Raw genomic sequence first — 47,702 nt, forward strand, 5'->3', positions numbered from 1 at the left:
TCCACAGCCCTAAGCTAATTATATAGCTTAATGAATTCCCAAGAAAGGAAGATATTATTTAATTACCTGTTTCTTGGGTAATTAAATAATACAAGTTATTAAGGTGTTTTTAATTGTAAAGACGATAATAAAAATATTTTGATAAGTGAGTGAATAAAATGTATGAGAAGTTTATGAAACGGTTTTTCGATTTTTGTTTATCTTTCCTTGCACTCGTTTTACTAAGCCCCATAGCCCTCATGATCTGTATATGGATCAAATGTGATAGTCCTGGACCGGTATTTTTTAAACAAAAAAGGGTTGGAAGAGCTAGAAATCTATTCGACATCTATAAATTTCGTTCCATGTTAGAAACAACACCAAGCGATTGCCCAACACATTTATTAAAGGATCCGCAAAAATATATCACAAGGTCAGGACGTTTTTTACGAAAGACAAGTTTGGATGAATTGCCTCAATTGATCAATATACTGCTGGGTCATATGTCTTTTATCGGTCCTCGTCCTGCTTTGTACAATCAAGATGATCTTATTGCGGAAAGAGAAAAATATGGAGTTCATAAGTATCGTCCGGGGTTAAGTGGATGGGCACAGGTCAATGGAAGAGACGAGCTACCAATTATAGAGAAAGTAGCTTTTGATAAATATTACGTTGATCATTGTTCCCTTCTCTTTGATATTAAAATATTGCTTAAAACAATAACATGTGTTTTTAGAAGAACAGGTGTTGTCGAAGGTTGTATCCAGCAGGATCATGTAACAATTGAGCAAAAAGATACATACTCAGGAGATGTGAAATCCTTATGAAAAAAATTTTAATCACCGGAAGTAATGGTTTTATCGGTCGGCAGCTATGCGCAGCACTTGCTAAGGAATATGAAATTTTCGGTATTAATAGAACGCAAAGTGCGCAGTTGGATGAACAGCATGGTTTTATTTGTGAGCTTAGTGATTTTACTTCTATACATACGATATTTAATAGAATCCAACCGGATATCGTTATTCATTTAGCTGCACTTGTTCATAAAAATCATGCGGATACCTCAAAAGCGAACTATGATTTTATCAATTATGAATGTGCATGTAATATTTTTGATGAATGCATACAGAGAAACTGTAAATTAATTTTTTCCTCAACGATTGAAGTCTATGGAAATCATCAGCAGACATTGGTGAAGGAAAGTACAGTGTGTTCTCCTAAGAGTTATTATGCTATCGCAAAATATAAAGCAGAGGAATATTTACGTACGCATAGCGATCAGTTAACTTATGCCATTTTACGATTTGCTCCTGTTTATGGCGAAGCGTTTACCTTGAACATTGATAAACGAATATTATTAAAACCAATACCATTGGCTTATTATTTTAAAAATGGGGAATATCAATTTCATTTTTGTTCAGTAAATAACATTATAACGTTTGTGACGTTTTTAATTGAAAAAGATACCTATGGAAATACAATTTATAATCTTAGTGATAAAAAGGCAGTGAGTGCGAAAGAATTAATTACCTTTTATAAAGCGCAAGGCTGGTGTAAATATCATATTCGAATGCCTTATTTGTTATGTGAAGCAATGATCTTGTTTCTTGGTGTTTTTTATAAAGTAATGAAAAAAAAGGATGTCTTTCTATCCATTAGAAATTTTGAAAAGTTATTTTCTTCGACAATTTACAGCAATCAGAAAGCAGATACCTTATGCCCTTTACCTGGTAGTATTGAGGATATTGTCAAAGGTAGGAAATCATGAAAATCTTAATTGTAAGTCAGTATTTCTGGCCGGAGCATTTTCGCATTAACGATCTGGCAATAACTTTACAACAGTTAGGCAATGAGGTCAGTGTTTTAACCGGACTGCCTAATTATCCCAAAGGACATTATTATCAAGGGTATAGTAAAACAAAGAACAATGATGAAAAGTGGCAGAATATTTCCATATATCGTTGCAATATGCGACCAAGAGGACAAGGCAGCCTACAACTTGTGCGCAATTATCTAAGCTATGCTTACCAAGCGATAAAGAAAAGTAAAATACTTGAAGAACAAAACTTTGATCTGTTGTATGTATTTGGCGTATCACCACTTACCTCAGCATTGCCCGCTATTTATTTGAAGAAAAAATGGAAGATCCCGATTATCTTAAATGTACAAGATTTATGGCCGGAATATGTAACAGCTATTACCGGTTTAAAAAATTCGCTTTGTGTCTGCATATTAGATAAACTAATGCGTTATATTTATCGTTCTTGTGATAAGATCTTAATTTCCTCAAAAAGCTATGAGCAAAGTATTCAAAGATATTTGGGGACAAGCAGTGATAAGATCATGTTTTGGCCGCAATACGCTACGGTGGAAAAGGTTGCAAAAAGCAAGGTATTGTTTGATGAGATGGCGTTTCATATTGTTTTTACCGGAAATATCGGTGAAGCGCAAGGATTGGATATCGCTATAGAAACAGCTGATATGCTCAAAGATTTCCATGTGCAATGGCATTTCATCGGTACCGGAAGATATATGACGAAATTAGTAGCGATGGTGAAGCAGCGGAAATTAGAAAAGTGTGTAATTTTCCATGGTTGGATACCAGAAACACAAGTACCTCAATATTTAGCGAGTGCAGATGCTGCTTTATTAATTTTAAAGGATGATGATGTATTTAAGATGGCGTTACCGGCGAAATTGCAGACGTATATGGCATGTGGTGTCCCCATCGTGGGTTGTGTTAAAGGAGAAAGCAAACGTATTCTTTTAGAAGCAGAAGCAGGAATCGTGACAGATGAAATCAGTGCTGCTGGTTTAGCAAGTGTATGCAAACAATTCTTAACATGTCCCAAGGAACGTTATGATCGTTTATGCAAGAATGCACTAGCATATGGAAAGGCGCATTTTGATAAACAAGTCTTGATTGAGCAATTAATAAAAGAAATGAGGGTGTTAAAAGATGAGCATATTTAAAGATAAGGTGTTGTTAATAACGGGAGGTACAGGCTCCTTTGGCAATGCGGTCTTAAAAAGATTTATTGAAACGGATATCAAAGAAATACGTGTATTTAGCAGAGATGAATTAAAACAAGATGATATGCGTCATGAATATCAAGCAAAGTATCCTGTGCTTTTTCATAAATTGCGGTTTTATATCGGTGATGTTCGTGACATTGATTCTATTCGCAATGCCATGCATGGTGTTGATTTCGTCTTTCATGCGGCAGCGCTTAAGCAAGTGCCTTCCTGTGAATTCTTTCCGTTAGAGGCTGTGAAAACAAATATCATAGGTACAGATAATGTGTTAAGTGCAGCAATTGAGTATCAAGTGAAACGAGTGGTCTGCTTAAGCACAGATAAAGCAGCCTATCCCGTGAATGCCATGGGCACAAGTAAAGCGATGATGGAAAAAGTGATTACGGCGAAAAGTCGCATCGTGGATCCACGTAAAACAAGTATCATGTGTACACGATATGGGAATGTATTAGCTTCTCGAGGATCGGTAGTACCATTATTTATCAAGCAGATCAAAGAAGGTCGGCCATTGACGTTAACCAATCCCAATATGACAAGGTTTTTAATGACTTTAGAAGAAGCGGTTGATTTGGTGCTTTTTGCTTTCAATCATGGTGAAAGTGGCGATATTTTTGTGCAAAAGGCACCTGCGTGTACCATAAAAGTATTAACAGAGGCATTAAAAGAATTATTCCATGCCGATAATGCTATCAAAATCATTGGCATCCGCCATGGGGAAAAGATGTATGAAACACTATTAACGGATGAGGAATGTACAAGTGCGATTGATTTGGGTAATTTCTATCGTGTTCCGGTAGATAAGCGGGATTTGAATTATGACAAGTTTTATACGGGCAGTAATGAACATGTTCGCATATCCCATTTTAATTCCGATACGACAGTTCTTATGGATACTGAGGAAGTAAAAGCCAAGCTATTGGAAGTGGCTTATGTACAACAAGAGTTGCGTACTTGGGAGCATCAATACGCATGAACATTTTAATAACTGGAGCTCATGGTTTTATTGCCCGAAATTTAATACATGTATTACAAAGTAAAGAACTGTCGTTTTTACAACCACTGAAGTTGTATACCTATGATCGCCGTGATGCGATAGAAGACTTAAAAGAATACTTGACGGATTGTGATTTCATCATTCATTTAGCCGGTGTCAATCGACCACAGAAAGCACAAGAATATGAAGAAGGGAATAAAGGATTCACACAGTTTATTTGTGATGAATTAATTCAGCATAGGAATACATGTCCCATTTTAATGACCTCATCGATTCAGGCAGTGCTAGATAATGATTATGGAAGAAGCAAACGTGCAGCTGAAAATTGCTTAAGATCGCTATGGCAAAAAAACGGTAATAAAATTTATCTATATCGTCTGCCGAATGTATATGGGAAATGGTGCCGCCCTGATTACAACAGTGTCGTAGCAACTTGGTGTTACCACCTTGCTAGAAATCAGGATATTCAGATTCACGATGAACAAAAGGAAATCACGCTTTGTTATATTGATGATGTCATCACGGAAATACTGAATTGTCTGCAAGGAAAGGCAACGGTTGCAGATGAATCTGATTTCTATAAGGTAGAACCAACAACGAGGTGTCGTTTATCGGAATTAAGAAATATCTTATATTCCTTTAAAAATGAGCAGCAGAATCTTACATTGCCTAATCAAACGGCATTTGTTAAAAAGCTATATGCCACCTATTTGTCTTATCTGCCGCAAGAAAACTTATCGTATTCTTTAACAATGCATCAGGATGCGCGAGGCAGCTTTACCGAGATGTTTCATATGGATACTTATGGACAAGTGAGTGTAAATGTTTTGCATCCGGGTATTGTAAAAGGAAATCATTGGCATATGAGCAAAAATGAAAAATATGTTGTTGTCGCCGGCGAAGGAAATGTTAAATTGCGCAATCTTTATGACGATGATCATAAGCTTCTTACCTATCATCTTTCGGCGAACAAAATGGAAGTAGTGGATATACCACCGGGGTATTTACATTGTATTGAAAATACGGGAACGCAGGATATGGTAGTAATTATTTGGGCAAATGAAGTATTTGATGAAACTTATCCGGATACCTATTATAAGGAGGTGTGAACACCCTTATGAAAAAATTAAAATTGATGACAATCGTTGGTACCAGACCGGAAATCATACGATTATCAGAAATCATCAAAACATGTGATTTATACTTTGAACAAATCCTTGTACACACCGGGCAGAATTATGACTATCAACTGAATCAGATCTTTTTCAAGGATTTGCAGCTGCGGGCACCGGATTTTTACTTAAATGCCGCAAAAGATGAAGTTGGTGAGACAATCGGCAGCATTATTGCAAAAAGCTATCATCTAATGGCAAATGTTCGTCCCGATGCAGTGCTGGTGCTGGGAGATACCAATAGTTGCTTAAGTGTGATCGCGGCAAAACGCTTGCATATCCCGATTTTTCATCTAGAAGCTGGAAACCGCTGTTTTGATGAACGATTGCCAGAGGAGACGAATCGTCGTATCGTAGATCATATTGCAGATGTAAATTTGTGTTATAGCGAACATGCCAGAAGATATCTCTTGGCGGAAGGAGTAGCAAAAGACAGAGTGTTTGTAACAGGATCTCCAATGGCTGAAGTTCTTACGAAGAATCTAACGCAAATCCGTGAATCAAAGATTCTTAAAGAACTTGGTTTAGTAAAGCAACAATATATTTTGTTATCCGCGCATCGGGAAGAGAATATCGATCATGAAGAAGCTTTTTATGATGTGTTTACGGCAATCAATGCCTTAGCAGATATGTACAATGTGCCTATTATATATTCTTGTCATCCAAGAGCAGAAAAGTTTATTAGGGAAAGGAATTTTTCTTTTGATGAACGTGTCCGTATTCATAAGCCATTAGGTTTTCATGATTACAATCAATTACAGATACAGGCATTGGCTGTTGTAAGTGATTCTGGAACACTTCCTGAAGAAGCTGCCTTTTTCTCATCCATCGATTTAGGATTTCCGGCTGTTTGCATACGTACTAGTACCGAGCGCCCTGAGGCGATGGAAAAAGGAAATTTCATTCTTGCCGGTATCCAAAAGGAAGAGGTATTACAGGCGGTTGCCTTAGCAATACAATTAGAAAAGCATCATGAAAAAAGCTTGCCTGTTTATGATTATATTGAGCCAATCAGTGGAAAAGTCGTAAGAATCCTTCAATCCTATACTTCCATCATAAATAAAACCGTATGGAAAAAATAGTTTTCGTGAATACCGTATGCTATGGCAGTACAGGAAGGATATGCAAGACATTGTATACAATGGCACAGCAAAAAGGGTATAGCTGTTACATTGCTTATGGCAGAGGCAAGGCAGAGGCAACTTATAAAACAATAAAAATAGGAACGATCTTTGATGTTTTATGGCATGTGGGAAAGGCACGCTTTTTAGGAAAAAATGGTTTTGGCAGCTATTTTGCGACCAAACGCTTTATTAAAAAGCTCGAACGGCTACAGCCGGATATTCTTCATTTGCATAATCTGCATGGCTATTATCTGAATTTACCACTATTTTGTGCATATTTAAAACGTCATCCGGAAATAAAAAAAATTTGGACATTACATGATTGTTGGAGCTTTACAGGGAATTGTGCACACTACAATGGTCATGGCTGTATGCAATGGCAATCACAATGTCGTCAATGTCAGCATCATGATGGCTATCCTAAGACAATAAAGAGCGATATGACACGCAGCTTTCAGAAAAAGAAAGCATGTTTTACCGGCATAGAAAATCTCATCTTGATTACTCCTTCCGATTGGCTTTTGCAGCAAGTGCAAGCTTCCTTTCTACAAGCATATCCAATCTATACCATTCATAATGGAATTGACTTACAAGTATTTTCTCCAAGGAAGACCGCGATGGATAAAAAAACGAAAACGATTCTTGGGGTTGCTGGGAAATGGACTGCTGCAAAAGGGTTTGATGATTTTATCGCTTTGGCAAAGCACATTCCAGATGCATATCAAATCGTTATGATTGGGTTAACGAAACAACAGCTGCATCAATTGCCATCCAATATCAAAGGATATAAAGAAACACACGATGTGAAAGAGCTTGTTTCCTGGTATCAGCAAAGCTATGTCTTTTTCAATCCAACATATGAGGATACTTACCCAAGTGTTAATCTTGAAGCGCAGGCATGTGGCTGCCCAATTGTTAGTTATGATGTGGGCGGATGTAAAGAAACCTTGTGTAAAGGAAGCTATGTTGTACATAACGTAAACGAATTCTTGAAGCTTTTAAAGGAAAAGCCATTGCAGCGTATACAATTGCTTCCAGAAGAAAAGGCTCATTTGGATAAGAATAGAGCGTTTCTTGCGTATATTACCTTATACGAAGGACGGTTACATGAAGATGGGAAGGATACCATATGAGAATTGCATATTTAATATTGGCACATACAGATGTCAAACAATTGAATCGATTGTTAAAACAGTTATGTGAAATGCAGGATGTGTATTTGCATGTGGATCAAAAGGCTGATTTCTCCATCGATGAAATAAATGACTATTCATCCTTATATATCCTTACACAACGCACAAGGTGCTATTGGGGAGATATCAGCTTAGTAGAAGCTACCTTATTACTGTATCGTGCCGCATTACAGAAAAAATATGATCGCTATGTTTTATTATCCGGACAAGATTATCCATTGTATGCACAAAAAGATTTGCAGACTTTTTTTGCAAAGCATGCCGATGTAGAGTTTATCAGAGGATTTGCAATCACGGATAAGAACCAAGATTATTTTAAGATTCAGCAACGACATTTTATGAAGCCTTTTTTCCATAACAAAAAAGCGGATAGATTTCTTCATCACCTGTTACGTTATGGTATTACAAAGAATCGTCTGTTTTATAAAAAAACGGACTTAATTCTACAAGGACAAACTTATACGGTGTATGGTGGAGGACAATGGCACGCGTTAACGCATGCGTTTGCAAGCTATATGATGGATTTGATTGATACCCAGCCAAAGTTATTAACATATTTTCAAACTTCATATGCACCGGATGAAATGTTGTTTCAAACGATCCTCTTTAATTCACCTTTTCGTGATCATACGTTTAAAAAAGGTGTTGAAGCGGCTTATGTTGATGATATCCATCGGTGGACAGCTTTGCATGTGATGAAAATCAATGCATATGGTGAAGTCTCGCCATATAGTAATGACGATTACGCATATCTTAAAGCAAGTGAAGCATTATTCTTTCGCAAAGCAGTTAGTGGAATCAGTGATACCTTGATAGATCGATTAGAAGAGGAGTTTTATGCAGCAAGCATATGAGCAACGAAATCAGTACTTTGATTTCATAAGAGGAATCGGTTGTTATCTGGTCTTTTTTGCACATGTTTGTATCCTACATCTGGATTTTGTGATGAACTCTGTTTTCTTACATACCCTTTTCAATGCGATTGTCTATGCAATACCGATTTTTATCATCATATCGGGAAAGTTGATGTTGCGAAGAGCGTATAGCTATCGCGAAATATCTAAGAAAATCATGCATTTTATCGCTTTGATTGCGTTTTGGAATTTCTTATATGCTATAGTTGTCTATTGGCAACAAGGGATTCTTACTATCTTACAAATGACATTGCTACAGATGATAAAAGATGTATGGCAGGGGAGTTATTTTTATCAATTTTGGTTTTTATATCTCTTGATGTTTTTATACAGTATCACCCCATTACTATATCGCTTATATACCACGCACAAAAAACGTTATCTTCAAGTAGTTATGTGGTTGGGGCTACTGTGTATCTTATTTGATAGTATTAATTTGGGATGTGAAATACAAGGATATGCTTGCATAATGCGAATACCACAAATATTGCGAATGTGGATATGGCTATTTTATTTTATGCTTGGTGGCTGCTTATCGGATGTTTGTCAAAGGATGGAAAGGTGCATGATCGTAACGAAAAGTAAGGTCTTGCTAAGTGTGTTTATTACGCTTTTTCTGCTATTGATAGCAAGTGAGCGAATAGACACTTGTATGCCTGAAATGTTTTATGGTTCGATACTGGTCATATGCAGTCTTTGCCTTTGCTTTACGTATCGGCAGCAAGCTGCTTTACAATTGCATAGGTCATTGCATATCGCAACTTATTTTATAGGAATCTATATCCTGCAATTGCCATTATTAACGATGACATCTCCATTATTTCAGTTCATATTGCAATGGCCTTTCAGCACGATATGGTATTTTCTTTTCAGTAATTTCGTATTTGTTGTGCTTGTAGTGGTATGTAAGGTTTTATATAAAAATAAATACTTGCGTGAAACTTTGCGTTAATAGGGAAGGAGGATGAAAAAATGGAGATATCAGTCATTGTACCAATGTACAATTCTGAAAGCACGATAAAAGCTTGTGTAGAATCAATCTTACAACAACAAGGTGTTGCGGAAATTTTACTTTGTGATGATGGTTCTACGGATAATACGGCACAACTATGTCAACACTTAGCGACATTATACCCATGCATACAGTATTTGTCTTGTCCACACCAAGGCCCTTCAGCTGCTCGTAACATCGGCCTGCAACATGCAAAAGGTAAGCTTATTTCTTTCATTGATTCAGATGATACGATTGATAAACACATGTATGAAGAAATGTCGAAACAATTTCACAAGGACGTAGATTTAGTCATGTGTTCCTATGAGTTATCTTTTCGTAATATTAAACAACCGATGTTGTTTCCGTTTCCACAAGAACAGCAGGAATACACACATGAAAAGGTTATGCAGGAAATTGTTCCTGCTATGGTATCGGAATATTCAATAACGAATACACGACAGAAGATTATCATAGGAAGTGTGTGTCGGTGTTTATTTCGTAAGGAGCTCATTCAGAAAAAACAGCTCACGTTTGATACCGCTGTGCGGTTTACAGAAGATTTACAATTTTTGGTGGATTACATTTTACAATGCCGAACTGTCGTTTTTATGAATCAGCCGTTTTATCATTATCAAAAAACCAGACGGACGACGACGCAAAGCTATATGCCTCATTATTTTACAGATATGGTGCATAGTCATGAGCTATTGCTAGAGAAGATCACGTTGCATCAGCCTGCTTTGGCAAAGCAATTAAAAAAGAGTTTTGCTTATCGCAGGCTCATGAATTACTATGAGGAAATCGTGAATCAAAGTAAAGTCGATGCAAAGGCCTCCTTTTGGAAACGTAGAGCCTATCTAAAGCAGGTTTTTAAAGACTATCATATACAAGAGGAACTTTCTTTATTTCATCTTGAGGAACTATTCAGTATTCCCCGAAAATATCGCAAAGGATTTTATCAGGGACATGTCACACTCATGTTCGCTGAACAATGCATAAGAAATAGAATAAAATGGATTTTATATGCCACAGAAAGGAAAAAGAGATGAAGTTTGATTATGTAATCGTAGGTGCAGGGATTGCCGGTTTGTGTATGGCAGAACGTATTACAAATGTTTTGCATAAAGAGGTTTTGATTATTGAAAAAAGATCACATATAGGTGGCAATCTATATGATTGCTATGATGAGAATGGGCTTCTCATACAAGCCTATGGACCGCATATCTTTCATACAAATGATGCATCTGTATTTTCTTACTTAAGTACATTTACCACTTGGCATGAATATCAACATAAAGTGCTTTCTTATGTAAATGGCGAATATGTTCCATTTCCTGTAAATCTATGTACACTTAGCCAAATATTTCATGAGCCGTTTACGAAAGAAAAAGCACAACAATATTTTCAAAAGGTACAACAGGATCCTCAATCTTGCAAAACTTTTGAGGATATAGCAATAGCCAGTGTGGGAGCTGATTTATATGAGATGTTTTATAAACACTATACGGAAAAGCAATGGGGTATGCCATGCAAAGAATTGGATGCTTCCATCTTTTCAAGAATACCGATTCGTCTGAATAATGATCAACGTTATTTTTCTGATCGTTACCAGGGAATTCCCAAAGCCGGCTTTACAGCCATGATGAAGCGAATGTTAAATGCGAAAATGCATATTCTTCTGAATACAGATTATCAACAGATTAAAGATGAAATATCCTATGAAAAACTAATCTATACAGGACCATTGGATGCCTATTATGATTATTGTTATGGGCACCTTCCTTATCGTTGTTTACGTTTTGCTTTTGAAACACATGATACCCCATCGTATCAACAAGCAGCGGTAATCAATTATCCCAATGATTATGATTACACACGTATCACCGAATTTAAAAAGCTGACGGGCCAAGAACATAAGCACACGGTCATACTGAAAGAGTTTCCCGTGCAAGAGGGAATCCAATGTTATCCGATCTTACAACCTAAAATAAATGCGATATTAGCACAATACCAGAGATTGGCAGAACAGGAAAAGGATGTTATTTTTTTAGGACGATTAGCAAATTTTAAATACTATAACATAGATCAGATCGTAGCTGAGGCATGCAAATGTTTTGCTCAGCTGTGTGAGAAAAGCGATGCATAAAAGATTAATTAGCAATTATATTTATAACACCCTTTATCAAATTCTGATTATTTTCCTTCCTTTGTTGACGACCCCTTATCTGGCAAGAGTTTTTGGTGCTGAAGGAATAGGAAGTTTAAGCTATGTACAATCGATTAGCTCATATTTTATTTTATTTGGAACATTAGGAACCGGGTTGTATGGACAAAGAGAAATCGCTTATTATCAAAATAAACAAGAAGCGCGTTCGCAAGTCTTTTTAGAAATACTGATTATTCGCTGTCTAATGCTGATGGTAAGCATCATAGTATACGTATTGTATTTGCGACAGGTACAGGAATTACAGTTTTTGTTTTTACTGCAGATGATTGAAATTATCGCGAATGTGTTTGATATTTCTTGGTATTATCAAGGAATGGAAGATTTTCGCTATATCACATTTCGTAATATAGCCGTAAAGCTCATCGGAGCAATTTGTATCTTTACATTTATCAGAAGGAAAGCTGATATGTGGCTGTATATCGTATGTTTGGGGATGGTTGGACTCATCGCTAATCTATCTTTATGGTTAGCCTTACATAAAACGATGCAGTTATCAAATATTACAAAGCTTCATTTAAAACGTCATCTTTTTCCTATTTTCATGGTATTTTTACCTCAGATTGCCATGCAGATCTACACCTTATTCGATAGGACCATGTTAGGGTATTTATCTACCTATGCGCAAACCGGATATTATGATCAGACACAGAAAATCATTCGTCTGATTCTCATCTTTATCACATCCCTTGGCACGGTCATGATGCCACGCATTGCAAGTATTCAGGCAGAAGATAAGGACGACAAGATTCTTCATTATCTTTATATATCCTATAAATTTGCATTGTTATTAGCAATGCCTGCGATTTTTCTATTGCTGTGCATTGCCAATCGTTTTATCCCATGGTTTTTAGGACCATCTTATGATGCGGCAATCAGCTTATTAAAATGGAGTACACCTTTGCTGTTGCTGATTGGCTTAAATAATGTTACCGGCATGCAATACTTAATATCTACAAGAAGACAAAATGCATTTACATGCACGGTAGTGTTAGGAGCTGTTTTAAATTTTATCATGAATGCCTTACTGATACCGCAATTTGCTGCCAAAGGGGCAATTCTTTCAAGTGTCTGTGCAGAGTTTTTGATTACCGCAGTGCAATTTTATATCGTTCGCAAGAAGATAGCATTTCGCAAAGTTTTCAGAGAATGCGTTCATTATGGTTTATGTGCCGGCATTATGTTTCTTTGCATCATTTGGATCAACGTTTTGGATATTCCCATCATCCTTTATATGGTATTGGTGGGGGTTATGGCGAGTGTTTCTTATGGAATAGCTTTATATATAAGCAAGGACACCTTATTTGGCAATATGTTACACTTCTTGTCGCAAAAGCTGGGTAGGTGTAAAAAGGAGGTCTGATGGATATGAATTGGCGTAATTTTCGGTTTATCCAATATTTAAAGCATATCAAAAAGTTGTATCAGAAACATCAGCGTTTATTTGAAAGAGAAAACGATTTGCTGTTTTTATGCAAGGCTTTCTTAAAAACAAGAATCGTGATGAGAAGTGATGATGCAGCAAAAGACTTCCAAAATTTATGCCAAAAAGCATCCTTTCACAAACAAGGGTGTTATCAATATTTTTATTATTATATAAATCCCTATCTATCCTTAAGCCAGCGACATCATGTGTTTAGTAATATCACGATTGCATATGAAAAATTCATTCAAAATAGTTTTCAAGCCTTGTTAGCAGAAGGCGAGAACTTACCCAATACATCATTTAAAAAACAGCAAAACTGCGTGTTATTAGCTATCATGACACAAATTGAAACAATCAGCACAAAGCTTCATGCTATGCAACGTTTTGATTTGCAGCAGCTGTTTGCCGAAATGGCGCAGGGTAAAGCTAGACATTTACAAGATGGGATGCAAAGAATATTGTTTTTGAATCAGATGCTTTGGCAAAGCGGTCATGAATTGGTTGGATTGGGACGCTTTGATGCATTGTTGTTTCAATTATATGAGCAGGATTTACAGACTGGGTATATCACAGAAGAAAAAGCAAAGTCTATGCTTTTGGAGTTTTGTCATATTTTACATCAAGATTATTGGTTTAAAAGCAGTGAGTTATTAGGGGATACGGGGCAAATTTTGATTCTTGGTGGAAAAGATCTCCAAGCGAATACGGCCTTTACGAAGCTTATCTTACAAGTTTTTGAAAAATATGATAAACCAGAGCCAAAGCTGTTGTATCGATATACCCAAACCTGCCCTAATGTCATAAAGGAACAAATTTTTAGGGTTCTAAAAAAGGGGAATGGATCGCCTTTGCTAAGTAATGACGATGTTATTCTAACTTGTTTGCAACAAGCAGGTATTGCACAAGTTGATGCTTTGCATTATGGAACATCCGCTTGTTGGGAACCTTTGCTTATCGGAAAAGATAGTTCGCAAAATAATACATCGATTCTGAATTTCCTTGTTCCTATCGTAAAACTTATGAACGATGATCTTTTGACGATAGAAGAAGTCTATCAACGATATTTTAGTTACTTAAAGGAAGAAATTTTAAGAATTTGTCAGGCTTCAAAAGCATTGGTATATGAAAAAGATGCATTTTTATCTTTATGTATTGATGGTTGTTGGCAGTCTGTAAAGGATGTTGCAGAAGGTGGTGCCTGTTACCATAACACCGGTATTACCACGGTGGCTATGGGCAATGCGATAAATGCTCTTTTCAATATTGAAGAATTCGTGTATAAGAAAAAACTTTTCACGCTTGCTCAATTGCAAATGTATTTAGAAGATGCAGAATATGGAGAACAATTTCGCTATTTTCTGCAACAAAAAGGTGTTTTTGGTGATGATGAACAGAAAACGATGATTTCACGCATCAATCAAATAACGGCCTATGCAGCACAAGTATTTGCCGAAGAAAAAAATCAATGGGGCGGTCATTTTGTTTTTGGTCTTAGTTCTCCAGGCTATGTAAGTAGTGCTGCTACCTTTCCTGCAACGGCGGATGGGCGCGCATATGGAGAGCCTTTCATGACACATATTTCCGGAATCGCAGGCAGAGCTTATACGTCATTATTAAATTTTGCGGCAAAACTACATTATGATCATGGCAGGTGCAATGGTAATGTGGTAGATATCATGATGAATCCTCAATTATTGAATAATTTCGAAGATAAATGTCGGACACTGTTGTTTTGTGCCTTGGATCAGGGAATCTTTCAATTGCAAATGAATGTATTACAAAAAGATGTTTTACTGGATGCACAGCAACATCCTAATAAGCATGCAGATTTGATTGTTCGCGTATGGGGATTCAGTGCGTATTTCATTGATTTACCAAAAAGCTATCAGGATATTGTCATAAGGAGGTGTGAAGAATATGAAACTGTGTATCACTGACATACAACGCTTTTGCCTTCATGATGGTCCTGGTATACGTACGACGATATTTTTAAAGGGATGTCAATTGCGATGTCCTTGGTGCTGTAATCCGGAAACACAATCGCTGCAAGAACAAATGGCCATCGATATGGATAACTGTTTCTATCCAATTTGCCCCAGTCGTAAGTCAAATGCTGTTTGTCTAGCTATGCGTTCAATTGGAAAAAGGATCGATGTGCAAGAATGTCTTGCGGCCTGCTTGCAAGATCGAAAGTATTATCAAGCTGATGGAGGTGTCACCTTTAGTGGTGGTGAGCCATTGTTACAAGCAGATGTTTTGATAGGTGTCATGCAAGCCTTAAAAAAAGAACAAATAACGATTTGTGTGGAAACCTCATTATATGCTTCGCTAAAACAGTTGCAATTGCTGCTTCCCTATGTGGATACATGGTATGTGGATTTAAAGAGTTTAGAACCTGCCTGCATCAGTAAGCTAAAAGGGAATTTAAATGAGTATATAACAAATCTAAATTACTTAACTGCTCAGCAAAAACATATCATCCTACGGATTCCGTTAGTAAAACCTTACACGTTCACAAATGCCAATTTGGAAGCTATCAAACGGTTTTTACCCAATTACCAATTTGAAAAGATTGAACTATTTTCAATACATAAGTTAGCGACAAAGAAATATCAAGTATTGGGAATGACGCAACCTGCATATGAAGGTGTATCTGAGGAAGAGTTACAAACATTTGCACAAGCAATTGCGCAAAAGGATCAAGTGATTGAGGTGATGCGTATATGAGGGTATTACATGTCGTATCTGTATTGCAAAGCGGTGGCATTGAAACCATGCTTTATCGCTATCTTCACTATATGAAGGACAGGGATATCACTTTTGAAATTATGACGCATGATGAGAATGAGCAAGGTATGCTTTATCAACGATTTTTACAATTAGGTATTCGTATATATCGCATTCCCTCCAAACATACTTCGTTAAGAAAAAATCTGGTTGCCATGAATAACATTATCGCCCACGGTGCGTATGATGTCATTCATGTTCATCAAGGCTATCTGTCATGTTTCCCTTTACTGATTGCACGTTTCCATAACGTTCCTTTGCGTATTACCCATGCGCACTCCACCTACGCTTTGACAACACAACGACCAAATCTCATGATTCGCCTGATGAAATTTCTGAATGTGCATATGGCAAATGATTATTATGCGACAGGGCCAACGTGTGGAGAGTTGTTGTATGGCAAAAAACGTTGGAAAGAACATGGGTTTCTTATGTACAATGCCATGTCTCTTTCTGATTTTCAATTTGATGAAGCCACACGTATCCAATATCGCCGTCATTATCAGTTACAGCACAAAAGGGTATTGCTTGTAATTTCACGTTTATCCAAAGAGAAAAACATCGCCTTCACTATTCGTCTAATGAAGTTGTTAGATGACCAATATCATTTGGTCATTGTCGGTGAGGGGGAACAAAAAGCAGCGTTGACATCTTTGACTATGTCATTAGGTTTACAAGAGCAAATTACATTCCTTGGGCAACGAAATGATGTTTGTGCCTTACTCGATATGTCTGACATCCTATTGGTGCCTTCCTTCTATGAGGGTTTTTGTATATCGGCAATTGAAGCACAAATCAATGGATTGCAAGTTATTTTATCAGATACGATTCCTCAGGAAACCGATATCACACATACTTGCCTGCGAGCATCCATTCAAAGCAAGGAAGAATGGGCTGAAAAAATTATGAACTTGCCTCGTATGTGCAGACATAACAACGATAAAATGGTGTTTCGTGAATTGTCAATTGAGACAGCGGCTGTATCTTATGAACGTAGGCTGAAGGAGATGATAAAATGAACATATATCAGTTAGAGGATTATGATGTGCAAGGTGTTGATGCGGGCAGTAAAGCGCGTATTGATGTATGTCAGATTCTGCATGAACAAGGCATCGAAGCCCTTTTGCATCATTATGAAAAAAGTCGGATGAAACGATTATTAGAAAGCATTAAACTGACTTTTATTAAGAAAAAGGACAAGCGTTTGATTGTCCAATATCCCATCAGTAGATGGAATCAGAAAATCTTAAGACGCAGCAAAGGACAAGGAATTATCTATTTGATCCATGATTTGCAATCCATACGTTGTGGGCGTTTGCTGCAAGAAGATCTGCAAAACTTTACGTCAATGGATACACTGATTGTTCATAATAGCGTGATGGCAAAACTGATCAGACAAACTGGATTTCAAGGGAACATCATAGAACTTATGGTATTTGATTATCTAAGCAATCCCATACCTTGGCAACAAAGAAAGCTGACAAAGGAAATTGTCTATGCGGGCAATTTAGAAAAAAGTCATTTTATATCGCAATTGCATCATTTGGACAATCTTATTTTTCGTTTATATGGAAGATATATAAAGGCAAATCAGAGCAGACATATTTTATATGAAGGAGCATATCCGGCGAATACATTACCGGCTGCTTTAAAGGGAAGCTTTGGACTCATTTGGGATGGTGATGATTTAAATGGCTGTCGTGGGTTAAATGGAGAATATATGCGTTATAATAATCCACATAAATTATCCTTATATATCGTTTCATTATTGCCAATTATAACATGGTCAAAAGCGGCAATCGCACCATTTGTAATACAGCACAACATTGGTTTTGTCGTAGATAGTTTAACGGAAATAGAAGGTCGAATCCTAACGATGCATTCATCAACCTATCAGCTATATGTAGATAATCTTTTACGTTTACGTGATAAGCTGCTTATGGGAATGTATACAAAGCAAGCAATAACAAAGGCTTTGCACGTGTATGAATAACAGTTTCCAGAAATTGATGCATTTTATAAACAAACTGTTCTTTCTTAGTATTGCATGCATCAGTTTTACGCCTATTCTATTGCATAACACATCGTATATGTTCATGATTGGTCTGCTGCTGTTATGGTTTGTGACAGCCTTCTTGCACGATGCAACTTATTTTTTGACTTTTCGTCTCATGCATCTGCTTCTGCTTTTTTGGATCTTTTATTTAATGTTATTACAAATCTTACACATCTCAGATAATAATATCGGAAATTTGTATACTTGTCTGACCTTTTGGCTATGTATAATTTTTTATGATTATTATCGCAATCATATGCAAATGGCAGAAAAAAATACATGCAAAAGAGTGCTCTATGGAATTCTGATTATCAATATGTTCAGTAATTTCATTCAACTCATCCAAGATCCATATCTATCAAAATATGTAACAGGTGGTCAATTTGCAGGTAACGTCACACAATTAAATATTTTTACCACCACGGAGCTATTAGGGGAAATCGTCTTATGTCTGTTATTCTTACATCGTTACTTAACGATCAAAACACGCATTCGTTATTTACATTTGCTTCTTGCTCTATGTACCTATTTTACCATTATTCTGTCTTCCTCTATGATATCAATCATCATATGTACATGTAGTTTGATAGGCATGCTGTTATATTATTTGAGACAGCGAAATGAACAACTTTTTCTATGTATATTGGCTATCTTTGGCATACTGCTTCTCTATTTTGTGATAAATTCCGATGCGATCATGAATGGCTGCAATGCTTTAGTTTCTTCAATACCGGATGAGATGATCAAGAAACGTGGTTTAGAAATCCTACATATGTTGGATAATCAATTTCAATCAGAAATCACGATGTCTGGTCGTCTTACACTGTATCAAGACAGCTTGCATACTTTCATTACCCATCCCTTCTTTGGCATAGGAAGACATCACAGCAATGTTCAAGGGCTCATTAGCTTACATAGTCAAATATTAGACGATTTTGCATACTATGGCGGTATCGGTGTGACCTTTTATATATTGAGCATCCGTTGCTTTTTAAAGCAGATACGATATCGTAGCATGCAGAAGGGAGCCTGTATCATATGCATGCTTGCCATTGGCTTTTTCTCATTAATGAACCCAATATTAAGCGTGGCAAATGGGTTGATTATCTTCGTATTATTGCCTTTAGAAATAGAAACAGGGCACCATCGTATTAAGCTGCCTAAAAAATTTTTAGCGGATATAAAAGATATCCTGCAGCAACGTCAATACTATTTGCAAACCATTATGCTTATAGCGGTGATGATCTTTGCAAGTCAATATAAAATAAGTGATGATTATTATGGTGATGTGGCATATTATTTGCAAAATGAAATCAGTCCTAATGCTTCAGTGAATGCAAATACGATTCTTGTCAATCAGGGGTTATTAACAGATTATAGCTATATGATCAATAGTGATGACGCTCATATGGAGATAGCGGAAAAGATGCATGTGAAAACGGTCAAATATCATGCAAAAAGTAGCGGAAGTGTTTTACATATATCGATTCAAGCTGAAAAGCAACAGGATGTCTTAAAAATAGACAAGCGTATTGAAAAACGCATCTTGCAGGATTTTAAAAAGCATAATAAAACATTGTATAAAATTAATGAAGAAGTAGCAAAGCATCAAGAGACCACCCAAGAGAGCATAGTTCGTTATCTCTTATGTGCCCTAAGTTCCTCTTTCCTCATCTTGCTTGTTTTCTACATACGAAAGCGCCAGCACAATACATTTCAATCAAAGGATGAAGTTGAAGATTTGACTGGTTTTGTTGTTTTAACGCAAATCGCGTATCAGAAAGATATAGAGGTGTAATAAATGGATGAAAAAGAAATAAAGCTTCGCTTAAATGATTTAATCGGGATATTTAAAAAGCATTACAAAGTCATTCTCTTTTGTACTTTGCTGTGTATGGTGTTTTTAATGGTCGTTTCTTTGTGTATATTGCCAAAGAAGTATGCGAGTGATTCCAATATATATTTAAAACCAAAGACAACCTCGGAAGGAATTATTGATAATCAAACCGTCATTACGAATCGTAATTTGGTAAAAGATTATGAAAAAATCTTGCAGGGGACAACCGTCTTGTCACAGGTAGATAAAAAGCTGCATTTGGCGGATGGTACATGTAGCAAAGCTATCCAAACAAATGTCGAAGATAATTCCAATATCATCACCATAAGGGCAAATAGTGAGGACCCGTATTTATCCCAAAACATTGTGAAAGAGACCATTGCTGTTTTTACACAAGAAATGATGAAAATCAGTGAAATAGATAACATCACAGTAATTGATAAAGCTACCTTACAAACGCATTATATTTCGCCAAACATTAAATTGAATAGTATTGCAGGCGGTATTTTTGGCTTTGCTTTATCCTATATTTATTTCATCTTGGTATTTTTGCTTGATAATCGCATTAAATCCAGTGATCAGGCGGAAGAATATTTTGGTTATCCGGTGTTGGGAAGTATTCCTTTTGTCGATGAATTAAACCAAGAGAATCATCCAAGAAAAAGCATCAAAAGGAGGGTCAAAGCATATGTCAAAAAATAAAAATACCTATAAATTTGATAACATGGAAGCATTTCGTAAATTGAAAACGAACATCGAGTTTTCCGCAGTAGAAAAACCGATCAAAGTTGTTAATATTACGTCTTCCTGTGCGAATGAAGGAAAATCAACAGTGGCTTTTCATCTTGCGCAAGTGTATGCGGCAAAGTATAAGAAGGTATTGGTCATCGATTGCGATTTACGCAGACCGAAAATGCATCGTTATTTTCAAATCAGTAATCAAGTAGGCTTATCTGATTTGCTGGTGTTTATCGATAAACAGCCGGATTTAAGCACTTATATTCAAGAAGTTACAGTAACGGATTGTGAGAATGCTATTTCCGTTTTGACATCTGGAAGTAAAGTGCCAAATCCTCAAGAATTGTTAGGATCATCCAAATTCAAGAAGCTGCTGCAGGCTTTATCCAAACAATATGATTTCATCATTTTGGACTGTCCTCCTATCAGTATGATCAGTGATACTTTTTATGTAAGTAATGTCAGTGATGGAACTATTTTTGTCATATCCATGAAAGATACAAAAAAAGACATAGCACTATCTTCGATACGGCAATTAGAACGCAGCCGATCAAAGATATTAGGAATTGTTTTAACAAAAACACAAAATTTATCATCCTATGATTACTATTACACCTATGAATAATCAAATAGCTGTATGGCAAATGAATCTAAAGAGTGCTTATTGCAAGATATCATCCTGTCTATACAAGCTAAGAAAATGGAGAACCTTATGAAAGAACTATATGTGGTAGAACAAGATGTCGTACATGCCCTAGAGCGTATTGAGGCTGAACAAAACGATTCGTATTATGATATATGGCACTTTGAAATTGATCGAAAAGCAATCAGTAAACAAATACTCATATGTCGTTTTGAAGATTTCTTTCGTATATGGGAAATGTTAACTACAAAGAGTATTGAGAAAAGTGTGCGTTTTATCCTGCGTCAGGATGAGAATGAACGATATTGGATGGTGGTGGAGGATAAGGAGTTGCTTTTATCCGTGTATGAACGTCTGTCTAAGTTGAGGAAAAGTGCATTTTATCAGAAATTGGTTAAAAAACCCGGATATCGCTATACAACAGGGTATGAAAGTGATATTAAAGAAACATTAAAGCGTATGAAAACAGCAATAGGTCAAGCCATTGCCATGGATGGATCCCTTTTTATGCTGATTCAACGATTTTAAGTTGTAAGCTCATCGCCAACATAGAAACTACGATGTTAAAAAAGGAAGTTTTAAACGTGCATGGATGCGTTTGTAACTTCCTTTTACATTTTGCTATACTGGAAACGATATGCTGAACAAAAGTCAATTTTATTTTAAAGAATGCTTAGGTTTTTTCAACCGTGCTTCTTGCACACAGATCATTCATCAATTGTTGTGCCGCTCGACCACTCATACCGCCATGACTCAATTCCCATTTACGTGCTTCGGCAAGCAATTCTTCTTCTGTCAAAGTAATTTCAGGATAATGTTTTGCCAATTCTTTTACAATGTGGAAATAATTTTTCTGATTTGGGCGCTCATAACAGATACTTAAACCAAAGCGAGCAACCAAGGATAGTTTTTCCTGCATGGTATCACTGTGATGCAGCTCATCTTGACTCATATCACTGCGATCGCCCCATGTTTCCCGAATGAGATGACGTCGGTTGCTAGTGGCATAAATGAGTACATTATCTGGCTTAGTTTCGACACCGCCTTCAATCACGGCTTTTAAAAACTTATATTCAATTTCGAACTCTTCAAAAGACAAATCATCCATATAAATGATAAAACGGTAATTACGATTCTTAATCTGTGAGATAATGGCCGATAGATTTTGGAACTGATGCTTATAAATCTCAATCATGCGTAATCCATCTTTGTAAAATTCATTGACGATTGCCTTAATGGATGTGGATTTACCGGTACCGCTGTCACCATATAATAATACATTATTCGCATTACGTCCTTCCACAAAAGCTTTTGTATTATCCACAAGCAACTGTTTCTGAAGCTCATAGCCGATGAGATCATCTAGATATACATTTTCCATATTATTGATTGGTAAGAACTTTACACTGCCATCAATATTGGGTTGTATACGAAAGGCTTTATTCAGACCAAACATACCGACGCCGTATTGGGCGTAAAAGTCGGTAATGATGTGAAAGATATCTTCTTCATCTTTGGCTTGTTCAATTTGTTTACTGATCTTGCGGACCATTTCAGAGACATTTTTATTATACATGCGTTCTTTTTTTTCAATGGCATGATACTGGGTGATGATGGTGAAACAATCGATTTGCAGGGTTTCTTCCATTTTTGAAAAATCATAATCAAACAAGTTTTTAAAGATTTTAAAATCATTTTTCGCGAAATGATTCACACTCCCTTGTTGAGCACCTCGTTTTTCACTGACTAAAGAAAAAGAATTTTCATTCATCAGTAATAGGTATGTCAGATAATTATGCCATAAATTATCATCAAAGCCATAACTCGTTGAAAGATCCAAAAGAGCTTTGATTTGTACATAGATACGTTCAATTAAGACACTTTCCTTATTCTGTCCTTCATCAAAATCACGACAAATTTCACATAACTGTTGAAAGATACTGTCATTTCCAAAATTGCGATATAAAACTAGCTTAGCACTTTCTTTATACATAGGCACGCCTCACTTCCTGAATTGTCTTTATTATACCGAAGAGAAAGTGTTTTGAAAAGAAAATGAATAAATAAAATATAATTTTCATGAATTACTGTAAATAATTTACAGTTTTATTGAAAATATTATCAAAAATCATTGACAACGTTTCAAAAAAGATTTAAACTATATGCAATCAGTAACTTGAGTGAGGCAATAGAAAGGAAGTGGACTCATGGTGACTATAACGATTAGCGTCATTATTATTATTCTCATAGTCCTAAGTAAGTCTGTTTTTCTTTCAAGACTCATATGATGAGTCACTCACCAACAGATCACTTTTGTCGTATGTACAAGGGCGTAAGAGAACGAAAGAAAAGCAGCCATGAGAAAATGTGCTGCTTTTTTGATTAAATAGGAGGAAGTCTTATGAATAGCAAGGAAGTCGAGATGGCAGCCGCGAGGTTGCAGGGGAATATCCATAACGTTAAGGTCACAAGCTCGAAAACTTTTTCGGCGATGAGCGGCTGTGATTTATTTCTAAAATGTGAAAATCGTCAGAAGACAGGCTCCTTTAAGGTTCGCGGAGCATTTAATAAATTGGCGAAATTGAAAGAAGTGGGAAAAACCAACGAGGTCATAGCGAGCTCAGCTGGAAACCATGCACAGGGGGTCAGTTATGCGTCCAGTAAGCTAGGTATGCATGCAACGATCGTTATGCCCAAAAGCACACCGATTGCGAAGGTGTTGGCAACCAAAGGGTATGGTGCTGATGTCGTGCTCGCTGGTGATAATTATGATGAATGTTATGAAGAGGCCTTGCGTTTACAAAAAGAAAAAAAGGCAACCTTTATTCATCCTTTCGATGATGAGGATGTGATCGCTGGACAAGGGACAATTGCTTATGAAATCTGTCATGATTTACCTAATGTCGATATGATCGTTGTTCCTGCGGGAGGAGGCGGATTACTTGCCGGTATTAGCTATTATGCAAAACAAATCAATCCGCGCATCAAAATTGTCGGGGTACAGGCGGAAGGCGCTGATGCAATCGTTCAATCGTTTCAGCAAAAGAAGCATTGCTCAACAAAACGTGTCAATACGATTGCGGATGGAATTGCTGTTATGAACCCCGGTGAAAAAACAGTAAAGCTCATACAGGAAAATGTCGATGAAATGGTGAGTGTCAGTGATGATGAGATTGCCGCAACGATACTGCTTTTGTTAGAACGCGAAAAGTTGGTAGTAGAACCGGCCGGAGCGAGTTCTTTAGCAGCGGTGCTGAATCATAAGATGGATGTTACCGCAAAACGTGTCGTTTGTGTGTTGTCCGGAGGTAATATTGATGTTTCCTTTATTCATAAGGTCGTAGAAAAAGGCCTTGTAACACGAGGTCGTAATATAAAGTTTAAAACATTAATGTTAGATGTACCGGGAAGTCTGGAACATTTTGCTCACATCGTCAAAGAGGCAAATGCCAATATCATTGAGGTTCAATATGATCGCATTCAAGCGGATTTGAATTTGAATGAAACAATTATCCATGTGGCCGTTGAGGTTTCCAGTAAAGAACATGGGGATGCGTTAATCAAAGCATTAAAACAGAAAGGTTATGAAATTACAATGGAATAATAATAATAATAATTGATGATAACCCGTTTTTAAGGTGTTATTAAGGATAAAGATGGTAAGGGAAAGTTGTGAGGAGGTTTACACACATGAAGATGAATGGTTCGCAAATACTGATACAAGCCTTAATTGATCAAGGAGTGGATACCATATTTGGATATCCAGGAGGTTCCGTTTTAAATATTTATGATGCCTTATATGAGCGAAGTGATGATATACATCATATTGTTACATCACATGAACAAGGTGCTGCGCATGCCGCCGATGGTTATGCCAGAAGTACCGGGAAAACCGGTGTGTGCTTGGCAACCAGTGGCCCGGGTGCTACGAATTTAGTTACGGGAATTGCGACAGCTTATATGGATAGTATTCCTGTTGTTGCCATTACAGGTAATGTGCCGAATGATTTATTAGGGAGAGATTCCTTTCAAGAAGTGAATATTGCTGGAATCACGATGCCAATCACAAAGCATAATTTTATCGTACAAAATGTTGAAGATCTGGCATATGTCGTAAGAAAAGCATTTGTAATTGCCAATTCAGGAAGAAAAGGACCGGTCTTGATTGATATTCCAAAAGATGTCACAGCGGCGCTTACTGAATATGTAAAACTGCCAAGATTTCGGATTCGTAAGCTGCCAAAGGTTGATGATGCAAAATTTGAAGAAGCATTGGAAGCGATTCGGCAGGCTAAGCGGCCAATGATCTATGCCGGCGGTGGTGTGATCAGCTCAAATGCAACAAGAGAGCTATTGAAATTTTCTAAACACATGGATATACCAGTATGCTGTTCCATGATGGGATTATCCTCCGTACCTTATGATTATGATTTATACTTAGGCATGATTGGTATGCATGGAACCCCTGTTTCTAATTATGCAACTTTGAATACCGATTTGATCATTGCCATCGGTGCGCGTTTTTCTGATCGTGTAGCAGGCAATCGTAAAGAATTCGGTAAGGATGCCAAAATTATTCATTTTGATATCGATGCTTCGGAAATTTCTAAGAATGTCGCAACCGATATTTCGATCGTTGGCGATGCTCGCTATATATTGAAAAAAATGATTGCCCGTATGCCGGAAACAAAGCATAAAGAGTGGACAGATACTTTAAAAGCTTTTAAAGATAAGAAAGACTTACCAAAACCTAGAGGTGATGATAAAGTAGATCCACGCGATTTAGCTTTGACCTTACACAATATTGTCGGAGAAGATGCCATCATAGCGACAGATGTTGGTCAACATCAAATGATCATGGCGCAATATTATCAATTTTCACGTCCGCGTAGTTTTATTAGCTCTTGTGGTTTAGGAACCATGGGCTATGGTATGGGCGCAGCTATTGGCGCAAAGGTCGCAAATCCACATCGTCCGGTTATATTGGTAAGTGGAGATGGCAGTTTCCATATGAATATGAATGAGATGGCAACAGCTGTCAGTGAACAGTTGCCAATTGTTATTCTGATTTTTAATAACACCGTACTTGGTATGGTACGACAATGGCAAACCTTATTTTATGACCATCGCTATTCAAATACAAGCATTGAACGTAAGACAGATTATGTCAAGCTTGCAGAAGCATTTGGCGGGAAAGGGTTACGTATTAAAACACATCAGGATATTGAACCGGTTATGAAAGAAGCATTGAGCAGTAAAGTGCCATGCATCGTCGATTGTTGGATCGATAAAGATGATTGTGTATATCCGATCATTCCACCGGGAAAAAGTGGTAAGGATATCATCTTATATGGAAACTAGGAGGTGGACAGAATGGAGAGAAGAGTAATCTCATTACTTGTGGAAAATCACTTCGGTGTGCTGACCAGAGTGACCAATCTATTTGGACAACGAGGCTTTAATATTGATACTTTATCGGTTGGTGAAACGGAAAATCCTAAGTTTTCGCGTATTACGATTACAACACGCGGAGATGAGGGAATCATCAATCAAATCAAATTGCAACTGGCCAAATTAGAGGATGTTAAAAAAGTTGAAGAGATACCAGAGGATCTACTGTTTATCCGTGAAGTTGTATTGATCAAGGTTGAGGTAAATAAAGATCAAAAGGATAACTTCTTAAAAGCAGTAAAAGATTTTGGAGGACGCTGTCAGTTGATCGAAAAGGGATGTTGTGTCGTGGAATTGACAGATACACCGGCAAGCATTGATTATTTCATTGAAGAATTACAAGATTATAAGATTGTGGAAATCAGCCGCACCGGTGGTGTGGCGATGGAATTATCCAGAAACGATTAGTCTTTTCAAGCATCTTTTGATGCTATAAGATAGGAATTACCAGAACAGGAGGAAAAAGATATGGTAAAGGTGTATTATGATGCAGATTGTAATTTGGATTTATTGAAAGGAAAAACGGTTGCTATTATCGGATATGGCAGTCAGGGACATGCGCATGCGCAAAACTTGAAGGATAGTGGTGTCAAGGTCGTTGTAGGTTTGCGACCAGGCTCTAAGAGTCGTGCCAAAGCAGAAGAAGCTGGCTTAACAGTTATGGATACCGCAGATGCCGCAAAAGCAGGCGATGTTGTAATGATCTTGGCTCCGGATCAGAATCAGCCGGATATTTATGAAAAGGATATTAAACCAAACTTGGAAGAAGGCAATATGTTGATGTTTGCCCATGGTTTTGCAATTCATTTTAATCAGATCGTCGCACCGGAAGGAGTCGATGTTACCATGTGTGCCCCAAAAGGTCCGGGACATACCGTTCGCAGTCAGTATTTAGAAGGAAGAGGGGTACCTTCTTTGATTGCCATCCATCAGGATGCAACCGGTAAAGCACGTGAATATGCATTGGCTTATGCAAGTGGAATCGGTGCTGGTCGTGCCGGCATCATAGAAACTACCTTTAAAGAAGAAACAGAAACTGATTTATTCGGTGAACAAGCTGTCTTATGTGGTGGTGTCTGTGAATTGATGCAGGCTGGTTTTGATACGTTGGTTGAAGCCGGTTATGAACCGGAAATGGCATATTTTGAATGTATCCATGAAATGAAACTGATTGTTGATTTGATTAATAGCGGTGGTTTTGCAATGATGCGTTATTCAATTTCTGATACTGCGGAATATGGTGATTATGTAACTGGTAAACGTTTGATTACCGAAGATACAAGAAAAGAAATGAAGAAAGTATTAGCTGAGATTCAGGATGGAACCTTTGCTGGTAATTGGATTACCGAAAATAAATCCGCAGGCCGTGCCCATTTCTTGGCAATGCGCCGTGTCCATGCACAGCATCCATCAGAAAAGGTTGGTGCACAGCTGCGTAAGATGATGAGCTGGTTAAAAAAATAAGAAGAGCAGGTGAAGAAGGATGAGTAGAGCAAGTGATCGAGTTTTAAAGGGAGATGCCTGCGCGCCGCAGCGCTCCCTCTTCTATGCTTTGGGATTAACCGAAGAAGAATTAAATCGTCCCTTGATCGGTGTTGTCAGTGCGTATAGTGAAATTGTTCCGGGGCATTTGCATTTGGATAAGATTAGCGAGGCCGTGAAAGCCGGTATTCGCATGGCAGGTGGTACGCCGATCATGGTGCCTAGTATTGGTGTATGTGATGGTATTGCCATGGGGCATATTGGAATGAAGTATTCCTTAGCATCTCGTGAATTGATTGCGGATAGTGTAGAAACCATGGCCAATGCGCATGGGTTTGATGGTTTGGTACTTATACCGAATTGCGATAAGATCGTTCCTGGTATGTTGATGGGCGCTTTGCGTGTGAATCTGCCAGCTGTAGTCATGAGTGGAGGAGCGATGCTGCCTGGTAATGATAAAGGCAAAGATATGAGTTTATCGACCATGTTTGAAGCGGTAGGAGCGAAAAAAGCAGGACTGATTGATCAAGAAGAATTGACGTATATTGAACAAAATGCTTGTCCAGGATGTGGATCTTGTTCCGGTATGTTTACAGCGAATTCGATGAACTGTCTATGTGAAGTGTTGGGAATTGCCTTGCCTGGCAATGGCACCATACCAGCTGTTTATTCGGCTCGCATGCAGTTAGCTAAAAAAGCCGGTATGGCTATCATGGATATGGTAGAAAAAGATATCAAGCCTAGAGATATCATAAATGAGCAGGCCTTACGCAATGGATTGGCTTGTGATATGGCATTAGGTTGCTCCTCAAATACGGTGCTGCATCTTTTGGCAATTGCAAAAGAAGCACATGTGGATATTGATCTGGATGTAATCAATGAGGTATCACAAAAAACTCCAAATCTGTGTAAATTAGCACCTGCCGGACCGGATCATATCGTAGATTTGTATCGTGCCGGTGGCGTACAGGCAGTTATGAAAGAATTGCAGAAGAAACAATTGATTGATGATTCTTTAATGACCGTAACCGGCAAGACAATCAAAGAAAATTTAGCTAAGGCTGTCAATTTAGATCATAAGATCATCAAGGATATTGATACACCTAATTCACCTACCGGTGGCATTGCCGTATTATTTGGTAACATAGCACCAAAAGGCTGTGTGGTAAAGCGCAGCGCTGTGGATCCTAGTATGTTGGTGCATACAGGCCGTGCCCGTGTCTTTGATAGTGAAGAAGATGCTATTGATGCTATTTATCAGGGAAAAATTGTCAAAGGCGATGTTGTCGTTATCCGCTATGAAGGACCAAAAGGTGGACCGGGCATGCGAGAGATGCTGAATCCAACAAGTGCATTGGCTGGTATGAAACTGGATAAAGAAGTCGCTTTGATTACGGATGGAAGATTCTCTGGGGCAACTCGTGGGGCAGCTATCGGACATGTATCACCGGAAGCCGCAGCGCATGGCCCGATTGCCATCATTCAAGAGGGAGATACCATCAGCATCGATATCAATGCCGGTAAGATCAATCTGATGATTGATGAAGCAGAAATGCAAAAACGGATGGATGCTTGGGTGAAACCAGAAGCGAAAATCAAAGAAGGCTGGCTGTATCGCTATGCACGTCTTGTAACTTCGGCGGATGAAGGTGCTGTTTTAAAATAAGAAAATAAGAAGCAGACAGTATAATTGAGACTGTTTGCTTTTTCTCTGGCATGATGAAAGAGGTTGTTGCATATAGTAAGAAAGTGGATGAAACATATGTAAAAATTGATTGTAAAAAATTTCAAAAAAAGATATATTTTGTAACATAAATGCGGTATAATAAAAGACATGAAAGTGAGTTGATAGTATGGCAGTTAAGGATTTGATCCTTCCATCACATTATGAAAATAAATTAGATGTCATCTCAACAGAGGTTGCCATTAAATATGTAAAAGATTTATTTGAACGTAGATTGGCTCATCATTTGAATCTTATGCGCATTTCGGCGCCGCTGTATGTAAGAAAAAGTAGTGGATTAAACGATAATTTAAATGGTGTTGAGCGTCCAGTAGGCTTTGATATTAAAGAGATTGATGAAGATGAAATGGAGATTGTCCATTCACTTGCTAAATGGAAGCGAATGGCATTAAAACGTTATCATATCGGCTATGGAAAAGGTATTTATACGGATATGAATGCCATCCGTCGTGATGAAGATTTGGATAATCTGCACTCCACGTATGTTGATCAGTGGGATTGGGAAAAAATTATTGATCGTCATGATCGTAATCTTGATTTCCTAAAAATGACAGTGCATAATATTATGAAGGCGCTTAAAGAAACAGAGAAAGAATTGGATATCATCTTTGAAAATTTAGAACCGTTTATACGCGAGGATGTGTATTTTATTACCGCACAAGAACTCGAAGATCGCTATCCGGATATGACACCTAAAGAAAGAGAATATACGATTACAAAGGAACATAAAACAGTATGTATCATGCAAATTGGCGATATTTTATCCAGTGGGCAGAAACATGACGGACGTGCACCGGATTATGATGACTGGTCATTAAATGGAGATATTCTTATTTACTATCCTATTTTGGATTGTGCTGTCGAAATTAGCAGTATGGGCATTCGTGTAGATGCTAAGGCACTACAAGAACAGCTGAAAAAAGCTGATTGTGAAGAACGTTTAACTTTGCCTTATCATCAAATGTTGTTACATGATGAATTGCCGCTTACAATAGGTGGAGGGATTGGGCAATCAAGAATATGTTTGATTCTTTTAAATAAAGCACATATCGGTGAGGTGCAGGTATCACAGTGGAGCGATGATATGATTGCCGAATGTGAACGACATCATATATATTTATTATAGTGATAAGTATCAATATTTGAGAGGCATATTATTGCATATGATAGTAACTATCATTGCTATTTTAATTCATAGTATGATGGTTTAAAAAGTGCTTACGTAAATAAAGGTTGGAACAATAGCACTATGTGTTTTGGTAAAGATAAAGCTAGTGAAAAAAAGTGAAGAGGACACATGATCGTATCCTGTTCACTTTTTTGATGTGTTCTTAAGTAGGATAGCATTCTTACTAGCATATTCATTTTGTTGTTTTACACTGTATGATTTTTTATGCCTAAATGGTAAAAGAGTTCATGAGTTGCATAAAGTAAGATATTATCACTTATGCATAGCATGCTCTAATCAACAGCATGTATTTTAGCTGACAATGCCGTGAAAAAGCTATTTTCTTTTGTTTTCTCTGTGTTCATCTAGCAATCGTTGAATGACGGCTGCATCTGGATCGATATAAATGGTCTTATAGGTCGTTAAGGATACAAAGCTTCCTTTATTGCCAGGAATCTTTTTTAATTGTCGTTGTTGGCAGTAATTGATTGGAACACTGGAGGAATAGCGCCCGTTAGAATACCAGGCAGCTAACATGGCCGCAGTCCGTAAAGCAGCTTCATTTGGCTGTTCTAAAGTAAGGATGACATGAGCACCATGCAAATCTTTTGCGTGCAACCATGTATCTTTTTTTCGTGCGAGTTTCCATGTGACATAGTCATTCTGCAAATTGTTTTTACCTACATATATGCGATAATCATCAAATAGAAACGTTTCATAATGAGGAAGCTCTTGCTTTTTCTTTTTCCGGATACGACTTTTCTGTGCACGTAAATACCCTTGTTTTACCAATTCTTCCCGTATCTCAATGGCATCTTGAACACCAGCTTGCGATAATTGCGTTTCCATAGCCTCAAAATATGCAATCTCTTTCTCACACAAAGCGATTTGTTCCTTTAAAATACTCTGTGCTCGTTTGCTTTTATGATATTTCTGATACCAACGATTGGCATTACCTTTTATATCAAAACGCATATCGATAGGAATCGCAATCTCTTCTCCTGTTTCAAAAGAGGGCAGCGTAATTATCGGTTGTTTCTCAATTTCATGCATATAAGCAAATAATAAATCCCCATATTCTCGATATTTATCACAATCCATAGATTCAGCTAAAGATTGCTTAAGTTTTGGGAGCTTTGAGGTGTTTTTATGCAACTCGCGTTTGACACTGCGATATAAATCTTGACTTTGTTGTTTGATGCGCACTTTTTCTTCTTTTTCATAAAACAGAATATCCATGCCATGCATTAAAGGATATTGACGATACGTATCTGTTAGATGTGTAAGTGGAATACAATGAAAATAAACCTGATCTTTAACATCGCTAATATATAAAGTGTTGGAATCGTGAATCTTCTTTAAAATATCGTCGAATGCCTCACCTTTGTGCATGCGGTATTGTACCTCTTTAGACAAGAGTGGGGAAAAGCCATGAAACTGTTTGCTGAAAGATTCTTCGGCATCAAATGGTCCGTGATGATATGGGTCTTGTTTGTTACTGTGTGGCTCTGGCAAGGTAAATACTGCACCGGGTAAAATGGTACGTTTACTGTTTTCAAACGGCGGGATACGTTTTAAGGCATCAACGATGCGTCCATCTTCATCTACCAAAATGATATTGGCATATTTGCCCATTAATTCAATATATAAGTGCTTTTTATGAATATCACCTAATTCGTTGCGTGCTTCCAACTCCATATGGAGGATACGGTCAAGACCAAGTTGTTCTATGGTATGGAGGATGCCGCCATCAATCTGTTTTCGCAACAACATTAAAAAGTTGCTGGGAACCTCCATTGTCGTATAGGATTCTTTTGTGAAATTTATACGATTATAAACGCTGTGCAAAGAGATTAACAGTTTTTGATTGCCTGTTTGGGTACGTAATGTAAATAATAATTCAGTATCACTTATTTGTTGCAATTTTAATAATTTAGCTGGTAAAGCTTGCGCTATTTCTATTCGTAACTGTCTTAATAATAATCCATCAATTGCCATGCTTATCACCTCGTGAGTAACATTATAGCATAAAAGCAGAAAATAGCGAAAACATGTTTGACAAGCGAAATCACTACTAGTAAAATAAGTATAAAGAATAGAGGGTGTGCAAATGAAAAAAGGTCTGTTAATTATTATCAGTGGTCCTAGTGGAGTAGGAAAGGGAACCGTGCGTAATTACTTTATGAATGATGCGTCATTGAAATTGGCATATTCCATTTCCATGACGACAAGATCACCAAGAGCTGGTGAACAGGATGGCGTTGATTACATATTCACTACGAAGGAAAAATTTGAAGAGGCAATCCAACATGGTGAACTTTTAGAATGGGCTGAATTTGTTGGCAATTATTATGGCACTCCCATGTCACAGGTAGAAAAACTGCGCAATGAAGGAAAAAATGTCCTTTTGGAAATCGAAGTGCAGGGGGCTACGCAAGTAAAAGAAAAATGTCCAGATGCTTTAACAATATTTATTATTCCACCGAGTATGGAAGAATTGGAAAATCGAATTCGCGGTCGTCGAAGTGAGCCAGAAGAGGTTGTACAGCAGCGTTTGGCGAAAGCTGGAAAAGAAATGAAGATGGTGAATAATTATAAATATATTGTTTGTAATGATGACCCTAAATTGGCTGCAGAATTAATCAGTTCGATCATTAGACGTCACATGGAAACGGATAATAAATAACTTTATACGCACATGGTTCATGTGCGTTTTATTAAACATTTGAGTATCCTACAAGAAGCGCATGGAGGGTATATATGCAGATAACGAAAGAGGAAATAAAACGTGTCGTTAGTAATGTACAAAATTATACTTTGGCAAAGAAATATCTGAAGGCTGCTGATATAGAAAGCATGGTCGTTTTATGTGATGCATCCGGACAATATCATGTGGACGCCCATATAAATCAGGATGTTTATAGTAATCATATTACCATTACCATAGATGAAAATTATCATGTGACGGCATATGAATGTAGTTGCCCTTTTTGTACGCAAGAAAGTGGCTGTGCTCACGTTGGTGAAGTGTTGATGATCATCTCTATTATGGAGCCATGTATGTTCCCTTATCATTTTCAAAGACAGAAATTCTTACTTCGTTATCAGGAATATCAGCAAACCAGAAATAATGAAGAAGAGCAAAAACAGCAAAATAGCCTATTACAGCGATATGAAGAACGTAAGGCAAGACGGTTGCGTGAATACGAGGAATATCGGCGTCAATTAGAACTTGAACAGCGTAAGCGTCTTATGGAGAAAGCGCATGAATGGCTGGATGAGCAGTGGCATAAGGATCAACAGTTTCCTATTCTGCAAGGACATCAGGATATCCATTTATATGTGCAGTTAGAGAATATAGATAGTGAATATGGAAGCCATTTAAGGGATTGCTATATTTCATTAAAAATTGGCAAAGGCCGTAAACGCATGTACATCGTTAAGAGAATACAGGAATTTCTGGAAGCTATCGCTCATGAAGAATATATCAGTTATGGAAAAGAGCTAGCTTTTACTCATACGATGGAGCAATTTGATGTAATATCACAAGAGCTTATTCAACTATTAAAGGAGAATATGTCCGATCATCTTTATTATTATTCAGGACGTGAAATGCGGATACAAGAAGAAAAACTGGATGCTTTTTATGACAAGATGCTGGATATACCAAGGGAGTATCGTGATTTTAATCTTGTGGAAGAAAAAGGAAAGATGTGCATTGAAATACTTCCTAAGGATGAGGATTATCAGATTGTTCTGTTAAGCCCCAAACGCAATATGATCTTGGGGAAAGAGCATGTGTATAAAATTAAGGAAAAGACGCTGATTCGTAAAACGATGAATCATTACAGCGTTTCTTTATTAAAACAACTACTAGAAGAAGATTTTTGGATTGGTAAAAACGATATTCGTCGTTTTCAAGGCCATATCATAAAACAGTGTAAAGGCTATCTTACGGTGAAGAATAAAGAATGTCTGCCTGTTTATATGGAAGAAGACTATATACAGCTATTTGCGGATATGGATGAGCAAGGATTAATTAGTATCCGCATCAAAGCACACATGCCTGATGGTACCATAGTGAATGGCTTTGATGATACGGTGAAGGAGCAACTCTTGCATGTACAGTTGGTATGTGAATGCGTACAGGCATATGCACAAACGATTGATTATGATGGACATGTTGCTTATCTAAGCCAACAGCAGGATACAACATTAGTCTTTCTACAGGAAGGCTTACCATACTTAAGCCGTTATTGTGATATCTTTGTATCCGATGCGTTAAAGAGCATCAATGAACCTATGGCCATGCATGTAAGTGTTGGCATTGGCATGTCAAATGATCTTTTACAGATTGATATTGCCAGTGTTGATGTTACAGCGGATGAGTTATATGATATTTTAAGGGCATATCGAAAGAGACGGAAATATTATCGTCTGATGGATGGACGCTTATTATCTTTAGAAGGAAAAGAGCTAGAAGAAACCAATGCTTTATTAGATGATTTAGCAATTGATTTAAAAGATATTAAAAAAGGCAGTGTACAAATGCCAGCATATCGCAGCTTTCATATGGAAGATGTTTTACAGCAAGATCATGATGTCGATATTACAGCGAAGCAAAGCTATGTAGATTATCTTTCACAATATCACAAAAAGGATATCAAGCTAGCGGACATTGCTTCTCGTTATGAACATGTGCTGCGTGATTATCAAAAAGAAGGTGTGAAATGGATGCAGACATTGCACCATTATCATTTCGGTGGTATTTTAGCAGATGATATGGGCTTAGGAAAAACTTTGCAGGTCATTGCTTTATTAGAAACAATGAAGCAAGAAGGACAGGTTTCCTTGATTGTTACTCCAAGCTCTTTGGTGTTAAATTGGGAAGATGAATTGCAGAAATTTCAGGCGGATTTGCGTGTACAATGCATTATGGGAAATGCCAAAGAGAGATGCATGCAAATAGCATCTTTCTCACAATATGATGTATTGATAACATCTTATGATTATTTAAAACGTGATATTACACAGTATGAAACCATTCATTTTTACTATCTTGTATTAGATGAAGCACAGTTCATTAAGAATCAAAAGACGAAAAATGCGGAATGTGTGAAACAGCTTAAAGCTGTGCATCGCTTGGCATTGAGTGGTACTCCGATTGAAAATACATTAGCTGAATTATGGAGCATTTTTGATTTTTTAATGCCGGGATATTTGTTTAATTATCATTATTTTCAAACACATTTCGAAAAGAATATTGTACAAAATCATGATGAGCAAACACAAATGAAACTGAAAAAGATGGTGGAACCGTTTATTTTAAGACGTACCAAAAGCAAGGTCTTAAAAGAGTTACCAGATAAAATTGAACATACGCTCATGATTCCATTTGAAGATACTGAAAAGAAACTATATTTGGCAAATTTATCTCAGGTCAATCAAGCATTAAGCAAACATCTGCAGATGGAACGTCCGGATAAATTTGCGATTCTTGCCATGTTAACGCGACTTCGTCAGATTTGTTGTGAACCGCGTATCCTATATGAGAACATCACTACTGCAAGTAGTAAATTACTATATTGTTTGGATTTGTTAGAAACTTTACGGGAAAATCATCAAAGAGTCTTGTTGTTTTCATCATTTACATCTGTATTAGATATCTTGGAAGAGGAACTTATCAAGCGTCGTTTTTCTTATTTGAAGCTGACAGGCAACAATACAAAACAACAGCGCCGCGATATGGTACAGCAGTTTCAAAATGGTTTGACAGATGTTTTCCTAATATCTTTAAAGGCCGGGGGAACCGGATTGAATTTGACAGCAGCAAGTGCTGTTATACATTTTGATCCATGGTGGAATGTGTCTGCGCAAAATCAAGCAACTGATCGTGCGTATCGCATCGGTCAGAATCAGAATGTACAGGTTTACAAGCTGATTATGAAAGATAGTATTGAAGAAAAAATACAAACATTGCAGAAGATGAAGAAAGATTTATCAGATCATTTTGTAGAAGAAAATGAAGGCAGTATTTATCATATGTCTTATGATGAAATTGTTTCCCTTTTTGATATGGAATAAGCCATTCCAAATAAGAAACATGCTCGTATCCTGTAGAGCAGAAAGGACATTTTGTTTATGAAAAAAACCATGGAAAGATTATCGAATTTTGAAATTTTAAGAATCATCAGCATGTTGTTGATCATATGTCATCATTTTGCGTTGTATAGTGGTTTTCGGTATCCTTCATCCACGATAACAATGAATAGCGTCTTCATTCAATTTTTATCATATGGGGGTCAGCTTGGCGTTAACTTATTCGTATTGATCAGTGGTTATTTTTTGGTAAAGAATGAATTCAAAGTAAAAAAAGCGGTGAAGCTGTGGATGGATATTTCTATATATGCGATTATCATCATGCTTATATTTGCTATTGCCGGTACCGATTTCAACTTCTTTGAAGTCGTAAAGAATATCTTTCCGATACCTTATAACATGTGGTGGTTTGCGACATCTTATTTCATGATGTATTTGCTATCCGGATATATCAATAAACTAATTTATGCTTTATCTAAAAGGGAATTGGATCATCTCATCTTATTGTTAATCGTCATATGTTCGATTCTGCCTACGTTTATGGCAGCACGTATGACATCTACCCTTATGTGGTTTTTTCTGTTATATATCATCGCTGCCCGAATACGTTTATATGCATTGACAAATAAAGTTTTTGATCACAGTTTAATGATTGGGGCAATAGGATATGTTTTCTGTTTAGGATCTTGTGTACTATTTGATATCATTGGTACAAAAATTGCTATTTTTAGTGATTATGCTACTTATTTTGCAAGAATAGATTCCATTACGATGTTGTTTTGTTCAATCTTCTTATTTATAGGATTCAAAAATTTAAATATTAAGCATTCTAAGATGATAAATACGATTGCCGCAACAACCTTCGGTGTTTATTTACTTCATGAAAATGAATATATTCGACCATTCTTATAGAAAACGGTATTTCATAGTGCGGAACATGCGAACGATAGTCGTTTAATTTTATATGCGATAGGGGCAATCCTAGCTACGTTTGCGCTATGTTCTTTCATTAGTTATATATATAATAAAACAATCGGGCGATGGATAAATGCCCTATTAACCAAAGCAAAATAGGTAATCATAAATTTAAGCATCCATTTGAAAAAAGTCTTATACATAAGCTCAAAAAAAATCCCCGCACTGCCAACTAGCGAAGGGCAAGTGTAGGGGATTTTTTAGAATAGGTGATTAAACGATACCTTGTTCAATCATAGAATCCGCAACTTTAATGAAACCAGCAATATTTGCGCCAACCATAAAATTATCAGGAGCGTCATATTCTTTTGCTGTTTCACTCACTGTCTTATAAATGTTTTCCATAATATCTTTTAATCTAGCATCCACTTCTTCTGCTGTCCAAGAAAGGCGCAAAGAATTCTGTGACATTTCTAATGCAGAAGTGGCAACACCACCGGCATTGCTTGCTTTACCTGGAGCAAACAGGATGTGATTTTGCATCAGTACATCAATCGCATCTGGCGTTGTTGGCATATTAGCACCTTCGCATACGGCGATAACACCATTTTTGATTAATGTTTCAGCATCTTCTTTGTTTAATTCATTTTGCGTAGCACATGGGAGTGCGATGTCGCAAGGGGTATTCCAAATACGACCATCCTTATGGAAAACAGAACCTTTCACGCTTTTTGCATATTCAGAAATGCGTCCGCGGCGAACTTCTTTGATTTCTTTCATAACATCTAAATTGATGCCGTTTTCATCAATGATGTAGCCACTGGAGTCACTCATAGCGATGACCTTGGCACCTAGCATCGTTGCTTTTTCCGCTGCATAAATAGCTACATTTCCACTACCGCTGATAACAACTTTTTTTCCTTTAAAGGAGTTACCTTTATCTTGCAGCATAGCTTCTGTAAAATAGCAAAGGCCATAACCGGTAGCCTCTGTTCTTACTAAAGAACCGCCCCATTTCAAACCTTTACCGGTCAAGACTCCGCAAAACTCATTGCGGATGCGTTTATATTGTCCAAACATATATCCAATTTCACGTGCTCCAACACCAATATCGCCAGCTGGAACATCTGTGTTAGGACCGATATATTTGCATAATTCAGTCATGAAACTTTGACAAAAGCGCATAACTTCAGCATCACTTTTTCCTTTTGGATCAAAATCACTTCCGCCTTTGCCTCCGCCGATAGGCAGTCCAGTCAAAGAATTTTTGAAAATTTGTTCAAATCCTAAGAATTTGATGATTGATATATTTACGCTTGGATGAAAACGAAGACCACCTTTGTATGGTCCGATAGCGGAGTTAAACTCAATGCGATAACCGCGATTCACTTGTAGTTTTCCCTGATCGTCTACCCAAGGCACACGGAAGATGATTTGACGTTCTGGCTCAACGATGCGCTCAAATACACCTTTTTCTATATATTCCGGATGTTTCTCTGCAACCTTTTCCAGAGAAAGTAATACTTCGTCAACAGCCTGAATGAATTCCACATCATTTGGGTTGCGTTTGATGACAGCTTCTTTAATGTAATCTAATTTAGCCATAGTATTCCTCCTTTTAGCCTGCCTATATTATATACGCAAAAAGAAAAAATGAAAATAAAAAATTTAATTTTTTCATATTTTTGAAAATATATTCATTTCTTATGAAAAATAGAACCATATAATTTCGTGTTATTCCGACGCATTTTGAAACCTGCATCGCTTACGATGATAGCGGTGATAAGATGAAAGCAAGTGAAATGCGGGAAGGGCAGCGTGCTATAATTCAGCATATTGAAATGTCAAAGACAGATAAAAAACGTTTATTCTATTTAGGCATCTATGAAGGAGGCGTCCTTACGATGCTGCAAAAAGCGCCCATGAAGGATCCTATATTATATTTTGCACAAGGCAATCAATTGATTCTAAGAAAAAAAGATGCTCAAAACATTCAGGTGGAGGTGATTTGATGAAACAGTATCAAGTGGCCTTTGTAGGCAATCCAAACGTTGGGAAAAGTGCCTGGATCAATGCGTTAAGTAATGCGCATTTCCAAGTGGGGAATTGGCCAGGTGTTACCGTTGAAAAGAAAGAAGCCATCGTCACATGGGGAGATGCTCAATATCATTTTATTGATCTTCCCGGCTGTTACAGTTTAGAAACAATAGGGAATGAAGAACGTATAACCACACAGTTCCTAAAAGAAGCACACGTAGATATCATCGTAAATGTGCTTGATGCAACCAACCTGTCTAGAAATTTATTACTCACTTTGTCATTGCGTGAATTGCAGCTGCCCATGCTTTTATTGTTTAATTTTATGGATGAAGTAGAAAAACAACATATTCACATCGATATGAATGCATTACAGCGACGCCTTCAAATACCAATATTGCCTTACAGTGCTTTAGATAAAAAACATTATGGAGAAGTAAAAAAGGCAATCATCCAAATGACGAAACAAAAGGTCTGTTATTATCCATTGTTAGAAAAACAAGAATTACAGGCATACATACAGTTGTTTGAGCGTATCGAAAAGGCAGTTCCTAAAGATAGCGTTTATGAAGAAGATGAATTGCATCGACTTTGTATGCGTTTTATCCATAAGGATGCTGCAACATGGCGGCAATTAAAAAACTGGGGGATACAAGAGATAGAATTACAAGCGTTTGCACAAAGGTTGGATGATAAAACGATGCAGCAACACCGCTATGAGATCATTCATTCCTTTATGAAGTATGTAAAACAAGATGAACATCAACGCTATGCAATATCACGGCGCATTGATCGTATGATTTTGCATCCATATCTTGGTATGCCAATCTTTTTGGCTATTTTTACAATAGTATTGTTATTTGTTTTTCAAGCCAGTGCCCCATGGACGACTTTTATTGATTATCTGATTCATGACATTTTATACAAATATCTGGCAGTTGGAATAAGTTTTTTACCAATAGCAGTGCAAAAACTGCTTCTGGATGGTATTCTTGCCGGTGTTGGCGGAGTACTGGTTTTTCTTCCTTTAATGGCTTTTCTCTACATGGTCTTATCGATCCTAGAGGAAAGCGGTTATATGTCACGCATTGCTTTTCTATTAGATCGAGCTATGCGAAGTTTTCATTTAAGTGGGAAAAGCTTTGTGTCCTTATTGTTAGGCTTTGGTTGTAATGTACCGGCAATCTATTCTACCCGCACCTTAGATAATGAAAAACAGAAAAAAATGTGTGCTTTATTAATCCCTTTTATGTCATGTGGAGCGCGTTTACCTATTTATGTTTTATTCGCTGCGGCATTCTTTCCCCACAAAGCCGGATTGATGATTGTTACCATGTATGCATTAGGTGTCTTTTTGGCCCTTATCTTAGCCTTTGTCTATTCACGATTTATGGCGTTTAAAGAAGATGCTATCTTTATTTTAGAGCTGCCTCCTTACCGTCTTCCTAAACTACGCATGGTCTTTGCCAAAGTAGTCTTGGAAGTAAAAGGTTATATCAAAAAAGCCACTGGGATAGTTTTATGGGCCATGGTTATTTTATGGGGTCTATCTTATTTCCCTAATGGACAGGTATCAACTAGTTATTTAGCAACTATATCGCAGAAGGTAGCGCCTCTTTTTGAGCCATTAGGCTTTGGCAATCGTTGGGAATGTGTGGCAGCATTGCCTGGAGGTATCATTGCGAAAGAAACAATTGTCGGCTACTTTGAAACGCTTTCCCATCCATTGAAAGAGGAACAAACACAACAATCCTTACAGCCGCTGGAAGATATGGCGGCAATTGGTAAACATGCCCAAACGGCATTAACGGATAGTATTTTTGCCTTCATCCGACCACAAATTCGTCTGAAGCCGGATAACGATGCCCAGGTATCTATGATACAATCCTTATGGTCAGATGAACATGCGAATCTTAGAGCTTTTTGTTTTATGGTTTACGTCTTATTAAGCATTCCTTGTATTATGACCTTGCAAGCGATGTTTCATGAATATGGATGGAAACTGATGAGCATATCGATTGGCAGTATGTTATTAATACCATATCTAGTTTCCTTACTTATCTTTCAGATCTTTTCTTTATTTTAATACTAATACAAAGGAAAGCTGTGCAGGAGTATAAGAAATCAGGAATTTCCTGATTTTTTCTTATTTGATGAAGGATGATTGTTATTCACAGTAATTGTCCTTCCTTATGATGTATAAAACCGTAAAACAAATAGCAATTCCTTGATTTTTGTTTCCTATTTTGAAAAAAAAGACTATAATGATAAAGAATAAATTTTTTAAAGGAGAATCTTTCTTATGGCAAGAGTTAGTGAAACTTTTTTGAATTCGTATCAAGCAATGCAGATGGACAAGCTTCAAAAACCAATCATTTTTGTTGTGGATATGATTAATGGATTTGTAAAAGAAGGCGCATTACATGATGAAGCAATTCATGATATCACTGCGAATATCCAACATTTGCTTCAAGATAAAGCGTGTCGGTGTATCTTTATCGCAGATGCCCATCCGCCAAAGACAAGAGAATTTAATGCTTATCCAAGCCATTGTGTCATTGGTACAAGTGAAAGTGAAATCATTGAGGAATTACAACCTCATGTAGATGAAGTAATGCATAAAAACAGCACAAATACCTTTACATGTCCAGACTTTCAAGCATTTTTGGAAAAACGTATTCAGAATTATCAGGATATTGTCATCACCGGTTGTTGTACCGATATTTGTATCCTACAATTTGCGCTGTGTTTGAATGCCTGGTTAAATGAACATAATTATGATGATATGCGTATTATTATTCCTATTGATTGTATTGATACTTTTCATATCGAAAATGTTCATGAGTGTGTTACGCATAATGAATATAGTATCCGCAATATGGAGAGTAATGGAATCTTAATGGTTTCAAGGATAGAAAGAGGGTAAGCTGTATGAAAAGTCTAGATTATAAGTTTGATTTTCGAGATGAACGTAACTTGAGTTTGGTCATGGATTTTTATGAATTGACAATGAGCCAATGCTATTTTAATTCAGAAGCGCGTGAGCGTATCGTAACCTTTGATTTGTTTTATCGTAAGAATCCGGATAACGGTGGATATGCTGTATTTGCCGGCTTAGAAGAAATCATCGGCTATATTCAAAATCTTCATTTTGAAGATGAAGATATTGCCTATTTGCGTTCCTTACATAAATTTTCAGATGCCTTTTTAGATTATTTGCGTCATTTTATCTTTACGGGTGATATTTATGCCATCAAAGAAGGAACACCAGTCTTCCCCTATGAACCATTAATTCGTGTAAGAGCAAAAATTATTGAAGCACAGCTGTTGGAAACAGCAATGCTTTTATGTGTGAATCATCAAACCTTAATTGCGACAAAAGCACGAAGAATTGTCAAAGCTGCAAAGGGAAGAGCAATCATGGAATTTGGTGCACGCCGTGCCCATAATTTTGATGCAGCCAATTATGGAGCAAGAGCTGCTTATATCGGTGGTGTAGCAGGTACGGCAACAACATATGCCGGTCAAAAATTTGGTATGCCTGTCTTAGGTACAATGGCACATTCTTTTGTTCAATCTTTTGATAATGAATATGATGCATTCTTAGCTTATGCAAAAACATATCCGGATAGCTGTACCGTTTTGCTAGATACCTATGATACTTTAAAAAGCGGTCTGCCGAATGCGATTCGCGTCGCTAAGGAATATTTGGAACCTAATGGCTATCGTATGCAGGGTGTGCGCATTGATTCTGGAGATATGGCATATTTGTCTAAGAAGATTCGTAAAGCTTTGGATGCGGCGGGAATGGAAGACTGCAACATCGTTGTGTCCAATTCATTGGATGAGTATTTGATACAATCCTTGATTTCGCAAGGGGCCCAAATCAATAGTATGGGTGTTGGCGAAAATCTTGTGTGCAGTAAATCCACGCCAGTGTTCGGCGGTGTTTATAAAATGAGTGCGGTTTATGAAGATGAGAAAATGATTCCTAAAATCAAAGTCAGTGAAAATGTCGAAAAAGTAACGAATCCGGCATTTAAGGATTTATACCGGATATATGATAAAGAGACGATGAAAGCTATTGGTGATATCATGACGGTTCATGGAGAAGTGCTTGATCCTAATCAGGATTTGACTATTTATCATCAGATGAACAGTTGGAAAAATAAAACGATTCCAGCTGGAACCTATATCATAAAAGATTTATTAGAGCCAATTTTCATAAATGGTGAGCTTGTATATGATGTGCCGGAATTATCCGCAATACGTGATTACAGCGAAGCAGAATTCTCACATATGTGGGATGAAATTCTGCGCTTTGAATATCCACAGACATACTATGTGGATCTGTCGAAAAAGCTCTTAGATCTAAAACTTAAAATGTTGGAGGATGTTAAGCATGTCAATGCCAATAAATAAACGCGAACGTTTTTTGAAACGTCTGCTTTATGGTTGTGCTGCTGTTTATATCATCACGTTGTTTCTTGCCCTTTATCATAATTTTATGGTCAAAGATTATAATGCGCTAGGCATGGGGTTTGTAGCAATGCTGACACCGTTGATCGTTCCTGTCCTATTTAAGGTGTTGCATTTTCAACCGGTATATGAGATCTATATCATATCGACTGTTTTCACCTATTTTGCGTCATTGATCGGCAGCAGTTTCCATTGGTATTCTTTGACAGGATTTGATAAGGTTCTGCATTTTTCCAGTGGTTGGATGTTTACAACAGTAGCCGTTATTCTGTTTTTCTTCATTCGGAAAAGTAATACCTTTCCTGAAAAAAAAGATTTCACTTTATTTTTAGTGTTTATTAATGCTGTGAATATCGCGATTGGAGAAATATGGGAGTTTTATGAATATGCGATGTTGATCTTCTTTGACAACGATTGCATCAATCATTATACACAAGGTGTACATGATACGATTACCGATGTTATGTGCGCTACCGTTGGCGGTATCTTATTAACCTTATTGATTGTTAGGTATTATAAGAGTGGGAAAAGTAATTTCTTTACGAATGTGTATGAGAAATTCTATGAACGTAATATCAAACCAAGAATGAAGGCGTAAAGCCTTTTTTTTCTTCATTAAGCGATATGCATCTACGGCTTGGATGTTGCAAATATTTTTGGTTATTTTCTTGTTTTTTTGGTTATATTCATGAAATTCATAGGATTATTGCTATGAAACACTTGCGTCTGTATATGTTTCGCGTTACTATGAATGTAGGGAAATGAGAGAATAGTTATGAAATTAAAAAAGATAATTGTAGTATTGCTAGCATGTATGTTAGGAATGGCAATGGGAGAACAACCGTTTTTCCAAATGAAAGCGAAGGAAAATGGAAATATCTCGTTTGCTGAACAAGAATTGCAAAAGACTTCGCAGACGAATCCAATAAACAAAGAGGCATCGAAAGGTTATCAACTAGCAAGACCAGCCAGCAAGGTCAAAGCGTTAAAAAGTGTCAGTGCTTCTACAGACAGTAAGACTTATACACTGACAGCAAATATTCATGCAGTATTACAGGGGGATACTCTGACAATCAGTGGAACTGGTGAAATTCCTGATTATGATAAGAGTACGGCACCATGGGGCGATTATGATTATGATATTAAGAAGGTCATTATAAATAAAGGGATTACCAGTATTGGACAGCAAGCATTTCGCTATCTATATGCATTAGAAAGCGTAAGTCTGCCAGCAGGGCTTACGAGCATTAAAGATTCCGCCTTTTACAGATGTCGCCGATTACAAAAAGTAAGCGGTGGAGAATCTTTAAAAAGCATTGGTGAAGGAGCTTTTGTGTTATGTAGCGATCTTACTTCTTTTACCTTTCCAGAAGGACTGACAACAATCGAGTCTTTCGCTTTTCAGGATACAGCATTAAGCACTGTTACATTGCCTGCATCATTGAAAACCTGTAAAGAACTAGCATTTATGCGAAGTGTATCAACATTTAATGTAGCTGCAGGAAATCCAGTGTATAGTAGTAAAGATGGAGTGTTGTATAACAAAGATAAGACAGAATTAGTTGCTTATCCAGCAAATAAAACATCAGCTTCTTTTACGATACCATCCAGTGTGACAACAATAGCATCTTATGCCTTTAGTGATGTTGAAGAATTACAAGCTATATACATCCCTTCATCAGTTAAAACAATGAAGGATTGGGTATTTGTACGCTCAGGCATTACTTCTTTGACGTTACCATCCTCTTTGAAAGAGTTAGGTTATGGTGTTGCGGAAGATTGCCAAAATCTGACTACAGCAACGATTCATGCTTCTTTGGATACTTTACCTTATCTTTCATTTTCAGAATGCAAAAAATTAAACAGTGTAGTGTTTGATGGGAAAATAACGACCATTTTTGCAAGAGCTTTCTATCGTTGTGATAGTTTAAGCAATATTGTATTCCCTAATAGTCTTAAACAAATTAATGTGTATGCCTTCTATGGTTGTAAAAAATTAACTTCTTTAAAATTCCCAAGTTCATTGGAATATATTGAAGCAGGAGCCTTTGAAGCAGCCGGTGTGGATTTAGCGAAAGTGGTACCATCTACTTTATCTAAGATGAGCGATGGTAGTTATATTCAAATAGAAAATTTAAAAATTAAAGGAACTTCCATGTACACGGAAGCGAAAAAAGTGCTTGATCTAGTTAATAAGGAACGTCGGGCAAATGGCAGAGCTGATTTGATTATGGATGAAACATTGTTTGAAGCAGCCCAGCAAAGAGCAGCTGAGCTTGCCGTATATTATAGTCATACGCGTCCTTCCGGTTTAAGCTGTTATAGTGTTTCATCATTGATCGATGGTGAAAATATAGCAGCGGCTCAATCTAATGCAAACAGTGTAATGAATGATTGGAATCATTCACTTGGGCATCATTCTAATATCATAAATGGAAGTTTTCAGTCCATCGGTATTGGATGCTTTTATCATGATGGAGTACATTATTGGGTGCAAGTTTTCTCAAGAAGTAAAGGTACCAACAAAACGACATACGCATCTGACGCTTTAAAAACTTATCAGATACAGGCAAAATACAATTCTCAGAACTATTCTATCAGCAGCACGAGTAAAACAATAAAACCAAATGCTTCAACTACCTTAAGTGTATACGGTCAAAACAATGGATGGAGTTTAGTAAGATATGAAGTAGAACAAAGTGTAATTCAATGGTCCAGTGGTGATAGCTCAATTGCAAACATCCGTAATGGCGTAGTTACTGGTGTTAAAGGAGGCAGTACAAAAGTATATGCACTTTGCCCAAATGGGAAGAAACTTACTGTGAATATCACCGTACAGCCCAATACTTATAAAATCACATACTATCTAAATGGCGGTACACAACAGGGAAATCCTTCTACTTATAATAATACTAGCAATACCATAACCTTAAAAAATCCCACACGAAAAGGCTATACGTTTAAGGGATGGTACAGTGATAGTAAGTATAAATACAGAGTAACGTCTATCAAGAAAGGCAGTACCGGAAATAAAACACTGTATGCAAAATGGAGCAAAAACACCTATAAACTTAGCTATCAACTGAATGGTGGGAAAAATGGTAAGAATCCATCCTCTTATACGGTAACCAGCAATACGATTACCTTAAAAAGTCCTACACGAAAAGGCTATACGTTTAAAGGATGGTACAGTGACAGTAAATATAAATA

Annotated in this window: 38 protein-coding genes; 35 read left to right on the top strand and 3 right to left on the bottom strand. The window is 37.1% G+C overall.

The features are described from left to right. Positions 1–173: 173 nt before the first annotated feature. From ACESSZ_RS03310 to ACESSZ_RS03405, 20 genes are all read left to right on the top strand, one after another. The gene (locus ACESSZ_RS03310; RefSeq protein ID WP_193363157.1) at positions 174–806 is read left to right on the top strand and encodes a sugar transferase; all 633 of its coding nucleotides are present in this window, start codon (positions 174–176) and stop codon (positions 804–806) included. After that, positions 803–1,747, top strand: a complete 945-nt coding sequence (locus ACESSZ_RS03315) for an NAD-dependent epimerase/dehydratase family protein (RefSeq protein WP_120173387.1) — start codon at positions 803–805, stop codon at positions 1,745–1,747. Before ACESSZ_RS03310 ends, ACESSZ_RS03315 begins: the two co-directional genes overlap by 4 nt. Continuing rightward, entirely contained in the window at positions 1,744–2,952 is a 1,209-nt protein-coding gene (locus ACESSZ_RS03320; RefSeq protein WP_120173388.1) for a glycosyltransferase family 4 protein, read from the top strand. Before ACESSZ_RS03315 ends, ACESSZ_RS03320 begins: the two co-directional genes overlap by 4 nt. After that, positions 2,945–3,988: a polysaccharide biosynthesis protein gene (locus ACESSZ_RS03325; protein ID WP_499842691.1), complete on the top strand. Its 1,044-nt coding sequence runs from the start codon at positions 2,945–2,947 to the stop codon at positions 3,986–3,988. Before ACESSZ_RS03320 ends, ACESSZ_RS03325 begins: the two co-directional genes overlap by 8 nt. After that, positions 3,985–5,118, top strand: coding sequence for a polysaccharide biosynthesis C-terminal domain-containing protein (locus tag ACESSZ_RS03330; protein ID WP_128125156.1), 1,134 nt, complete (start codon positions 3,985–3,987; stop codon positions 5,116–5,118). The genes ACESSZ_RS03325 and ACESSZ_RS03330 overlap by 4 nt, the downstream gene beginning before the upstream one ends. 8 nt (positions 5,119–5,126) lie before the next feature. After that, positions 5,127–6,263, top strand: coding sequence for a non-hydrolyzing UDP-N-acetylglucosamine 2-epimerase (gene wecB / locus ACESSZ_RS03335; RefSeq protein ID WP_020990823.1), 1,137 nt, complete (start codon positions 5,127–5,129; stop codon positions 6,261–6,263). Then, positions 6,251–7,438 carry a glycosyltransferase gene (locus ACESSZ_RS03340; protein ID WP_128125155.1) on the top strand — a complete coding sequence of 396 codons (1,188 nt, stop codon included), beginning with the start codon at positions 6,251–6,253 and terminating at the stop codon, positions 7,436–7,438. Before wecB ends, ACESSZ_RS03340 begins: the two co-directional genes overlap by 13 nt. Continuing rightward, positions 7,435–8,352 carry a beta-1,6-N-acetylglucosaminyltransferase gene (locus tag ACESSZ_RS03345; RefSeq protein ID WP_008687836.1) on the top strand — a complete coding sequence of 306 codons (918 nt, stop codon included), beginning with the start codon at positions 7,435–7,437 and terminating at the stop codon, positions 8,350–8,352. Before ACESSZ_RS03340 ends, ACESSZ_RS03345 begins: the two co-directional genes overlap by 4 nt. Further along, positions 8,336–9,364, top strand: a complete 1,029-nt coding sequence (locus ACESSZ_RS03350; RefSeq protein ID WP_128125154.1) for an acyltransferase family protein — start codon at positions 8,336–8,338, stop codon at positions 9,362–9,364. Before ACESSZ_RS03345 ends, ACESSZ_RS03350 begins: the two co-directional genes overlap by 17 nt. A gap of 20 nt (positions 9,365–9,384) precedes the next feature. Next, positions 9,385–10,455, top strand: a complete 1,071-nt coding sequence (locus tag ACESSZ_RS03355; protein ID WP_008687839.1) for a glycosyltransferase family 2 protein — start codon at positions 9,385–9,387, stop codon at positions 10,453–10,455. Continuing rightward, positions 10,452–11,552, top strand: coding sequence for a UDP-galactopyranose mutase (gene glf / locus ACESSZ_RS03360; protein WP_008687840.1), 1,101 nt, complete (start codon positions 10,452–10,454; stop codon positions 11,550–11,552). The genes ACESSZ_RS03355 and glf overlap by 4 nt, the downstream gene beginning before the upstream one ends. Then, the gene (locus ACESSZ_RS03365; RefSeq protein WP_017144671.1) at positions 11,545–12,993 is read left to right on the top strand and encodes a flippase; all 1,449 of its coding nucleotides are present in this window, start codon (positions 11,545–11,547) and stop codon (positions 12,991–12,993) included. Before glf ends, ACESSZ_RS03365 begins: the two co-directional genes overlap by 8 nt. A gap of 5 nt (positions 12,994–12,998) precedes the next feature. Further along, entirely contained in the window at positions 12,999–14,993 is a 1,995-nt protein-coding gene (locus ACESSZ_RS03370; protein ID WP_270355322.1) for a pyruvate formate lyase family protein, read from the top strand. Then, positions 14,974–15,783 (top strand): 4Fe-4S cluster-binding domain-containing protein, encoded by an 810-nt coding sequence (locus ACESSZ_RS03375; RefSeq protein ID WP_119983593.1) that lies wholly within the window; start codon positions 14,974–14,976, stop codon positions 15,781–15,783. Before ACESSZ_RS03370 ends, ACESSZ_RS03375 begins: the two co-directional genes overlap by 20 nt. Continuing rightward, positions 15,780–16,862, top strand: coding sequence for a glycosyltransferase (locus ACESSZ_RS03380; protein WP_119983592.1), 1,083 nt, complete (start codon positions 15,780–15,782; stop codon positions 16,860–16,862). The genes ACESSZ_RS03375 and ACESSZ_RS03380 overlap by 4 nt, the downstream gene beginning before the upstream one ends. Continuing rightward, on the top strand, positions 16,859–17,836 hold the full coding sequence (locus ACESSZ_RS03385) for a glycosyltransferase (protein WP_119983591.1): 978 nt from the start codon (positions 16,859–16,861) through the stop codon (positions 17,834–17,836). Before ACESSZ_RS03380 ends, ACESSZ_RS03385 begins: the two co-directional genes overlap by 4 nt. Positions 17,837–18,161: 325 nt before the next feature. After that, positions 18,162–19,697: an O-antigen ligase family protein gene (locus tag ACESSZ_RS03390; protein WP_493343309.1), complete on the top strand. Its 1,536-nt coding sequence runs from the start codon at positions 18,162–18,164 to the stop codon at positions 19,695–19,697. Between the two features lie 3 nt (positions 19,698–19,700). Next, entirely contained in the window at positions 19,701–20,438 is a 738-nt protein-coding gene (locus tag ACESSZ_RS03395; RefSeq protein WP_119983589.1) for a YveK family protein, read from the top strand. Continuing rightward, positions 20,425–21,099: a CpsD/CapB family tyrosine-protein kinase gene (locus ACESSZ_RS03400; RefSeq protein ID WP_008687848.1), complete on the top strand. Its 675-nt coding sequence runs from the start codon at positions 20,425–20,427 to the stop codon at positions 21,097–21,099. Before ACESSZ_RS03395 ends, ACESSZ_RS03400 begins: the two co-directional genes overlap by 14 nt. Before the next feature lie 87 nt (positions 21,100–21,186). After that, a complete protein-coding gene (locus tag ACESSZ_RS03405; RefSeq protein WP_008687849.1) occupies positions 21,187–21,645 on the top strand; it encodes a hypothetical protein in 459 nt (152 codons plus the stop codon). 145 nt (positions 21,646–21,790) lie between these two features. Here ACESSZ_RS03405 and ACESSZ_RS03410 read toward each other — a convergent pair whose 3' ends face one another. After that, positions 21,791–23,110: an ATP-binding protein gene (locus tag ACESSZ_RS03410; protein WP_119983588.1), complete on the bottom strand. Its 1,320-nt coding sequence runs from the start codon at positions 23,108–23,110 to the stop codon at positions 21,791–21,793. Positions 23,111–23,518: 408 nt separating this feature from the next. On the opposite strand from ACESSZ_RS03410, the gene ilvA reads away from it, so the two are divergent. From ilvA to asnA, 6 genes are all read left to right on the top strand, one after another. Continuing rightward, complete coding sequence (gene ilvA / locus ACESSZ_RS03415) at positions 23,519–24,721, top strand: threonine ammonia-lyase (RefSeq protein WP_119983587.1); 1,203 nt, start codon at positions 23,519–23,521, stop codon at positions 24,719–24,721. An 86-nt stretch (positions 24,722–24,807) separates the two neighbouring features. Then, the gene (gene ilvB, locus ACESSZ_RS03420) at positions 24,808–26,478 is read left to right on the top strand and encodes a biosynthetic-type acetolactate synthase large subunit (protein WP_119983586.1); all 1,671 of its coding nucleotides are present in this window, start codon (positions 24,808–24,810) and stop codon (positions 26,476–26,478) included. A gap of 12 nt (positions 26,479–26,490) precedes the next feature. Then, a complete protein-coding gene (gene ilvN / locus ACESSZ_RS03425; RefSeq protein WP_008687854.1) occupies positions 26,491–26,976 on the top strand; it encodes an acetolactate synthase small subunit in 486 nt (161 codons plus the stop codon). Between the two features lie 60 nt (positions 26,977–27,036). Further along, a complete protein-coding gene (ilvC, locus tag ACESSZ_RS03430; protein WP_008687856.1) occupies positions 27,037–28,032 on the top strand; it encodes a ketol-acid reductoisomerase in 996 nt (331 codons plus the stop codon). A gap of 19 nt (positions 28,033–28,051) precedes the next feature. Beyond that, positions 28,052–29,716 (top strand): dihydroxy-acid dehydratase, encoded by a 1,665-nt coding sequence (gene ilvD / locus ACESSZ_RS03435; RefSeq protein WP_119983585.1) that lies wholly within the window; start codon positions 28,052–28,054, stop codon positions 29,714–29,716. 187 nt (positions 29,717–29,903) lie between these two features. Continuing rightward, entirely contained in the window at positions 29,904–30,920 is a 1,017-nt protein-coding gene (gene asnA / locus ACESSZ_RS03440) for an aspartate--ammonia ligase (RefSeq protein WP_119983584.1), read from the top strand. A 378-nt stretch (positions 30,921–31,298) separates the two neighbouring features. Here the strand turns inward: asnA and ACESSZ_RS03445 are convergent, their stop codons facing one another. Further along, positions 31,299–32,960, bottom strand: a complete 1,662-nt coding sequence (locus tag ACESSZ_RS03445; RefSeq protein ID WP_008687867.1) for an Rqc2 family fibronectin-binding protein — start codon at positions 32,958–32,960, stop codon at positions 31,299–31,301. Positions 32,961–33,072: 112 nt separating this feature from the next. Between ACESSZ_RS03445 and gmk the strand changes: the two genes are divergently transcribed. The 3 genes from gmk (at position 33,073) to ACESSZ_RS03460 (ending at position 37,973) form a co-directional block, all read left to right on the top strand. Next, complete coding sequence (gene gmk, locus ACESSZ_RS03450) at positions 33,073–33,648, top strand: guanylate kinase (protein WP_008687868.1); 576 nt, start codon at positions 33,073–33,075, stop codon at positions 33,646–33,648. A gap of 74 nt (positions 33,649–33,722) precedes the next feature. After that, a complete protein-coding gene (locus tag ACESSZ_RS03455; RefSeq protein WP_008687870.1) occupies positions 33,723–37,046 on the top strand; it encodes a DEAD/DEAH box helicase in 3,324 nt (1,107 codons plus the stop codon). Between the two features lie 57 nt (positions 37,047–37,103). Then, positions 37,104–37,973, top strand: a complete 870-nt coding sequence (locus tag ACESSZ_RS03460) for an acyltransferase family protein (protein ID WP_499842686.1) — start codon at positions 37,104–37,106, stop codon at positions 37,971–37,973. A gap of 276 nt (positions 37,974–38,249) precedes the next feature. On the opposite strand, the gene gdhA is transcribed toward ACESSZ_RS03460, so the two are convergent. After that, a complete protein-coding gene (gdhA, locus tag ACESSZ_RS03465) occupies positions 38,250–39,581 on the bottom strand; it encodes an NADP-specific glutamate dehydrogenase (protein ID WP_008687874.1) in 1,332 nt (443 codons plus the stop codon). A gap of 182 nt (positions 39,582–39,763) precedes the next feature. Between gdhA and ACESSZ_RS03470 the strand changes: the two genes are divergently transcribed. From ACESSZ_RS03470 to ACESSZ_RS03495, 6 genes are all read left to right on the top strand, one after another. Further along, positions 39,764–39,988, top strand: coding sequence for a FeoA family protein (locus ACESSZ_RS03470; protein WP_008687876.1), 225 nt, complete (start codon positions 39,764–39,766; stop codon positions 39,986–39,988). After that, the gene (feoB, locus tag ACESSZ_RS03475) at positions 39,988–42,099 is read left to right on the top strand and encodes a ferrous iron transport protein B (RefSeq protein WP_008687879.1); all 2,112 of its coding nucleotides are present in this window, start codon (positions 39,988–39,990) and stop codon (positions 42,097–42,099) included. The genes ACESSZ_RS03470 and feoB overlap by 1 nt, the downstream gene beginning before the upstream one ends. Positions 42,100–42,315: 216 nt before the next feature. Then, entirely contained in the window at positions 42,316–42,939 is a 624-nt protein-coding gene (locus tag ACESSZ_RS03480) for a cysteine hydrolase family protein (RefSeq protein WP_008687881.1), read from the top strand. A 5-nt stretch (positions 42,940–42,944) separates the two neighbouring features. After that, entirely contained in the window at positions 42,945–44,435 is a 1,491-nt protein-coding gene (locus ACESSZ_RS03485) for a nicotinate phosphoribosyltransferase (protein ID WP_008687882.1), read from the top strand. Continuing rightward, the gene (locus ACESSZ_RS03490) at positions 44,416–45,090 is read left to right on the top strand and encodes a DUF2238 domain-containing protein (protein ID WP_008687883.1); all 675 of its coding nucleotides are present in this window, start codon (positions 44,416–44,418) and stop codon (positions 45,088–45,090) included. The genes ACESSZ_RS03485 and ACESSZ_RS03490 overlap by 20 nt, the downstream gene beginning before the upstream one ends. A 177-nt stretch (positions 45,091–45,267) precedes the next feature. After that, positions 45,268–47,702: leucine-rich repeat protein (locus ACESSZ_RS03495; protein ID WP_499842687.1), on the top strand; the 2,435-nt coding region annotated here is incomplete at its 3' end.

The organism is Eubacterium sp. 3_1_31 (assembly GCF_964249515.1).
GTDB lineage: Bacteria > Bacillota_I > Bacilli_A > Erysipelotrichales > Erysipelotrichaceae > Longicatena > Longicatena caecimuris.

Coding starts and splice junctions, on each gene's coding strand:
- ACESSZ_RS03480 (WP_008687881.1), top strand. CDS start 42,316: ATGGCAAGAGTTAGTGAAACTTTTTTGAATTCGTATCAAGCAATGCAG.
- ACESSZ_RS03470 (WP_008687876.1), top strand. CDS start 39,764: ATGAAAGCAAGTGAAATGCGGGAAGGGCAGCGTGCTATAATTCAGCAT.
- ACESSZ_RS03310 (WP_193363157.1), top strand. CDS start 174: ATGAAACGGTTTTTCGATTTTTGTTTATCTTTCCTTGCACTCGTTTTA.
- ACESSZ_RS03400 (WP_008687848.1), top strand. CDS start 20,425: ATGTCAAAAAATAAAAATACCTATAAATTTGATAACATGGAAGCATTT.
- ACESSZ_RS03410 (WP_119983588.1), bottom strand. CDS start 23,110: ATGTATAAAGAAAGTGCTAAGCTAGTTTTATATCGCAATTTTGGAAAT.
- ACESSZ_RS03485 (WP_008687882.1), top strand. CDS start 42,945: ATGAAAAGTCTAGATTATAAGTTTGATTTTCGAGATGAACGTAACTTG.
- ilvC (WP_008687856.1), top strand. CDS start 27,037: ATGGTAAAGGTGTATTATGATGCAGATTGTAATTTGGATTTATTGAAA.
- ACESSZ_RS03380 (WP_119983592.1), top strand. CDS start 15,780: ATGAGGGTATTACATGTCGTATCTGTATTGCAAAGCGGTGGCATTGAA.
- ACESSZ_RS03345 (WP_008687836.1), top strand. CDS start 7,435: ATGAGAATTGCATATTTAATATTGGCACATACAGATGTCAAACAATTG.
- ACESSZ_RS03385 (WP_119983591.1), top strand. CDS start 16,859: ATGAACATATATCAGTTAGAGGATTATGATGTGCAAGGTGTTGATGCG.
- ACESSZ_RS03365 (WP_017144671.1), top strand. CDS start 11,545: ATGCATAAAAGATTAATTAGCAATTATATTTATAACACCCTTTATCAA.
- ACESSZ_RS03390 (WP_493343309.1), top strand. CDS start 18,162: ATGGCAGAAAAAAATACATGCAAAAGAGTGCTCTATGGAATTCTGATT.
- ACESSZ_RS03455 (WP_008687870.1), top strand. CDS start 33,723: ATGCAGATAACGAAAGAGGAAATAAAACGTGTCGTTAGTAATGTACAA.
- gdhA (WP_008687874.1), bottom strand. CDS start 39,581: ATGGCTAAATTAGATTACATTAAAGAAGCTGTCATCAAACGCAACCCA.
- ACESSZ_RS03340 (WP_128125155.1), top strand. CDS start 6,251: ATGGAAAAAATAGTTTTCGTGAATACCGTATGCTATGGCAGTACAGGA.
- ilvD (WP_119983585.1), top strand. CDS start 28,052: ATGAGTAGAGCAAGTGATCGAGTTTTAAAGGGAGATGCCTGCGCGCCG.
- ACESSZ_RS03445 (WP_008687867.1), bottom strand. CDS start 32,960: ATGGCAATTGATGGATTATTATTAAGACAGTTACGAATAGAAATAGCG.
- ilvA (WP_119983587.1), top strand. CDS start 23,519: ATGAATAGCAAGGAAGTCGAGATGGCAGCCGCGAGGTTGCAGGGGAAT.
- ilvN (WP_008687854.1), top strand. CDS start 26,491: ATGGAGAGAAGAGTAATCTCATTACTTGTGGAAAATCACTTCGGTGTG.
- ACESSZ_RS03350 (WP_128125154.1), top strand. CDS start 8,336: ATGCAGCAAGCATATGAGCAACGAAATCAGTACTTTGATTTCATAAGA.
- ACESSZ_RS03370 (WP_270355322.1), top strand. CDS start 12,999: ATGAATTGGCGTAATTTTCGGTTTATCCAATATTTAAAGCATATCAAA.
- ilvB (WP_119983586.1), top strand. CDS start 24,808: ATGAAGATGAATGGTTCGCAAATACTGATACAAGCCTTAATTGATCAA.
- ACESSZ_RS03490 (WP_008687883.1), top strand. CDS start 44,416: ATGTCAATGCCAATAAATAAACGCGAACGTTTTTTGAAACGTCTGCTT.
- ACESSZ_RS03315 (WP_120173387.1), top strand. CDS start 803: ATGAAAAAAATTTTAATCACCGGAAGTAATGGTTTTATCGGTCGGCAG.
- ACESSZ_RS03330 (WP_128125156.1), top strand. CDS start 3,985: ATGAACATTTTAATAACTGGAGCTCATGGTTTTATTGCCCGAAATTTA.
- ACESSZ_RS03375 (WP_119983593.1), top strand. CDS start 14,974: ATGAAACTGTGTATCACTGACATACAACGCTTTTGCCTTCATGATGGT.
- glf (WP_008687840.1), top strand. CDS start 10,452: ATGAAGTTTGATTATGTAATCGTAGGTGCAGGGATTGCCGGTTTGTGT.
- ACESSZ_RS03405 (WP_008687849.1), top strand. CDS start 21,187: ATGAAAGAACTATATGTGGTAGAACAAGATGTCGTACATGCCCTAGAG.
- ACESSZ_RS03395 (WP_119983589.1), top strand. CDS start 19,701: ATGGATGAAAAAGAAATAAAGCTTCGCTTAAATGATTTAATCGGGATA.
- gmk (WP_008687868.1), top strand. CDS start 33,073: ATGAAAAAAGGTCTGTTAATTATTATCAGTGGTCCTAGTGGAGTAGGA.
- ACESSZ_RS03355 (WP_008687839.1), top strand. CDS start 9,385: ATGGAGATATCAGTCATTGTACCAATGTACAATTCTGAAAGCACGATA.
- asnA (WP_119983584.1), top strand. CDS start 29,904: ATGGCAGTTAAGGATTTGATCCTTCCATCACATTATGAAAATAAATTA.
- wecB (WP_020990823.1), top strand. CDS start 5,127: ATGAAAAAATTAAAATTGATGACAATCGTTGGTACCAGACCGGAAATC.
- feoB (WP_008687879.1), top strand. CDS start 39,988: ATGAAACAGTATCAAGTGGCCTTTGTAGGCAATCCAAACGTTGGGAAA.
- ACESSZ_RS03460 (WP_499842686.1), top strand. CDS start 37,104: ATGAAAAAAACCATGGAAAGATTATCGAATTTTGAAATTTTAAGAATC.
- ACESSZ_RS03320 (WP_120173388.1), top strand. CDS start 1,744: ATGAAAATCTTAATTGTAAGTCAGTATTTCTGGCCGGAGCATTTTCGC.